The following is a 57,671-nucleotide window of genomic DNA, read 5'->3' on the forward strand; positions in this document are numbered from 1 at the left end:
CCTGACCCAGGCGATGCTCTTCATATTCAGCAACGACTTCCAGGACACCAGTTCCGCCAATATCCATCTGGTAGAGGGCCTGAACGGCAGCAAGCCGGGCTGCGCCGCGCTGGTTTGCTGTTTTGATAGGCTGTGCAGGATCTTTGGACATGTCAGGCGCCCAGTTTCTCACGAAGCGCAATCATGGTGAGGGCTGCACGCGCAGCAAAGCCACCCTTGTCTTTATCCGACTTGCGCACGCGGGCCCAGGCCTGCTCATCGTTCTCGACAGTCAGGATGCCATTGCCGATAGCCAGCGACTCAGAAACAGCAAGATCCATCAGCGCGCGGGAGGATTCGTTCGCCACGATGTCGAAATGATAGGTCTCACCACGGATGACCATGCCGAGCGCGATAAAGCCATCATAATTGACGCCACCCTGCTCTGCTGCATCGAGCGCCATGGCAATTGCCGGCGGAATTTCCAGCGCGCCAGGCACAGTGATCATGTCATACGTGGCGCCAGCCTCTTGCAGGGCGCTGACTGCGCCATCGAGAAGCGCGTCGGCGAAATCGTCGTAAAAGCGCGCTTCGGCAATCAACAGGTGAGGCTTGTGTGAATCGGTCATGGTCGTCCTGGTCGCAATTCTGCGAAATAAGATGTTGGGAGTTGGGCGCGTCAAACCATGCCACGCGTCGAATGGCAAGTGATTTTCCACGGGTCAGCCATGCGCGACACGCGCGGGAGCGGATTTTCTAGAGAACTGGTGAATACGGACCGGATTTACCGGGTGGCCGGAAACTCCGCCAGACGAGCTGCATAGCGCGCCATTGTATCGACCTCGAAATTGACGAAATCGCCCGCCTTGCGATCACCCCAGGTGGTGACTTCGAGTGTGTGACGAATCAGCAGAATATCGAAATCGGTTCCAGCAACTGCATTAACGGTCAGAGAAGTTCCATCGAGGGCGACGGATCCCTTCGGTGCGACGAAGCGAGCAAACTGATTTGGCGCGCGCAGCCGGATACGCACCGCTTCACCTTCTGGCGTTATGGAGAGAATTTCCGCCTTGTCATCAACGTGGCCGGAGACGATATGACCGCCAAGCTCGTCGCCAATCTTCAGGGCGCGCTCGAGATTGATGCGTGTCCCGACCGTCCACGAAGAGATCGTGGTGAGGCGTAGCGCTTCTTCCCAGGCCTCGACCTCATACCAGCGGTCGTTGCTGTCCGGTTCGGAGAGCTTTGTTACAGTCAAGCACACGCCCGCATGCGCTATTGAGGCGCCAATGTCGATAGTGCGAGGATCGTAACTTGTGGTCACGCGCAGCCGTACACCTTCATCCAGTTGCGTGAGGGCGGACACTGATCCGACGTCCGTTACGATGCCTGTGAACATTCAAATTTCCTCTCGTATTCGCAACACTGGTCCGCACCAAAGGTCATGCGTCGCACCGGCTTGTAATCATGCGGTATGTCGTCCTGGGTGAGCGGAGATTCAATCCCGCCTTCCCCAATCACTAACGGGCCTTCAAAGAGCACGATGCGGTCGACAAGGCCTGCATCCAGAAATGCCTTGGCAACCGTAGCGCCACCTTCGACCAGAACCGAGGACAGGCCTCGATCGGAAAGCAGTGTCAACAAGGTTGGCAAATTGGGCGCATCGAGAATTTCGACACCAGCCTTGATGAGTGCCGGTGCGGCTTCGGCAAACCGGTCTCCAACCGCGATCACCGGAATTCGCTGCGCGCTTTTAACCAGTTTGCCGTCGAGAGGAAGCCGGAGATGACGATCCAACACGATGCGCACAGGCGAACGATGTTCAAGCCCTGCAATTCGCACATCGAGCTGTGGATCATCCGCCATGGCTGTGCCGATCCCGACAAGGATCGCATCCATCTCAGCGCGCATCTGATGAACCTGATGTCGCGACAGGGGACCGGTGATCGCAACCTGCCCCTCTCCTTTCCGACCGATCATGCCGTCAGCGGAAATGGCAAGCTTCAGAGTCACATAGGGGCGCGATTTCATTTGGCGCATGAGGTAGGCGCGAAGCGCATCACAGGACTGATCCTGCAAGACACCTGTTACCACTTCAATACCCGCACTTTGCAAGATCGTAAGACCTTTGCCGGAAACGCGAGGATCAGGGTCCTTCAACGCAACGACAACGCGCGCAATGCCCGCCTCGACGAGCGCATTGGCGCAAGGGGGTGTGCGCCCATAATGCGAGCACGGCTCAAGAGTAACATAGGCCGTCGCGCCCCGCGCCGCCTCTCCCGCCATTGCCAGCGCCTGTGTTTCCGCGTGGGGACGACCACCGACGGCAGTGACGGCGGACCCTATCACCACACCATCCCTGACGATAAGGCATCCAACGGATGGGTTGGTGCCGGTTTGGCCGGTATGCGTTCGCGACAGCGCGATGGCTTGCGCCATGTATCGCTCATCATCAGGTGGAGCCGCCACGGATCAGGATTCCGCAGTGGAATCACGACCGATCTTGGCCGTGATTTCAGAGATGACCTTTTCGAAGTCATCCGCATGGCTGAAGTCGCGATAGACAGACGCGTAACGCACGAATGCCACGTCATCGAGGCTCTTCAAGGCTTCCAGAACCTGCAGACCGATCTGCTCGGAACCGATTTCGCTCTCGCCCGAGCTTTCTAGGCGGCGAACGATACCCGACACTGCGCGCTCTATGCGGTCGGCATCGACTGGCCGCTTGCGCAGCGCAATCTGAAAAGACCGCACCAGCTTGTTGCGATCAAAAGGAACCTTGCGGCCGGTCTTCTTCACCACCATCAGCTCGCGCAGTTGTACGCGTTCGAATGTCGTGAAGCGACCGCCGCAATCCGGGCAGATGCGCCGCCGACGGATCGATGTAAAATCCTCCGCCGGGCGCGAATCCTTGACCTGAGTGTCTTCGGAGCCGCAATAGGGGCAGCGCATCTCAATTGCCTCTTACATATACGGATACATCGGGAAGCGTTCCGTCAGCGAGACGACCTTGCCGCGCACTGCCTCTTCCACGGCTGCATTGCCTTCATCCGAATTGGCAACCTTCAGACCGTCGAGAACTTCGACGATCAGGTTCCCGATTTCGGTGAATTCTGCTTCCTTGAAGCCACGAGTCGTGCCAGCTGGCGTACCGAGACGAACGCCGGATGTCACGAAAGGCTTCTCGGGATCGAACGGAATGCCGTTCTTGTTGCAGGTGATGTAGGCGCGGCCAAGCGCTGCTTCCGCACGCTTTCCGGTCGCGTTCTTCTTGCGGAGGTCGACCAGCATCAGATGGTTGTCTGTGCCGCCGGACACGATATCGAGATTATGCTTGATAAGCGTATCGGCCAGAGCCTTGGCGTTCTTCACGACCTGCGCTGCATAATCCTTGAATTCCGGCTGAAGAGCCTCGCCGAAGGCCACAGCCTTGGCAGCAATGACGTGCATCAGCGGGCCACCCTGGAGACCCGGGAAAACGGCGGAGTTGAACTTTTTCGCCAGATCCTCATGATTCGTCAGGATCATGCCGCCACGCGGACCGCGCAGAGATTTGTGCGTGGTGGTCGTTGCCACATGGCAGTGCGGGAACGGAGACGGATGAACGCCACCGGCCACGAGACCGGCGATATGCGCCATATCGACCATCAGGTAAGCGCCAACGGAATCTGCGATTTCGCGGAAACGCTTCCAGTCCCAGATACGGGAATAGGCGGTGCCACCAGCAATGATCAGCTTCGGCTTATGCTCTTCGGCCTTGCGGGCCACTTCGTCCATGTCCAGCTGATGATCTTCTTCACGAACACCGTAAGACACGACGTTGAACCATTTGCCGGACATGTTGACAGGCGAACCATGGGTCAAGTGACCGCCCGAATTCAGGTCGAGACCCATGAAGGTATCGCCCGGCTGAAGCAGCGCGAGGAATACCGCCTGGTTCATCTGCGAACCGGAGTTCGGCTGAACATTGGCGAAGTTGACGCCGAACAACTTCTTAGCGCGTTCGATTGCGAGCTCTTCCGCGATATCAACGAATTGGCAGCCACCGTAGTAGCGCTTGCCCGGATAGCCTTCGGCATACTTGTTCGTCATGATCGAGCCCTGCGCTTCCAGAACGGCGCGCGAAACAATGTTTTCTGAGGCGATCAATTCGATTTCGTGACGTTGACGACCCAGCTCCTTCTCGATCGCACCGAAAATTTCCGGATCGGATTCAGCAAGCGGGCGGGAGAAGAATGCATCTCTATGCGACATGACAGGGCTCCTGGAACAACTGATGCGATGGCGTCTTAACGGTCCGCCTTCACAAGCGCAATACGGACAGCGACATTTGCGGATCAATTCCGGACAGGCTTTAAAAGCATCTGATGATTCTCATCTGTTCACCAGAGATTGTTCAAGAGACGAAGCCCTCAATAAGCCCTCAAGCAGACTGCATATCCACGCCCAGATCTGCGAATGTTCTGTTGAGAGTGAGCAGCAGATCGGAGCGCGCGCCTGTCTCTGTTCCGACATCACGCAGATAGCACCGAAGCTCGAAGTTCAGCATGCTGGCGCCAAGGTTTCGCAGGAAGACCTGCGGAGCGGGCTGTGCGAGGATGGCCGGATGGTTTTTCGCAGTCTCCAGCAGGATCTGGCGAATGCCGTCGATATCCGCATGGCGCGAGACATTGATCGGAATGATCATGCGCCCTGCCCGCGAACTCAAGGTCATGTTCTTGACCGTTCCGGCAATCAGGTCGGCATTGGGGATGATGACATCATGGCGGTCGAAGGTTTCGATCCGCGTCGAGCGAACGGCAATCTTTCGCACAATGCCTGAGAAGCCCGAGACCTCGATCCAGTCACCCTCCTTGATCGGTCGCTCGATCAGGAGAATGATGCCGGATACGAAGTTCGACACGATCGTCTGCATGCCGAAACCGACGCCGACCGAAAGAGCGCCCGCGATGATGGCGAGGTTCGAAAGATTGAGCCCCGCGACAGAAATCGCCATCAGCGCCGAGACGATGAAGCCAACATAGCCGAGCCCGGTCCGGATCGCGTTGCGCCCGCCACTGTCGATCCTGGTCTTGGGCAATACCAAACGTTCGGCCAGCCGCTGCACCCAGCGTGTCAGCAGCATACCGAAGAGGAAGGTGACGACGAGGACGACGAGCACTTTGGGTGACAGTCGGGCACCGCCGAGATCGACTCCGTTCTGAATGAGCCGCCACAGCTCTGCGAGTTCCGCTTCACGCGCACCCCACACGATTGCGAGAAGCGGCAGACTGACCAGGACGATCACTGCCGCAATGACCATGGATGCCAGTTCCAGCGATGATTGCTGACCGCGCAAGGCGCCGCGCACCGGCAGCATCACCACATAGTGCAGGATGAAGGCCAGGCCGAAGATCGCGATACTGCCCATGATGGGTGCGAGCACCGCGCGCGCCAGAGGCACGTAACCGATCGCCGCAGCCATAACGGATAGAACCGCGATAACCTGGACCGCTCGACCGGCGATACGGAAGAAGCCGGGACCGAAGGGAGCGTCATCATCCTCATCCGTCGCTACTTCCACCGCAACTTTCTGGAGGATATTCGCGAACACAAAGAGAATAACGCAGCCAATGACGATGCTGATGCTCTGCAGGGCCGAACTTCCACCCCGGGAAAAGGCAAAATCCTCCGTCAGTCCTTCCATCAGAAGTTCCAGCCCCATGGATCCGGCAAACGCCATACCGAGCCAATAACAGGAGCGGGAAAGGCCATCGCTTAACCGGATAAGACGCAGTGCGGGCTGGCTGGGCGCGTAGAGTACATTGCCAATCGAATTTGCGACGACAAATGCGATGGCAATCGCGATGGCGGCACCGGAGGTGTTCTGGATTGATTTGATGCCGTCTTCCAGCAGAACCGCCGCGATAACAACAAGACTGGCGGCGATGAGCGAAAAAACCAGCCGTATCACGTGTACGCCGAGAGCCTGCCCGACGAAGCGCACCGATCCCGCAGGCGCCGATATACGACGTTCGAGATAGACCAACAGCAAGTGACCGAGGCCGACTGGCAAAAGAAAGGTTACGAGCAAAAGCAAGGCGGCCGGGATCAGCCGATCGCCGACAAAATCGAACGGCTCGGTCGAAGGCATACGGAGCCGGGTTATGTCGTCGGTTATCTTCGCATCCAGCCGATCGAAATCGCTCATCATGGCCGACCAGCTTGAGGGAACAAGAGGTGACGGCCGGAGCTCGAAAAGGCTTGTCGCGGAACGCGAACGGACGAGTCTGTCAATCTCCTCGATCAAAACGTTTGCTCTGGCGGATGCCTGTTTGGCATTCATCACCGGTTCGCGCGCCTTGGCCAGTTCGTCACCCAACTCCTTACGCCGTGCCGCAACCAGATCCGGCTCTTTGTCATCTTTGCCGGGAGCGGGCCCCAGGGTCGCAAGCTGCGCCTCCAGCAATCGTATGGAAAGCCCTGCTCCGTCTACAATTGCATCGGCTTCGGATCGCTGGCTGGCGAGTTCGGATCGAAGGACTTCGAACGCATCGGATGACGCCTCACCCGATTGCAGGGCTTGCTCGGCTCTTTGGGCGGTCTGGGCCCACTCTAGTGCCGGGTCCCCTGCCTTCGTCTGCGCAGCAGCAACCTTCGGATCGAGCGTCGCAAGGCTGACGAGTGCAACAAGAAGCAAGAGACAAGACGCAAACCAAGGCTTGCCCGATTTGATCGCTGCAACAGCTCCGTGCGGCTTCATGCTGACACTTGCCCCCAAAGTTCCCTTTATTCGGGAAATCAGATGGCTCTCGCGAATGCAAGAGCCATTCATTGATAATGAAAGCGATGGGCCAAAAATGAAAAAGACCGACCTCGCGAGGAGATCGGCCTTCCAGATCTAATAGATGCAAATTTTTACTGCTGTGGCAGCATATCCTGTTCAATCGAGCCGGGATTTTGCTCCGTACCAGTCTTGGTTTGCAGCGCGAGTTCGGTTGCACCATCACGCTGGTAGATATCGTCGCGGAATTGAACGACGCCATCCCTTGCAGACCAGGCCGTAATGTACACGAAATAGACTGGAACTTCCTGTGCCAGTTTGATGGGCGTGTTTTCGCCCGTTGCAATGACACGCTCGATTTCCTGGCGGCTCCACGGAGGCGTATCACGCAGCAACCAGGTCACGAGATCTCGAACGTTCTGGACACGAACGCAGCCGGATGATTCAAAGCGCATCAACTTGTTGAACAACCCCTGCTGTGGGGTGTCATGCATGTATTCGCCGTTCTTGTTATGAAAGTTGATCTTCGTGGACGCCATGGCGTTGATCTTGCCCGGGTCCTGACGGAACATCAGGTTTGGTGCCTTCGGCGCATTCCAGTCAACCGTTTCCGGCGCGACTTCCTGACCCCTGCCATCGAAAAGACGGATGTTGTTGCGCTTCAGGTAGGTCGGGTCCTTACGCATCAGCGGCACGATGTCTTTTTCGACGATCGAGCGGGGAGCCGTCCAATATGGGTTCAGAATGACTTCGTAGATCTTGGAATTCACAAGATGGGTCGGGCGGTCGATACGACCTACAATGGCCGTATTGCGCAGAACGACGCGGTCCGATTCGACTGCCTCGATATAGGCCGCCGGGATGTTCACCATGACATGGCGAATGCCGAGATCGCCCGCCATCGCTTGCACCCGAACAAGGTTCGTCTGCAACTGCATGAGGCGCGTTTCTGCAGGAACGTTCAAAGCCTTAAGCGTGAACTCACCCAAAACGCCGTCGGCCGGAAGACCATGGCGAACCTGGAAACGCTTGATGGCGCTATCGACGTAGGAGTCAAACGAGTTCGACATACCGGCATTGCGTGCAAGATCGCCAGAGATCATCAGGCGCTGACGAAGTTGCTGAACAGCCGGATCGGCATTGCCGATGCGCAAGCCCGCCTGCCCGGGCGTTACCCGAGGCCAGCCGCCATTGGAGACGATGCCCTGATATTCACCGATCGCCTGCTGAATGTAACCCGGTGCCTGTGACCCGAGAACGGGATTGTTGGAAACAACATTGACTGTCGCGCGCGAGGCCGCGCTGGCGTCGAACTGATCGTCCCATGCACCGCGGCCAGGAGCTGAAATGATGTCCTGAAGTGCGTCCTGAGCCAGAACCGGTGCAGCCACCGCAGCGGCTCCAAGCGAGACTGCCGACCGCAGGAGCGATCTGCGCGAGATAAGTTCGAAGTTGTTCTTGTTCGACATCACTCAATCCATCTAACCCGACAGCACAGCGTCAATGCCTATACCGGATATGGTTAATAAAGCGTCGTGGAGATTAGGCTGCTCCGAAAATCCACGTTCGTTCCGACGCTGGGAGCCTCTGAATGGAGAGGACAAGTTGCGCCACAACACTTGTTTCGCGGTCCCATAGCAATATGGCCAATTCTTGTCAGGAGCGTTTCGGTCACAGCGGTGTGTAAAATTCGTGACCGCATGAACCCATCACGTACGAAACCGGACGCGCTGGGCACGTCCGGTTTTCGAGATGGAGGTCCTCTGTGGCGTTGGCAAGCCAGTCCGGTGGATCGGACTGAACCGCCTCATCACATGCGATAGGCGATTGTGTCGTTCCAGAAGCGATCAAGGCGCTGGAGCAGTTTGTTCATCTGCATGAATTCCGGCTCGCCGATCCCGCCAACCTTTTCGATCGAGCCGATGTGGCGCTCGTAGAGCTTGCCAACAACTTCTGCGATTTCCTGCCCGCTCTTGGTCAGGCTGATGCGAACCGACCGACGGTCGATACGCGAGCGCTGGTGGTTGATGAAACCGAGGTCGACAAGCTTCTTGACGTTGTAGGAAACGTTCGAGCCGAGGTAGTAACCACGGGAGCGCAGCTCGCCAGCGGTCAGTTCGGAATTGCCAATGTTGAAGAGCAAGAGTGCCTGGACGGCATTGATGTCGTCGCGGCCCTGACGATCGAACTCGTCCTTGATCACATCGAGCAGGCGGCGATGCAGGCGCTCGACGAGGTGCAGGGATTCCATGTAAAGATTACGGATAGTTTCTTCATGACTATCGGCTGCTGCAGTTGCCTGCGGCTTGATCTGGTTGTTCAACATGTCTGCCTCACTGTTTTGTTTGGCGGTGTTGGTTTTTCTTCCCGCCTTGTGAGTGACACTATCGAATGCTCATAAAATTCGACTTAAAACACAGGGCTAATGAAACCCTAACGCATCTTTTCCCTAGCTCGAGCGATTGGCACCACCCATACCGGAATAATAAATTCTGCTTTTTATTCAATCGCTTACGTTTAAATTTTTAGCCAAATCGAGCCGTAAAAGCTTGAAAATCAAGGTAAATCAATCCTTACCCGCTCTTCAAACTTCCTCTTTTCTTCCACCCAAAGCGCGATCCTGAAAAGGATATAGAGTGCAGCAACCAGCGCGTGGAGCAAAGGAACAACAAGATTGCGTCCGAAGATTTCGGGCCAGACCTGGTACATGAGAACCTGGGTACCCGCACCGATGACCCAGAGCACCGGTCCCCAGGATGTCGCCATCCAGAGACCGAGCGACGCGACCGGAAAGACGACCGCCAGCGCCGAACCCGCGACACGCCAAGGGAGCGTCAGGAGATCGAACCTGGCGCGCCCGCCGAAGGAATAGCCGACCAGCATGCTCCAGTACTGGAGACCAAACCAAAGGCAAACGATGGCTATGCCGCGCAGGAACACGACAAACAGAATTTCGGCGATACTGCGCTTCGGCGACGTGGGTGAATCATTCTCCATGCGGACAGGATAGCCTCGTTGAATGATCCATGCCAGAGCATCCGACCCCCTGCCCCTCGCCTTCAACCGCCCCGCATGATAGGGCAGACGCCACAACTGGAATGCAATGAGGTCTGTCATGAGCAATAAGACACATCTTGTCGATGAGATCACCGGCCACCGTCGCATGCGGCGCAACCGAAAGGCAGACTGGACGCGCAGGCTGACGCAGGAGAACCGGCTGACCGTCGATGATCTTATCTGGCCCATTTTCATCGTGCCAGGGACAAACATCGTTGATCCGATCAGGGCGATGCCAGGCGTGAACCGCATGAGTGTCGACAAGGCGGTGGAAGCGCTGCGCGAGGCAGCCGACCTTGGCATTCCGGCCGTTGCCCCCTTTCCCGACATAGAAATGGAAAAGCGGGATCAGACAGGCTCACAGATCCTGGAGCGCGACAATCTCATCAATCAGTTCACCCGCGCCGTCAAACAGGCCGTTCCGAACATCGGCCTCATTACGGATGTGGCGCTCGATCCCTTTACCAGCCACGGACACGACGGAATTTTGCGCGACGGCATAATCATCAATGATGAAACCGTGGATCAGGTGTCGCGCGCCGCCGTCATGCAGGCCGATGCCGGTGCCGACATTATCGCCCCATCGGAAATGATGGACGGGCGGATTGGCGCAATTCGCCGCGCACTGGATGCGGCAGGTCATCAGGATGTCGGCATCATGTCCTATGCCACGAAGTTTTCTTCCGGCTTTTACGGCCCTTACCGCGAAGCCATCAACACCGGCGGCCTGCTGAAAGGCGACAAGAACAGCTATTACATCAGCCCAGCCAATGGCACCGAGGCACTGCGCGATGCCGCCCTCGATGTGGAAGAAGGCGCGGACATGCTGATGGTGAAGCCCGGCATCGCCTATCTCGATATCTGCTGGCGCATGAAGGAAGCCTTTGGCCTTCCCACCTACGCCTATCAGGTTTCCGGTGAATATACGCAGATCAAGGCCGCTGCCATGAATGGCTGGATCGATGGCGAGCGCATCATGATGGAGACCCTGCTCTGCTTCAAGCGCGCGGGCTGTGACGGTATCCTGACCTATTTCGCGATGGAGGTCGCCAGGAAGCTCGCCCGGGCCTAACTCAAACGACAGAGAAGCCATATTGCAGGTTTAACCAAGGCTTCCCATATCTGTTGCACCAACTGAGGGAGACCCTTGATGTCGTTCGATAACAGCACTGTCGTTGCCGCACCGGAAGATTGGCGCGCTTACCGCGGCGTGCTGTCTCGCCGGATCTTCGCCTTCGTGATCGATTATATGCTGGTTCTGCTTCTGTGCATCCCGGCTGCGATCGTGGTGTTCTTCCTCGGCATCATCACCCTCGGGCTTGGCTTCTTTCTCTATCCGGCGCTCTTCGTCATCGTCGCACTGATCTATTTCGGCATGACGCTCGGTGGTCGTTCGCAGGCCAGCCCCGGCATGCGGGCAGCGGGTATCGCGATGATGCGGGCCGACGGTCGTCGCCTGGATTTCATGACCGCAGTCGTTCATATGGTGCTTTTCTGGATCTTGAACTCGATCCTGACACCACTGATCCTGCTTGCAGGCCTTTTTACAGATCGCTCTCGTCTCGTGCACGATATGCTGCTCGGAACGGTGATTGTGCGTACGGTTTGATCGCTTCAAGTTGTGCCGCTTCTGTTGACCTTTTGGGAAGTTGCGCCATGCTACTGATTCAGGCTCGGGAGGCGTTTGTGCCGACCGGACGTTAGCAAAGGTCAAGCTCTACGCATGAATACCCAGGCAACGCCATCTCCTCAGTTCTATCTGACGGCACCGGCAGCCTGCCCGTATCTTGCGGGCGAGATGGAACGCAAGGTCTTCACGCACCTTGTTGGTCCTCGCGCCGCCGAGATGAACGACCTTTTGACCCAGGGCGGGTTTCGCCGCTCGCAAAACATTGCGTATCGTCCGGCCTGTGAAGGATGCAGGGCCTGCGTTTCTGTTCGTATTTTGGCCAACGAATTCGAGCCTAATCGAACCATGCGCAAGGTATTGAGTGCGAATCGGGATCTTGTGGGGACAATGGTCCCGACCCAACCTTCGACCGAACAGTTCACCCTCTTTCGGCAATACCTTGATAGCCGTCATCAACGGGGCGGCATGTCGGATATGTCGGCGCTCGACTATGCGATCATGGTCGAAGATACCCACGTCAACACGCGCCTGGTGGAGTATCGCCGTCGCGTACCGGGCCAGGGCATCGGAGACAAGCCGCAGGGCGAACTCATCGGCGTGGCGCTGACCGATTTGATGAGCGACGGACTTTCCATGGTCTACTCGTTCTTCGATCCCGGAATGGAAAGACGTTCGCTTGGCACTTTCATCATTCTGGATCACATCAACCGCACGCGGCAGCTGGGTTTGCCGCATGTTTATCTTGGCTACTGGGTGAAAGGCTCAGCCAAGATGCACTACAAGACACGCTTTCAGCCGCAGGAGCATTTGACCCCGCGCGGCTGGGAACGGTATCTCGGCGAAATTGACGAGGGTTGAAGCAACACTCCAATTGACCGTGAGTGCAGAACCTGCGGCCACATCCGCCGCAAGATCTGCCTCAACCTATGTTACCCGCTGAATTTGCCACTGCGCGGGAAACCCTTTGGCACGGAGCGTCCGGCCGTGGCTCGATCACCCAGCCATTCGATCAGTTCATCCTTGTTCTTGGAGAACATCCGTCCGGCGCTGTCTTCCCAGGTCAGACCATCAGCGATGGCAAAGCATTTAATGTCGGAAATTCCGCCGTCCTTGTAGCGCTGGAGACGTACGCCCTTGCCCCGGTTCATTTCGGGCAATTGCGCCATCGGAAACACCAGCAGTTTCCGGTTTTCTCCCACGATCGCTACATGATCGCCGGTCACAGTGATCACCAGCTTTGCCTCATCAGGCATGGAAACATTCATGACCTGCTTGCCCTTGCGGGTATTCGCCACGAGTTCGGTTTCCGGCACGATGAAACCATTGCCCGCTGTAGAGGCCAGCAGCAGCTTGCGCGATGGGTCGTGAACGAAGGCCGTCAGCACATCCTGATCGTTTTCCATATCGACCATGATACGGATCGGTTCGCCGTGGCCGCGTCCGCCCGGCAGTTTGTCCGCCCCCAGCGTGTAGGCTTTTCCGCCGGTGGTCAGGAGCAGGATCTTGTCAGTCGTCTGCGCGGGGAAAGCAATCTTGAAGCCATCGCCTTCCTTGAACGTCAGGCCGGACGTATCACCGATATGACCTTTCAGCGCGCGAATCCAACCCTTCTGGGAAATGACGACCGTAATCGGTTCCTTCTCGATCATGGCCTGCTGAATGGCTTCGATATCGGCCTCTGGCGCATCCGCAAACTGGGTCAGGCGCGCGAACGGCTTTCCTTTGCCCTTGGCAAAGTTTTTGCGAACATCCTGAATCTCGTGCTCGATGACTTTCCACTGCTTGTCATCGGAGGCAAGCAGGGCGTCGATATCAGCCTTCTCTTTCGTGAGTTCGTCGAATTCCTTGCGGATCTCGAATTCTTCGAGCTTGCGCAGATTGCGCAGGCGCATGTTCAGGATGGCTTCGACTTGCACGTCGGTCAGCTGCCATTTGGCGACCATCACCGGCTTTGGTTCATCCTCCTCGCGAATGATGCGAATGACTTCATCCAGATTGAGGTAGGCGATCAACAGACCGCCGAGGATTTCCAGTCGACGCTCGATGGCGGCAAGGCGAAAGCGCGAGCGACGGATCAACACATCCTTGCGGTGCTGCAGCCATTCCAGCAGAACCTCGTTCAAGGCCATCACCTTGGGCACCTTGCCCATGGAAAGAACATTCATGTTCAACGGGAACCGGCTTTCCAGCTCCGTCAGACGGAAGAGCGATTCCATGAGGAGAGTGGCGTCGACCGTGCGGTTCTTTGGCACCAGCACAACGCGGATGTCTTCGGCCGACTCGTCGCGCACGTCCTCCAGCAGCGGAAGCTTGCGGGCAATGAGCAGTTCCGCGATCTTTTCGATCAGGCGGGACTTCTGCACCTGAAATGGAATTTCGGTGATGATGATCTGATAGCCGCCACGGCCAAGATCTTCCGTCTCCCATTTCGCGCGCACGCGAAAGCCGCCGCGACCGGTCTTGTAGGCCTCGATAATCGACTCGCGGCCATCGATGATGACACCCCCGGTCGGGAAATCCGGTCCTGGTACGAATTCGACAAGCTTTTCAACGGGCGCATCTGGGTGCTTGATGAGATGCAAAGCCGCGTCACAGAGTTCGTGGGCGTTGTGCGGCGGAATGGATGTTGCCATACCCACCGCGATTCCCGATGCGCCATTGGCCAGAAGGTTTGGGAAAGCGCCCGGCAGAACCGTCGGCTCTTCGTCTTCCTCGTTATAGGTGGCCCGAAAATCGACGGCGTCCTGATCTACGCCTTCCAGCAACAGTGCCGCGACCTCGGTCATGCGGGCTTCGGTGTATCGATAGGCAGCTGCACTGTCGCCATCGATATTGCCGAAGTTGCCCTGGCCGTCGACCACTGGGTAACGCTGCGAAAAGTCCTGCGCCAGGCGCACCAGCGCATCATAGACCGACTGGTCGCCATGCGGATGGAATTTACCGATCACATCACCGACAATACGCGCGCACTTCTTGAACGCTGAGTTGGGCCTGATCCCCATCTCGCTCATTGCGTGAATAATGCGACGATGCACCGGCTTCAGGCCGTCGCGCACGTCCGGCAGGGCGCGGTGCATGATTGTCGACAAGGCATAGGCGAGATAACGCTCCTCAAGGGCGGCCTTCAGGTCCACCGGCAGAATGTTATCGCCGCCATCGTCGTCGGGCGGAGGAGTCAGATTTTTTCCCATGACCCTTGACTATCGGAAAGCCTGATTCCCGGCAACAAAGCGATGCAATCGGCCTGTGGATGAGCACGAAGCAGCAATACGTCGGCCGCTGCTTTGTGTGGCCCATGGACCTTTTGAGCGGAGCGCATATAAAGGGCGGGAATCAGAGTTCAGTTTGCCATGCCGACCGCTGGAGGATCGCTTGATGCTGCATATTCGTTCCAAACAAATTCTTCTCGTCGGGGCTGCACTGTGGCTTGTAGGTTCTCCCGCTTTTGCTCTCGACGGCGCCGACCTCATGAAGAAGCTGACAGCTGGATTCAATCTTCAGCCCGGTAATATCACTCCAGCATCAATTGACATCAACGGCTCCAACGTGACCCTGAAGGGCGTAACCGTCGGCGATACGAAGGGTGGCTCGCGTCTGAATATCGGCGACGTCCAGCTGACCGGCGTGAAAGATGCCAAGGGCGGCGGCTACACAGTTGAAAAGATGACGTTCGCCAATATCAATGCCAGCGAAGACAAGACAAAGATCACCGCAAAGGATCTCTACTTCGCGGGCCTTTACATCCCCGGCAATGCCAATGGCGACACTATCGATTCCCTGATGGTCTATGACGAAGCGCACAGTGGTCCAATCGAGGTTACCGTCGATGGCAAGCAGGTCGTTGCCGTTGCGGAGTCCAAGGTGACGACCGAACGCTCCGACGACAATTCCAGCTTGAGCTTCAGTGCTTCCGTGGATGGCGTAAAGGTCGATCTTTCGACCGTTGACGATGCCAACGCCAAGGAAACCATCCAAAGCCTCGGCCTGACCAAGATCGATGGCACGATCACCATGGAAGGTGAATGGGAAGTTGGCTCCGGCACGATCGATATCACGGAATATGCCTTCGACTTCGCCAATATCGGCCGCCTCGACATGGCGATCAGCCTTTCAGGCTACACGCCGGGCTTCCTGAAGTCGCTAAGGGAAACCACCGCAGCAATGGAAGCCAATCCCAACAAGGAGGCGGCCCAGCAGGCTGCGGGTCTGGCCATGCTTGGACTTCTGCAGCAGTTGACGTTCAACAGCGCGCAGATCAGCTTCTCGGATGACGGTATCACCAAGCGATCCCTGAACTATGCAGGCAAGAGCCAGAATGTTTCGGGCGAACAAATGGCAATGATGCTCAAGGGCATGGTGCCGCTGGCAATGGCACAGGCCAACCTGCCAAAGCTTCAGAACGCCGTTTCCAGCGCAGTCAATGCCTACCTTGACAATCCTCAGAACATCACGATCACGGCAGAGCCTGCGAATCCGGTTCCGCTTCCAATGATCATTGGCGCAGCGCAGGCGGCTCCGAACTCGCTCCCGGACATGCTGGGTGTTTCGATTTCAGCCAACGATTGAGCGTCGTCGCGCAACCTTTTGGTCCTCAATGGCGCCGATTGCTGATCGGCGCCATTTTTTATGAGAAACGTCAGATCCCTGCTGCGATAAAATGATCGTCATCCAGATCTATCTTCGAAAACTGTAGATTGCTGTTGCGCGCGAGTTTTTCCGCGCAAGCCGCCGGAAGGGGCGCTCCGTAAAGGTAGCCTTGCAATTCCTGAACGCCATGGGAGCGAACCCATTCCGCGACGGTTTCGTTCTCGATGCCTTCCGCTACGATCGTCACCTGCATGAGCTTGCACATGGCAATCACAAGCCGGACCATTTCCTCATTTTTCGGAAGTTGCGAAACAAGGCTTCGGTCGATCTTGATGCAATCGACTGCCAGCTCGTTCAGTCGGGCAATATTGGAATAACCGGTTCCGAAATCGTCAATCGCAATACGCACGCCCAGCGCTCTGATTCTGTTTAGATTGTCCTGAACGACGGGATCACTGTCCGAAAACAGTGTCTCCGTCAATTCAAGCTCCAGGCGGTCAGGAGGGCAGGTATACCGGTTGAGGCAGTCTTCAACGACGGCGCTGAAGTCTGTTTCGCAAAGCTGACGCAAAGACAGATTGACGGACATAGTCAGATCGATGCCACTTCGTCGCCAATTCTCGCGTTGCTCGATTGCCTGCTCCAGAACGATGGTTCCGATCTGATTGATGAGTCCGGCTTTTTCCGCAAGCGGGATAAAAGTGGACGGAGGCACCATTCCGAGCTTGGGATGTTTCCACCGTGCCAGCGCTTCCATTCCGATTATGCTTCCATCGACTGCGCTGACTCGAGGCTGGTAGAACGGAACGATCTGCCCATATCTGAGCCCATCCCGAAGACCGGTCAGCAGCTCGATCTCCTCTTCTCGTGCGCGGCTGAGCGCCTCGTTGTAGATGAAGACCTGGTTTCGTCCGGCAGCCTTAGCCTGATACATGGCAAGATCTGCGCGACGCATCAGCGTCTGGATATCAGTTCCATGATCGGGATAATGCGCAATTCCGATGCTTGGTGTCACCACGATCTGATGCCGGTCGCTTTCGACCGAAATCGACAACCTCTCCAGCACCCGGTCTGCGACCGACTTCACCCGGCATGGCATATCTTTGTGCTGAAACAACAAGAAGAGGAATTCATCGCCCGCCAGACGCACGACAATGTCGTCGTCGCTGCAGATTTCACGCAACCGCCGCGCGACATCCCGCAGCAGGTTATCTCCTTGCAGATGCCCCAGTGTGTCGTTGACTGTCTTGAACTGATCAAGATCGATGAAAAGCAGGCTGATGCGCGAACCCGTGTGCTCCGCCTTGGTTGCCAATTCCTCGAAGCGAATCGGCAGGCTCAGTCGATTGAAGAGGCCCGTCAGGGGATCATGATGCGCAAGCTTCTGCGCCAGAGCCTCCGCTTCCTTGAGTTCGGTGACGTCCGACTCGCTGAGGATGAGGGAGGGCGAGCCCGACACCGGGTCGAAGCAGGAACGCGCAATGAGTTCATGCCAGCGCTTTCCCTGAGCTGTGTAGACTTCAGCTATCAGCCTTGCCTCACCGCCACCATTCAATCGCTGCAACAGGGATTCGAAGTCTTGCGGATTGACGAAGCGATCACTGAGGGAGCCATACCGAATATCAAAGTCAGCTCTGGCAGCCGGGTTGCAGTAAAGCGTTCGCCCTTCGATCGTATGCAGAGAGATCATCAGATGGGTATGCAGCAGAACGTCTGCGCTGCGGATAGCCTCCGGCACCAGACTCATTTCGTCCCGCCCCTCGCAGAGCATGGCCATGCGTCCATCAGGTAGACGGAACCCACTGAAGCGGACCTGTAGCGGGCGGGGCACGCCACGGGGATACAGCGTCCACATTTCGGTGAAAACAGCATCCTTGTCGATGAAGTCCGACTGATACTGAAGAAGGCGCCGAGACACTGCGGGCGACATATTGTCTTTCATGCGCCGGGCGCGCAATTCCTCAAGGCTAATGGCGGCCCAGATTTCCAGCGCCATATCATTGCCCCAGACAACACGCCCTTCATCAATGTCGAAAATCCAGACTGCTGTTGAAAGCCGATCAAGCAATTCGCCGCGCTGCCAGACAACGGGTTGCTCTTCGGCCTGAAGCGTCACTCTCTCTGCCGCACTCACCTTGGGCATCCAGTGTCCTCCCTGTGCCGTTTTAGGCGAGACCCTGTGAGAAAGGGCGCGCATTGCTGCAGAGTTCAGCCAGAGGCCGGAACCGGGACGTGGAGGAAACGCGGTCGATCCACCGCTGAACCGCTGGGAATTCAGCCATGTCTATCCCTGCTTCGTGTGCCACGTGCACATAGCCGAAAACGGCGATATCCGTGATCCCGTAGCGCTCTCCCAGCATAAAGCTGCTGTTACCCAGATGGGCCTCCAAGCCAGAGAGACCGCTTCTGGCCTTTTCCAACCAGACGGCAATATCGGCTTCCCTGCCCTGCCCAAGCTGCGGAGCGATGAAGGTGAGAAAACGGGCAGGTGAAATAAACGGCTCCAGCTTGGACTGCTCGAAGAACATCCACTGCAGGCTGCGCGCTCGTTCGACAGCCGTATCCGGCATTAGGTCGGAACCGTCCGCGATCAGCCAAAGCATCGCATTTGATTCACCAATGCCAACGCCACTCTTGGTGACGAGGTAAGGCACCTGTCCACGGCTGTTTATCCGGAGATAGGCATCCGAACGGTGTTCCCCGCCCAAAAGGTTCACTTCGATGATATCCAGCTGATATCCGCAATGGGAAGCCGCCAGATAAGGTTTGATGCAGTTTCCAGATCCCCTGGTGACGTAAAGATGATCCATAAGCTCTCCAACCCAGATTTAATACAACGACGATGTATTAAATCTGTTGAGATTCCGTTGAAGAGATAAAGTTCATTCGAAATACAAATCGCCGCCCGATATGCGAATACTAATCACATTGCATAATATATTTATTCTTTATTAAGTATAACTCTATGCCCGGCGTGAAACCAATTCAGTTCACGCCGGGAAGTTCAGATCAATCGAGAACCTGGATAACACGGCGCTCCCGGATCAACAACGACACGTCGCTCGTTCACGACTGTATAGGCGTAGTCAGTATAGCCATCAACGATATGGACATCAACATCCTGCGGCAGCACACGACCGACCAAGACGTCGCCTTGATAGGAAACGGACGGGACGCTCTGTTGCATGACGTGGGTCCGCACCTGCGCGGGCATTTCGCGAACGACGACCGCACCCGGCGGTGGCGGTTCGGATACGATCACGGTGGATTGCGCGAAGGCGGCAGTCGACATGAAAAGGGTCGCAGATGCGACGATCATCGACTTCAACATTCCAATTCACCCTGTGTTTGTTCTGCCAGACAACACCGGGCTGGTGACTTGGTTCCCTCGCGATGGACCCATCGGCGGATAAACAAAAACGCCGCCGCTTTCTACAAGCGGCGGCGTTGAAGACGATAATCAGCCTGACGATCAGTCTTTCTTCTGCGGCGGGATGACGCGCAGTGAAAGTTCGCGAAGTTGCGTCGGAGTGGCCTCCGACGGAGCATTCATCAGGAGATCCTGAGCCTGCTGGTTCATCGGGAACAGTGTGATCTCACGCAGGTTCTTCGCGCCTACCAGAAGCATGACGACGCGGTCGATACCAAAGGCGCAACCGCCGTGTGGAGGAGCACCATACTGGAATGCGCGATACATGCCGCCAAAGCGCTCTTCGACATCGGCCTTGGAGAGACCGACCAGTTCGAATGCCTTGACCATGAGATCCGGTGACTGGTTACGGATCGAGCCAGAAGCGATCTCGAAGCCGTTGCAGACAGCGTCGTACTGATAGGCCTTGATCGTCAGAGGATCCTGATTTTCGAGAGCGTCCAGCCCGCCCTGCGGCATCGAGAAGGGGTTGTGAGCGAAATCGATCTTCTTGTCTTCTTCGTTGTACTCGAAGAACGGGAAGTCGACGATCCAGCAAAACTCGTAGCGATCGCGATCAACGAGGTTCAGTTCCTCGCCCGCGCGCGTGCGGGCTTCACCGGCGAACTTGTAGAACTTGGCAGGATCGCCCGCCACGAAGAAGCAAGCGTCACCAGCTTCCAGTCCAAGCTGCGTACGAACGGCTTCGGTACGCTCCTCACCAATGTTCTTGGCCAGCGGGCCGGAACCGGCGATCTTGCCGTCCTCTTCCTTCCAGAAGATGTAACCAAGGCCCGGCTGCCCTTGTGCCTGCGCCCAGGCATTCATGCGGTCGCAGAAAGCGCGACTTCCGCCGGTCTTGGCCGGGATTGCCCAGACTTCGACCTTCGGGTTTGACGCAATCATGTTCGCGAAGACCTTGAAGCCGGAGCCCGCAAAATGTTCGGTCACAGCCTGCATGGTGATGGGGTTGCGCAGATCCGGCTTGTCGGAGCCGTATTTGCGGATCGCTTCATCATAGGGAATGCGCGGCCAGTTCTTCGTTACAGGCTTACCCTCGGCAAACTGTTCGAACACTGCCGTCATCATCGGCTCCATCGTGCCCCAGACATCTTCCTGGGTCACGAAGCTCATCTCGACGTCGAGCTGGTAGAACTCACCTGGCAGACGGTCTGCGCGCGGATCCTCATCGCGGAAGCACGGCGCGATCTGGAAGTAGCGGTCGAAGCCCGCCACCATCAGAAGCTGCTTGTACTGTTGTGGTGCCTGAGGCAAAGCAAAGAACTTGCCGGGGTGAATACGGCTCGGCACCAGGAAGTCTCGCGCACCTTCCGGCGAAGACGCGGTCAGGATAGGAGTCGAATATTCCGCAAATCCGGCGGACGTCATACCGGACCGCATGGCCGCAATGATCTGCGTACGCTTGACGATATTCTTGTGCAGCGTTTCGCGGCGTAGATCGAGGAAGCGATATTTCAGGCGAACATCTTCCGGGTATTCCGGCTCACCGAATACCGGCAGCGGCAGTTCCTTGGCCGCCGACAGAACCTCGATCTCCTTGGCATAGAGCTCGATTTCACCCGTTGGCATGTTCTTGTTGACGGTTTCGTCGGTGCGGGCCTTGACCACGCCATCGATACGAATGACCCATTCGCCGCGAACGGTTTCGGCGACCTTGAAGGCCGGGCTATCGGGATCGGCGACAACCTGGGTCATGCCATAATGGTCGCGAAGATCGATGAACAGAACGCCGCCGTGGTCACGAACACGGTGGACCCAGCCGGAGAGGCGAACGGTCGCGCCGACATCGGACTTCCTGAGAGCGGCACAGGTGTGGCTGCGATAAGGGTGCATTTCAAAATCCTGAAATCGGGTAAGCCAGCTCGAAACACAGATTCCGGCCAGCGTTTAAAATCGGGCGGAAAAGCGCATGGTGCGCCAGATTTGTCAAGCAGAAGTGCCGAGGAGAGTACATGCGACACCCGATATGACGCCTGCACATGCGTTCAGACACGATGGAAAAAAGTGTGAGGTCGGCGCAATCATCAGTTACCGTGATGGATCGATCTACGCTCTGAACTATCTTCCGGCTCAAGGCGTGGCTAAAACAGTGGAACGACGCATGGGAATGGCCCGTCGCTCGTCAAGCACAGCAGATGGCCCGAACCATGTCCACCATACGTCCGCTGATCCCCCTGCTCGTTACTGCCGGCATTCTGATTGGCGGCAACGGCCTGCAAGGCACCTATATTGCGCTTCGAGGGTCTGCGGAGGGCTTTTCACCATCAACGATCGGAATGATCGGTGCAGCCTACAGCATCGGGTTTGCCATCGGCTGCCTCTATGTAACCCGTATTCTGCGGTCGATCGGGCATATTCGCAGCTTCGCGGCCATGGCGGCCATCACGGCAAGCTGTAGCATTCTCATGCCGCTCTTTATCGAACCCGGTTTCTGGATGCTGATGCGGTTTGTCATCGGCATTGCGGTGGCCAGTCTATTCGCTGTCATCGAAAGCTGGATCAACGCCAAGGTCACCAATGCCAATCGGGCCAGGACGCTATCTGTCTATCGCTTGGTCGATCTGTCATCGGTAACGCTGGCCCAGTATCTCATTCCTGCCATCGGCATCGAAGGTCCGGTGATCTTTTCGCTGGTAGCAATTGCGATGGCCATGTCGCTGGTTCCAATATCGGTTGCAGACCGCTCACACCCATCCCCGCCGGAAGCGATCAACTATGACATTCGCGCCGTCTGGCGGATCTCGCCGCTTTCCGTGGTCGGCGTCATAGCCGTAGGACTCTCCATGGCAGCCTTCCGCAACATTGGACCGATCTACGCCCAGGATATCGGCATGAGCGTAACGGGCATTGCCACCTTCATGAGCGCGGGCATCATTGGCGGCGTCGTTCTGCAATATCCCCTCGGCCTTTATTCCGACAGGCTTGACCGGCGAAAAGTCATCATCTGGGCAACAATCGGCACCATTCTAACGGGCGGATATCTTTCATTCGTTGCGGGCCTCGATCAAACAGCAAACATCATCGGCATCTTCGTGTACGGTGCGTTTGCTATGCCACTTTATTCGCTTTGCTCGGCGCACGCCAATGACCACGCAAAGCCGGGTGAGCACGCACTGGTTTCGGCAGGGCTTCTTTTCTTCTGGTCCATCGGGGCGACCATCGGGCCACTCCTGGCATCGCTTTTGCTGCAGTTCATCGGCCCCAAAGTGTTCTTTATCTACACCTCTTTCATCTTCACCGGGTTCCTCGCCTATACATTCCTGAGAATGAAAACTCGCCCTGCCGTTCCACCGGAACAAAGACCGGGGCGCTTTCGGGCCCTGCTGCGGACCTCTGCCTATTTCAACAAACTGGCCGGCGCACCCGATGACGAGCGCCGGCAACCACGGACCTGAGCACTGCGTCACTCTGCCCGTTCCATCCGATTGATGATTATGCATCTCAGGTTTAAAAGGCGGTGATAACAAGCAGGGTGCGCCACCATGATCCAGATCAACCGCAGAAATTTGCTGAAAGCTGGGCTTGGCATTGCCGCCTATGGAGCGGGGATTTGTGCCGCTGCGCTTTCAAGCAGAACGGCAAACGCCGCCACCAAGGTTGAACTCGAGGCCGTGAAAGCCAAAGCCTCGCTGGACGGTCAGCATCTGACCGATGGCGTTATGACTTACCGCTCCCTCGGCGAGCCGGATGCGTTGATGCCACCGACTTTGCGTGTAAAGCGTGGTGACCCTTTTTCCGCGAAACTCGTGAACCGTCTCGATGAGCCAACGACAATTCACTGGCATGGCCTGCGCATCGAGAACCGGATGGATGGCGTGCCCTTTCTGACCCAACCCTATGTCTACACGGGCGACAGCTTCGACTATCGGTTTGCGGCGCCCGATGCAGGCACCTTCTGGTACCACCCCCATTGCAATACACTGACGCAGATGGGTCGCGGCATGACGGGAATGCTGATCGTCGAGGACCCAAGAGATCCGCAGTTCGACGCCGAGATCGCGATCAACCTGCGGGACTGGCGTCTTGGGGCCAAGGGAGAGTTCATCGAGCAGTTCAAGCCGCGCGACGCCGCAAGAAACGGAACATTTGGCACTGTGAGGGGAGCGAACTGGCAGGTTCAGCCTGTCTATGAGGCGCCATCGGGCGGGATTGTACGGCTGCGGCTTGTTGCGAGTGACGTGACCCGCATCTACCAGCTTCGGCTGGACGGAGCCGATGCCGATGTGATTGCCATTGACGGCCAGCCGGTGCCAAAATCTTTCCGTTTGGAAAGCGCGGTCATCGGGCCCGGCCAGCGCCTCGACCTTGCTTTGCGCATGCCGGATATCGAAGGTAGTGTCGTGTCGCTCCTGGACACTCGCCCTTCCACAACGAAAACTGTTGCGACCTTCAAGGCCATTGGCCAAAGCCTCAAGCACCGCCTTGAAGATCTGGCTCCTCTCTCAGCCAATCCATGGCAGGAGCCTGATCTCAAGAATGCAGAGCAGATTCCGCTGATTCTCAGCGCTACGGCAGAGGGCGGCGCAAAGGAATCCTTCTGCGGCTCGCTTGGTTATACGTTCTGGGCCATCAATCGTGTGCCTTGGCCGGGCGACAGTGCGGATCCTACCGCGCCGCTTGCGGAGCTGAAGCTGGGCAAGAGCTATGTCTTCAATCTGGAGAACCTGACGCCGCACATCCATCCGATCCATCTGCACGGGATGAATTTTCAGGTCGTCTCTTCCAACATGAGGCAGGTTCCGCCTCTGATTACCGATACATACCTCGCCATGCCAGACGAGAAGGTACAACTATCACTGGTTGCCGACAATCCGGGTGACTGGGTCCTGCATTGCCACATCATCGAGCATCAGAAGAGCGGAATGACATCTTACGTGAGAGTCACCTGAAATTTGTACATTGTTGCTGTCTGGACTACAAAGCGGCGGATAATACCGGGGGTTGATCCATCGCAACGGTCCTTCTGTTGACTTTGGCTGACGAAAGGAGAAGGAAGGTAGAACGTTTATTCTCAACTCCTGCCGACGAAGCTGATGATCGATACGACAATTGCCCTTGAGGAAGCCTGCCGAACACTTGCCCGCTCGCCATTCGTGACCGTTGACACGGAGTTCCTGCGTGAAACGACCTTCTGGCCAGAGCTATGCCTCATTCAAATGGCAGGCCCGGGCCTTGAGGTCATCGTCGATCCTCTCGCCAAGGGCTTGGATCTGAAGCCTTTTTTCGAGTTGATGGCGAATCCGGATGTCGTGAAGGTCTTTCATGCCGCACGTCAGGATCTGGAAATCGTCTACCATCTCGGCAACCTGATACCACATCCCATTTTCGACACCCAGGTTGCCGCGATGGTCTGCGGCTTTGGCGACTCGATCTCCTATGATCAACTTGTCCAGCGGATCAAGAATGTGCAGATCGACAAGTCATCACGTTTCACCGACTGGAGCAGACGACCCCTTTCGGAAAAGCAGCTGGACTATGCCTTGGCTGATGTCACCCATCTGCGTGATGTCTATCTCTTCCTCAAGAACAAGCTGGAAGCAGAAGGTCGTACAACCTGGGTGAGTGAGGAGATGGCGGTTCTGGAATCGCCGGAAACCTACGACATGCATCCAGACGACGCTTGGCTACGTCTGCGCTCGCGGCTACGCAAACCGCAGGAACTGGCGGTTTTGAAATATGTCGCCGCCTGGAGAGAGCGCGAAGCGCGAAGCCGTAACGTGCCTCGCTCCCGGGTGCTCAAGGATGACGCGATTTTCGAGATTGCCCAGCAACAGCCGAAGGACGCAGACGCATTGAGCCGTTTGCGCACGATCCCCAAAGGATGGGAACGCTCCTCTTCAGGCGCTTCGATCCTGTCTGCGGTCAACGAAGCCTTGAGCCTGCCGCGATCGGACATGCCGCAGGCCGCAAAGCACACGCATGTTCCTGAAGGCGCTCAGTCTGCCGTGGAATTGTTGAAGGTTTTGTTGCGACTGGTTTCCGAAAAACATGGCGTGGCCGCGAAGGTTCTCGCCAGTAGCGACGATCTCGACAAAATTGCGACCGATGGCGCGTCAGCGGATGTGCCTGCTCTCCAAGGCTGGCGAAAGGATCTCTTCGGGGATCCGGCTCTCAAGCTCATCTCCGGTGAAGTCGCGCTTCGCTTTGTGGACAAGCGCGTCGAGGCGGTGGACCTAGGACTTTGAACCGGAGTTCACCGGTTTTCGTGAGGCGCCTTCATCTTTCCTTGAGTGAGGAATGGTAGAAGCGATCGTCTGAAACCTGCAGTCGGCAACTTGGCGAAAGTCATGCAAAGACCTATAAGGAAGCGCCTCGCAACGCCAAGCGGCCGGGCTGTAATGCCCTTCTGGCGATGGATCTTGCTCTGCCTGTTTGTCGCGCTTACGGGCGTGCTTTACATGGTGCTGTTTACGGACAGCAAAGCGTACTACATCGGTGCGATCTACGCTCTGGCCTGCAGCCTTCCCCTCATTCTTTTCGAAGCTGGCAGGTTGTTTCCGGGACTACACGCACGGATACAGAAGCTACCCACGCCAACTTATTTCATCAGCACGTTGCTTGCCTATCTGGTTCTGACGGGAACGGGTTTTGGCATCGCGGGCGCGTGTTTGAAGCTTTCGGGTCTTGCTGATGCCGAGTGGCGCGATGTTCTGATCCTCAGACTAACAAGCTTTCTTTACACGATGGTCTTCTTCTTCGTGGGGATCACACTGTTGCGGATTAGACAGTTGCTTGGCCGGGAGGTATTTTCCAGCCTCATCACGGGTCGCTACAGAAAGCCTCTGAAGGAGGAGCGCATCTTCCTTTTCATCGACGTTGTTGGTTCAACCAGCTACGCGCGTGAGTTCGGCGATCTGCGGGCGCAGGAATTTCTGGGAGAAATCTTTGCAAGTTTTGCGGAACATGTTCGGACCTATGACGGGGAGATAGACGATTATGTCGGCGATTGCGCCATCATCACGTGGCGCTTGAAATCAGGCATAGACGGGGCACGTTGCATCTTGTGTCTCTGCGCGATCCTGAGTGAGTTGGAGAGCAACAAGGACTGGTGGATCCAGCAGTTTGGCAGGGCGCCGAGGATTTGCGCGGCTCTCCATGGTGGCGCGGTGGTTACCGCCGCAATCGGTCTATTTCACCAGAAAATCACGTATTTCGGCGATGTCGTGAATACGACGGCGCGAATAGAGGGCCTTTGCGAGACCCTTGGAGAACCTGTTCTGATATCAGCCGAGCTTCTGGGCCGGATGAATCTCCCAGACAATGTGACCGCCCAAACTTGTGGCGCGCATACGATCAAAGGTCATGATGCCCCCCTCACCGTTTTCGCACTGAGACGGTCAGGCGACTAGATGGCGGACTATTCGAAAACGAACGCGAGACGACGGCCTGTCAGTTTAGCCAGTTGCTGGAGACGTCCGTCCAGGCGCTCGCCAGCAAAGTTGATGTATTCGTGCGGAACAACAAGCTCGAGGTCCAGATCCGGCTGGTTGGACTTACGGAAATAAAGGTGGTTGACGACACCCGGCATGGACGCTGAGAAGAGGTAGACCACGCGCAGCAGTCCGCCCAGAAGTTTGGCAAGACCCAGCAATCGGGGCGTGGCGATCTGCGAAAGAGGTTCCGTCGCGCCATCGTCATGCAGACCTTCGAAACGATAGTAATTGGCCAGCGCAAGATAGGCGCGACCCGGATGCGTGATACCAACCAATGACGAGTGCGCGATCAGGTTAAGAGCCTGAAGCCCGCGATAGTCCGGATGAGCGCGCCAGCTGATGTCCGCCAGAAGGCATGCCGCTCTCCGGTAGCGGCTTTCCTCTTCCGTTTCATCGATCCCGAAGGAGGGCACCATACGACCGGTCCACTCCGCAAGTTCACGTGCGTGCTCGGGTGAGCGAGCGCGCAGAATCGCCAGTTGATCGGATGCCAGCAAGAGCGGGTCTTCTGCCTGCTCCTCCTTGGGCAGTTGGGCATAGAGATAGCCTTCACGCACGCCCTGCGCGGAAAAGATCACACGCGCCGGCTTCATGACGCTGAGCACTTCCTGCATGGCAACTGCACCAAATGGCAGAAGCGCCCTGCGGTTCTTGGACACCGATTGCCAGGCCGGATCCTTGCTGTCCTTCGAAAGCACGACCTGCTCAAGAAAGTTCTGGATCTCGTCGAAACGCAACTCATACCCTTGCATCATGTGCAGTGGATAATGCGTCATCTCCATGTGCAGCTTGGCGATATTGCGCCAGGTTCCGCCAACCGCATAAAAGGTGCGGCCTTGCCCCTTTGCAAGAAGGGCTGCATCCTTCACATGTGCCTTTGCAAGGCTGCGCGCCTTCGCGAGCGACCCACCAGACACTTCTGAGAGGCGCAGACCGCCGAGCGGCAGCGTGATGCCTTTGCCAACCTTCCCAGCCTCGATGTCAATGAGTTCAAGCGAACCGCCGCCCAGATCGCCGACAATTCCGTCAACTTCACTGAAGCCGCTTATGACACCAAGGGCCGAATAGAGAGCTTCCTCTTCACCGGACAGAACCTGAACTGAATGGCTGAGGATGCGCTCCGCCTCTTCGATGAACGCAGGTCCATTGCTCGCTTCACGGGCTGCAGCCGTTGCAAGGATGAAGATGCGCGTTGCCTGTGCCTGATCTGACAGTGCACGAAACCGACGCAACGCATTGAGCGCGCGTTCAACCGCCTGTTCATCCATCTTGCCGGTCAGACCAACTCCCTTGCCGAGCCCACAGAGGACTTTCTCGTTGAAGAGAACGGCAGGTGCACGAGACAAACCTTCGTACACCACGAGGCGAACAGAGTTGGACCCAATGTCCACCACGGAAACAGGAGCGCTTCCGGGGAGACGCCCCTGTGCATCAGATCGTACCATAAAGCCCTATTTCTTACGTCCGGACATGATGCCCGCGATGAGTTTCGGCGCACTCGACTTCAATGCCTCCCCTCGCCCTGACAGGCTTGGGTTGGTCATAAAATAGTGTTGCGCGTTGAAAGGTTCCTCACCTTTGCGCGCCTCAATCCTGCGCGATGTTCCATCGGGCAGTATCTCGTAGCTCTGTTGGTTGTCAATCAGGTTGCCCAGCATGATCTGTGAAAGGACTTGCTCGTGTACGGTAGGGTTAAGAAGGGGAACGAGCGTTTCGACCCTTCGGTCAAGATTGCGCGGCATCATGTCGGCAGAGCCGATATAGACGAGAGCCTTTTCCGATGGCAACCCTTGGCCATTGCCGAAGCAGAAGATGCGACTGTGCTCCAGGAAGCGACCGACAATCGACTTCACGCGAATATTTTCCGAGAGACCTTCGACCTGTGGACGAAGGCAGCAGATGCCGCGCACGACGAGATCCACTTCGACGCCTGCCCGGCTGGCGCGATAGAGCGCATCGATAATGTCCGGATCGACCAGCGAGTTCATCTTCATCCAGATCGCCGCAGGACGTCCTTCAGTCGCATGAACGATCTCTTCCTCGATATGCTTCAGGATACGAGGCCGCAGTGTATAGGGCGAAACGGCCAGCTTCATGCTCTCCTCAGGCTCGCCATAGCCGGTGATGAAGTTGAAGACATTGGCCATGTCGTGCGCAATTTTCGGATTGCACGTGAAGAACGAAAGATCCGTGTAGATCTTGGCGGTAACCGGGTGATAATTGCCGGTGCCGAGGTGGCAATAGGTACGCAGCTTGCCATCCTCGCGACGCACGACCATCGACATCTTTGCATGCGTCTTCAGTTCAATGAAACCGAACACGACCTGTACGCCTGCCCGCTCCAGATCGCGCGCCCAGCGGATGTTCGCCTCTTCATCGAACCGCGCCTTGAGCTCAACGAGCGCAGTGACAGACTTGCCCATCTCAGCGGCATCGATCAGGGCGCGGACGATCGGGCTGTCGTTTGAGGTACGATAGAGAGTCTGCTTGATCGCCAGGACATCCGGATCGCGTGCCGCCTGCAACAGGAACTGAACGACGACGTCGAAGCTTTCATAGGGGTGATGGACCACCATGTCCTTTTCGCGAATGGCGGCGAAACAATCGCCCGCGTGCTCGCGAACGCGCTCGGGAAAGCGGGCATTGTAGGGCTCGAACCGCAGATCATCGCGCGGGGCCTTGGTGATTTCCGACAGGGTATTGAGCGCCAGCAATCCGGGAAGAACGGCAATACGGTTATCCGGTACACCAAGTTCCTGCACCACGAACTGACGCAGCGATGCAGGCATTTCACTATCCGTTTCGATCCGGATAACCTTGCCACGTCGGCGGCGTTTCAGCGCCGTCTCGAAGAAGCGGACAAGATCCTCGGCCTCTTCCTCGACTTCGATATCGCTGTCGCGAATGATGCGGAATGTACCGGCGCCCTTTACTTCATAGCCCGGAAACAAACGGTCGATGAACATGCTCACGACATCTTCGAGAGTGATGTAGCGAATTGTTGCACCCTCATCCGGCAGGCGAATGAACCGATCCAGCGTCGGCGGCAGACGCAGCAGGCCCGTCATCGGTTCGCGCCCGCTCTTGCTATCCAGTTGCAGCCCCATGGAAAAGCCGAGGTTCGGGATGAACGGGAACGGATGGGCGGGATCGATGGACAGTGGCGTCAGGATCGGGAAAAGATTGTCCTCGAAATCGGTTGCCAGCCAGCTTCGATCCGCGTCCGACAGGGCGGCTGGGCGCACGATCAGAATGTCTTCCTTGGCCAGATATTGTTGCAGGACGGCTAGAGACGCCTGCTGCTCCATCTGAAGATTGTCGATTTCCTTCAGGATCTCTTCAAGCTGTTCGGCCGGCGTCTTGCCATCGGGGCTGCGCACGACGATACCCTGACGCACCTGCCCTTCGAGGCCTGCGACGCGCACCATGAAAAACTCATCCAGGTTGGCCGCAGAAATTGACAGGAAACGGACCCGTTCCAGAAGCGGATGGGCCGTATTCAAGGTTTCCTCAAGAACACGCCGATTGAACTGCAACCAGGAAAATTCCCGGTTGATGAACCGCTCAGGGCTGCTCAGCAGATCGATGCTGGGTGCCTCCGCAACAGGCGGCAGCACATTGGTTTCCGACATCTGATCCATTGACGACCCTTCCCAAAGTCTGAACAGGAGTTTCCCGACACCACTGGCGCCGCATGGCGTAGTGCGCGTCAGCCGGAATCAACGCCTGTTCCGGCCCTTCCTTCCGCCCCTATAACTTTTCAACGACGGAAAGATGACAGTCAATCTTCCGCATCGTCCGTCGAGAAACTCTCCAGCACTTCGGCCGCGAGATTGCGCGTAATCCTCGTACCCCTTGCCAGAGCCAGATGATCCAGCCGCTCAACAACACCCTGGGCTGCCTGCATGGAGCGTTCCATGCGTGCCACGATATAGGCAACGATGCGATCATCGATATGCAGCTGACGATCTGCAAAGAGCTTGATGATGACCTGTCCCAGCAGGTCTTCGTCTGGCTCACCGATTTCAACCACCGTCGCCGCCTTGAGGCGGGATCGAAGATCAGGCAGGGTGACGGGCCAGGACATCGGCCAGAGCCGTGCAGTCATCAACAGGCTATGTCCATTCTCCCGGACACTGTTGATGACGTGAAAGAGTTCGTTATCATCAAAAGCAACCCGGTCCGCATCCTCGAAGAGAACCGGACCCGAAGACGCGATCGTCGCTGCCTGCGCGCCAGCTTTCGGCTGAATGATCTCGGCACCGGCCTTCTCGCGCCAGATATTGGCCAGATGGGTCTTTCCACAGCCAGCAGGCCCCGTCAGGATGACGACGGGAGCATTCCAGTGCGGCCATGCATCAATCATTGCAACTGCAGCACTCACCGGTTCCGCGACGAGAAGATCATCCCGACCGATTGCTGCATCATGGGTTAGCGCCAGCGGAAGTTGCTCGGCGCGCTGGCGCTTTTGTTTTTCAAGCGTCTCTGTCATGCGAAATTTGGGGCTCTTGCACGGCCTTTGTTGCGACTTCCGCCTTTTCATCCCAAGGCAGGGCAGCCGAATGGCCGAAATATATGTCGCTTTGAAGATACCGCGATAGAGCGAAACGCACAAGCACGCCGATCATCGCGGCAGCAGGAACTGCAATCAGAAGGCCAACGAAGCCGAACATGGCACCGAAGGCCAACAAGGCAAACATGAGCCAGACCGGATGCAGGCCGACGCTGGAGCCGACAAGCTTTGGCTGGAGAATATTGCCTTCAATAAATTGTCCAGAGAAAAACACGGCCATCGTGGCGATGATCCACCCGTAATCGGGCCAGAACTGCATCAGTGCTACGCCAACGGCCAGGATCAAACCGACCAGCGAACCAATGTACGGGATGAAACTGATCATACCCGCGACGAAGCCTATCAGCAGGCCGAAGTTCAAACCGACAAGAGAAAGGCCGACTGCATAGTAGATGCCGAGAATGAGGCACAGCGACCCCTGCCCACGGATGAAGCCGGAGACGGCATTATCCATCTCCCGCGCCAATTGGCGGATGGTATGGACCTGATCGCGCGGAACCCAGCTGTCAACCTTTTCAACCATCCGGTCCCAATCCAGCAGGATGTAGAAGGCGACAACGGGCGTGACGACGAGAAGCGAAATAACATCGATCAGCGTTTTTCCCGAATTCCACAACTGGTTCAGCAGTCCGCCGATGAACCCCGCGCCCTCCGACATCAGGCCGGAGAAGTTCTGCTTGGCATTCTGGATCTGCGTCACCATCCACTTGGGAAGGTAGGAGTTTTCGGGGTTGGCGATCAGTTGCTGCAGCTGTGTCACGTAATCGGGCAAGACCTGCGCGAACTGGCTGAACTGGCCGATGATGAGTGGCACCACCACGACCAGCGCAATGGCGAACATCAGAATGAAACTTATGAGAATGACGATGGTTGCCATCAGTCGGCTAAGGCCGCGACGTTCCAGCCAGTCGGCGACCGGATCGAGAAAATAGGCCAATGCCATGCCCGCTACGAAGGGCAGCAGGATCGTCCTGAAGGCCAGCAGAAAGATGACAAAGGCTACGAACGCGCAAAGCCAGAACAGCACGTAACGCCGAAGGCTTGCACCGCTGATGTGATAGGCCATGAAAGGGTTCCTTGCTGCACTGCGTCCATGAAGTGGGATAGGCTGCACCTGCCATCAAGGTCAAGTTGGATTACACCGAGCGGAAATCTGACCGATCGAGCTTGGAAAACAGGGGCAAACACCGGCAAACTCTTGCATCTGGTGGCACTCCGTGCCATGGCCAGCCGCAAGAATGGAACCGTTGCCGACAGGGTTGCGGAGCCGGGATTTTGAGCAAGATTGCAGGTTTCCGCTCAAGGCACGACTGCCGCTCCGGGTCAGTGCTGCAGCACCTGCCAAACCCGTATGGAGACGCATGATGAGTGAAGCAGGCAAGAATGGTCTTACCTACAGCGATGCCGGCGTCGATATCGATGCGGGCAATCTCATGGTCGAGAAGATCAAGCCCGCCGTCCGCTCCACGCGTCGTCCCGGCGCAGATGGCGAGATTGGTGGCTTCGGCGGCCTGTTTGATCTGAAGGCCGCAGGCTTTACCGACCCGGTTCTCGTTGCAGCAAATGATGGCGTCGGTACCAAGCTGAAGATCGCGATCGATGCAGATCGTCACGATACCGTCGGCATTGATCTGGTGGCCATGTGCGTGAACGACCTCGTCGTGCAGGGCGCCGAACCGCTGTTCTTCCTGGATTATTTCGCGACCGGCAAGCTTAATCCGGAACAGGGTGCCGCAATCGTTCTCGGCATCGCGGACGGCTGCCGTCAAGCCGGTTGCGCCTTGATTGGCGGTGAAACCGCTGAAATGCCCGGCATGTACCGCGATGGCGACTATGACCTGGCAGGGTTTGCTGTTGGAGCTGCCGAACGCGGACAGTTGCTTCCGACCGGCGATCTTAAGGCTGGCGATGTCATTCTCGGTCTGACCTCATCGGGTGTTCACTCGAACGGCTTTTCGCTTGTACGCAAAATAGTGGAGGTCTCAGGCCTTTCATGGAGCGATCCGGCTCCGTTCTCCGACGGCAAGACGCTTGGCGAAGCCCTGCTGACACCAACCCGCATCTACGTAAAGCCGCTGCTGAAGGCGATCCGCGAAACGAACGCCCTCAAGGCCCTCGCGCACATCACTGGTGGCGGCTTCCCGGACAATATTCCGCGCGTTCTGCCGGATCATCTGGCCGCAGAAATCGATCTCGACAGCATCCCGGTTCCGCCCGTCTTCTCGTGGCTTGCAAAAACGGGCGGCGTTGTCGCCACCGAAATGTTGCGCACCTTCAATTGCGGGGTCGGCATGATTGCCGTTGTCTCAGCGGAAAATGCGCAGGCGGTGACAGAGGTTCTCAATCGTGAGGGTGAAGTGGTGGTGCCGCTTGGCAGAATGGTTGCTCGGGAAGCAGGTGCAGCCGGAACCATCTACAAGGGAACACTTGCTCTATGAGCCAGATCCGCAAACGCGTTGTTGTCCTGATCTCGGGCGGCGGTTCGAACATGCTGGCGCTCGCCGATGCCTGTGCGTCGGACGATTTTCCTGCCGAGATCGTGGGCGTGATCTCGGATCGCAAGGACGCTGGCGGCCTTGCCAAAGCCGAAGGACGCGGCATCCCGACGTTTGCCTTCGAGCGCAAGAGCTACAGTTCCAAGGCAGAGCATGAAGGTGCGGTACTCAAAGCGCTTGCCTCACTGAACCCGGACCTCATTTGTCTGGCGGGCTACATGCGCCTGCTCTCGTCGGACTTCATTCGTCCGTATGAGGGGCGCATCCTGAATATCCATCCTTCGCTTTTGCCGCTGTTTCCGGGTTTGCACACGCATCAACGGGCAATCGACGCAGGCATGAAGGTGGCCGGCTGCACGGTTCACATAGTCACCGAAGGTATGGACGAAGGACCGATTATCGCGCAGGCGGCTGTGCCCATCCTTCACGATGATACGGCGCAGTCTCTCGCAGATCGCGTCCTGATCGTGGAGCATAAAACCTATAAACTTGCCTTGCAGAAGATCGCTCTATCCAGAAGCCAAGAACAGCAAACTGGACTTAGGCCTGATCAACACATCATCAGCATTTGACAGAGATCTTGCGAGCCTAGTCTCAAGCCAATTGATCACCAGCGCCGATCAGGCGAAAATTCGGGACAATGCCACCATCAGCTCCACAGATTTTTCTTCCTTCATACGGTAGAAAATCTGTTTCCCCTCCCGGCGTGTATCAACGAGGCCGCCTTCGCGCAACACCGTCAATTGTTGCGAAAGGGTTGGCTGATGGACGTTCACCTGCTGCTCAAGCTGGCCGACCGAGTATTCATTTTCCATCAGAGCGCAAGCGATTTTCAGTCTCACTGGATGGGCCAATGATTTGAGGTAACTGATAACTTCAGACACCTGCGGCGTATCCGAAGCCAGGCTTTCAACTTCGAAGGCGGCACTGCTTGCTGCGTATGTCATAACCAACTCCATCCGAGACAGCGGTCCTGTGCGTGCCAAGCCATGGTCAGTATGACCGCTTTGACATGCGCGATGCTTTGGCTCTCTTTTGACTGGCACCCCGAATGATGCTTCCGGTGTCAGGGCGCCAGAGAGCTCAAACCCTGCCCGCCATACATGTAACGATAATGTACAGCGCCAGACACGACAATATACTAAAATTAGAGTATAGATGTCGGAGGATGGGCTATTGGGACACCATTTCCTTCATTTTTTTAGAAAATTTAGAATATCTTCAGTCAATCTCTGATTGTGGAATGCGAATAACCCGTGAGGCGCGCCTTCATACTCAATCAGTTCTGCACCGCGTCGCTCACCGATCCGGTAAAGACGCCCACGCCGTAAAAGCTTTTGAAGAAAACACGGAAGAATTGCGCCCGATCTTCTCTCATGCCGTCGGTCATTTCGGCAAACTTTGTCTCGGAAGTGCCTCCTGGATTGTCTTCAGTCTTCAGCATGAAGGGAACAACCGAAGCTACGAGCGCTGCCTTGACCACGCCTCTTCCGCCATGGCGCGACATGTAGCGCGCCACTTCCCCGCCACCCATCGAAAATCCGACGAGTGTTACGTCTGACAGGCCAAGCGTTGCGATGACATCAGCAAGATCGTCCCAGGTGTCTGAGGTCAGAGGCCAGCCATGAAGCAGAACGATCGGGTGACCCTGCCCCCAATCCTTTACGTAAAGTTCTGCGCCGGTCCGGGTCTTGATCATGGTCATCGGGGGATCCTTTCACTGGATTGCCCATTCAACGCGTTGCCGTGATCAGCGTTCCGTCCTAACCCTACCGAAGCTTTTCGCGATTGAGCAGCGCCCATTGCAGCAGCATGATCGTCTTGCCGTCGAGGATCTCGCCACTCTCCACCATGATCAAAGCTTGCGAGAGCGGCACTTCTAGTACCTCGATATCCTCGTTCTCTTCCTCCAGACCGCCACCGTCAGAAATCCGGTCTTCCACATCGATCAGCGCAACATAGAAGTGGATGAGCTCTGTCACCGCACCGGGCGACATGAAGCATTTGAACAGAAAGCGCACATCGCGCACCTGATAGCCGGTTTCTTCAATCGCTTCGCGGCGAATGGCCTCTTCCGGATGCTCGCCGTCCAGAAGGCCTGCCGGAGTCTCGATCAGCAACCCATCAGTCTCGTTCATATAGGCAGGCATACGGAACTGACGGACAAGAACCACCAGATCCCGCTTCGGATCGTACAGCAAGATCGTCGCGCCATTGCCCCGATCATAGACTTCGCGGTCCAGTCTGCTCGTCTTGCCGTTGCGACCCGTATAGTCGAAGCTGACCTTGTGGAGAAAATACCAGTTGTCGGAAAGTAGCTTCTTCTCGACGATGGTCACTTCGGGTCGCACTGGATGCGTCATGCCATTTCCTTCTTGAGCCACACCCGATTGTCGTGAACGGCGGCGCCGCCGTAGGGTGCTACCGGATCGGCTCCGGTCAGTACGTTGATTCCTTCACCGTCCAGATGCGCACCATTCGGCCAGAGCCCTTCGGCAATCAGCACGCCGCGCCGGGCAGTCGCGACGATCTTGACGTGGATGCGCAGGTCCCCTCGCCGGTTGCCGATACGGACAACGCTGCCGTCCTCAAGGCCATGGTTGGCAGCGTCATCCGGGTGAACCATCACCTCCGGACGCCCCTCCTTGTCGCGCGAGGTTTTTGTCTCCGCAAATGTGGAATTCAGGAAGTTGCGCGCAGGTGATGTGGCCAGCCGGAAAGGATGCTCTTCATCAGTCATTTCGATAACATTGACCTGATCGGGGAATGTCGGAAGCTCCGCGTGGGGGCCGAGCGGACCGATGCTGGCTGGCGTCTTGTTGGGGGATGGACCGTTCGCCCAATCGGGCCTGAAGCGGAACTTCCCATCCGGATAACCGAAGCCGTTCAGATAATGAGACTCCTCAAAGCCCGGCTGACAGTCGATCCACTTGTCCACCAGCAACTGGTCGTAGCCCGGATAGCCATTCGGCAGCAGCATACGGTCGATATGTTCGCGTTCGCTCAAGCCGAAGCCCGGATAGTGGTCCACGCCAAGACGCCTGGCGAGTTCCTCAATGACGAAGAGATTGGTGCGCACGGTGGCCGGTGGCTCGACCAGTTTCGGACCAAGAAGAATGTGGTTCTGACCGCCAGCGCGGTACAGATCATCATGCTCAACGAACATCGTCGCAGGCAAAACGATATCGGCCACCTGCGCGGTATCTGTCATGAAATGCTCGTGGACGGCGACAAACAGGTCATTACGCAGAAAACCCTGCCGCACCAGCCGCTGCTCCGGCGCGATGTTCATCGGATTGGTATTCTGAATCAGAAGCGCAGTCACTGGTCCGCGATGGCGCAGCGCCACCGGGTCGCCTGTCAGAACGCGACCAATCTGGGATTGGTCGAGCATACGGATATCGGGGTCGACATAGGCCGTGCCCATCAGTTCGCGCTTGTCGAGCAGAAAGAGTTCACCATTGTTGTGAAAGGCGCCCCCGCCCTCGTACTGCCAGGAGCCGAGCACCGTGGCGATAGAAAGCGCAGCATGCATCGAGACCGTCCCGTTGCGCTGGCGCGTAAAGCCATAGCCCAGGCGGAAGAAGCTTTTCTTGGTCGTACCTACCAGACGCGCAAAGGCCTCGATCTCCTCGACCGAAAGCCCGGTGATGTCGGACGCCCATTCCGGCGTCTTCGCCTGAAGATGCGCTTCCAATCCCGCTGGATCGTCGGCAAATTTCGCCATGTACTCCCGGTCGGCGTAACCATCGCGGAAGGCGATGTGCATGACGGCGCAGGCAAGCGCCGCATCCGTGCCGGGCTTCAGAATGATCTTCACATCCGCCTGCTTCATCGTCGGGCTGTCGTAGATGTCGATAACGACGATCTTCGCGCCCCGCTCCTTGCGCGCCTTCACCGCATGGGTCATGACGTTGACTTGGGTCGCTACGGGATTCGTACCCCAGATCACCACGCAATCGGATTTCGCCATTTCACGCGGGTCAGGACCACGCAAAGCGCCCGTTCCCAGCACATAGCCTGTCCAGGCCATATTGGTGCAGATGGAGCCGAAGAAGCCCGAATAACGCTTGGCGTGGCGAAGACGCTCGATTGAATCGCGCTGTACCTGCCCCATGGTGCCGGCATAGAAATAGGGCCAGATCGCCTCACTACCATTCTGGGCCTCAGCTTTCACGAAGGCTTCGGCAATCTCATCGAGTGCTGCGTCCCAGGAGATCTCCTGCCAGCTGCCTTCCCCCTTTGCTCCCTTGCGGCGCTTCGGCGCCAGCAACCGCTCCGGGTGGTAGAGGCGCTCCGCGTAGCGAGCGACCTTGGCGCAGATGACGCCAGCGGTATAGGTGTTGGCATTGGCCCCGCGCACACGCCCAATCCGACCATCATCGGTCAGATCCACTTCCAGCGCGCAGGCCGAGGGACAGTCATGCGGGCATACGGTGGCTTTGGCCATATGACCGACGGTGTTTTTCAGGGAAATCGGAGTCGCAAGGTTCATGCCATTCCTATAGGACATGCAGAAGCTTGCAGAAAGCGGCATTTGCGTTCCATCAAATCTATTGAAATTATCCAGCAGGGTTTCGAATGAACTATCGGCACATCTATCACGCAGGCAATTTTGCCGATGTTCTCAAACATGCAGTTCTGACACTGCTGATCCGCCATATGCAGAAGAAGGATAAGGCATTCCGCGTTCTGGATACCCACGCCGGTATTGGGCTCTACGACCTTTCTTCGGAAGAAGCGCAGAAGACGGGCGAGTGGCGGGATGGTATTGGCCGCTTGCTGGAAGCCGATCTGGACAGCCAGGTTGCTAGTCTTCTGCAGCCCTATCTTGACGCGGTTCGCGCTGAAAATCCCGTAGGTGGACTTACCTATTATCCCGGCTCCCCTCGTTTGGCGCGCAACCTGTTTCGTCCACAGGATCGGCTTGCGGCGATGGAACTGCACCCCGATGATTACCGCCGCCTGGCTCGCCTGTTCGAGGGCGATTTTCAGGTGCGCGTCACGGAGCTGGATGGATGGCTCTCGCTTGGTGCGCATCTTCCTCCGAAGGAGAAACGCGGCATCGTGCTGGTAGACCCGCCCTTCGAGATCGATGGAGAATACGAACGGCTTGTTCAGGGACTGGCAACGGCCTATCGTCGCTTTTCCGGTGGCACCTATTGCCTTTGGTATCCGCTGAAAAAAGGCGCGCCGATCCGGCGTTTCCATGAGGAATTGCAGGCACTGGACATTCCCAAGATGCTTTGCGCCGAGCTTTCAGTGAAAAGTGACCGGGATGGCACCGGTCTTTCCGGCTCTGGCCTCATCATCGTCAACCCACCCTTCACGCTGAAAGATGACCTTCATCGTCTTCTGCCAGCACTTAAGGATCTGCTTGCTCAGGATCGTTTTGCGTCCACACGTGCATTCTGGTTGCGTGGCGAAGAACGCATAGAAACTTAGTCGTCAGTCGCGAGGGAACGGTGCTTGACCCGGCACGCACGCCGGGACATCTTCTCCGTGCATCGGAGATTTGATTCATGTTCCGTTCTATTTTTCCAAAACTGATTGCCCTGACTGCCCTCGTTGCAAGCACATTCGCCACCGCACCGCCGACTCTCGCGGAGGACAAGGCCGGAGCCTTTGATTTCTACGTTCTGGCCCTGTCCTGGTCACCCACCTTCTGCTCAGGCGAGCGAGGACAGAAGAGCCCGCAGCAATGTGGCACCGACAAGAAATTCTCCTTCATCGTCCATGGGCTTTGGCCGCAGAATGAAAGTGGTTATCCCCAATCCTGCGCCAGTTCCGAACCACGAACAGTGCCGGATGCCGTTGGACGCCCCTATTTCGACATCATGCCGTCCATGGGCCTCATCGGGCACCAATGGCGCAAGCATGGAACCTGTACGGGCCTTTCCCAGAAGGAGTATCTGGAAAAAATCCGCAGCGCCTACAACAAGGTCAAGCTGCCGCAGGATCTGACCGCTCTCACGACCGCCGGGACTTTCTCGGCCGAGGCCATCGAGCAGAAATTCACCGAGATCAATCCGGGGCTCACCGCAGACTCCATTGCTGTCAATTGCGAAGCTTCCAAGCTTGAGGAGCTGCGAATCTGCATGACCAAGGATCTGGGATTCCGCCCCTGCACGCAGGTTGACCGGGGTGGCTGCAAGATCAAACGCATCACCGTGCCGCCGGCACAGTAAACTGTAAGGAACTGCCATGAAATTGCTTGTGTCTCCCACTTCCCCCTACTCCGCGAAATGCCGCATGGCGGCGCGCCATCTTGCACTCGGGGTCGAAGAAGTTCGTGTCGACACCAATGCCGAACCGCCGGAACTCATCGATAACAACCCACTGGGCAAGATCCCGGTCCTGCTCCGCGAAGGCCAGAAGCCTGTTTACGATTCTGTTGCCATCATGCAATTCTTCAACCGCCAGTCTGGCGGCAAGCTCTATCCGCTAGATGCCGAGGCAAGAACCGAAGCGGAAGTGCTAGAGGCGCTGGCCGATGGCATCACGGATTGCCTGCTCGCCATCATCTATGAAGGTCGGTTCCGGCCCGAGGACAAGGTCGAGCAGTCCTGGATCGACAAGCAGTGGAGCAAGGTGACACGGGGCCTGGATTATCTCGAGGCCAACCTTGCGGTCGTTGGCGACAGCCTGCACGGCGGCCACTTCGCGCTGGCTGCACTGATTGGCTATCTTGATCTGCGCTTTGCTGGCAAATGGGCGGATGGCAGGCCGAAGCTTGCTTCGTGGCCAGAACAATTTTCGAAGCTGTTCCCTGAGTTCGCGAGTGTGAAACCCGCCGCCTGATCACGGCTAAAAAAAAGCGGCCGAAGGTTTCCCTCCGACCGCTTCTTGATCCAGATTACGCGGATCAGAACTTGACGCCGATACCAACCTTGACCGAGTGGTCGTCGAAGCCGCGCGAGAAGTTCGTGCCGCCGAGGTTGTAATCCTTGTCCTGGTAGTCCGTGTAACGATACTCAACGCGAGCGGTGATGTTCTTCGTTACCATGGTTTCGACGCCGGCACCGACCGTGTAGCCGAGAGCCGTGTTGCTGTCAGTACCGCTAGCGTTCGAGACTTCGTGGTCAGCAGCCGCCAGACCAGCTGTGCCGTAGATCATGAAGGGGTTCAGATCGTAACCAACGCGAGCACGAACAGAGCCGTTCAGCTTTTCCTTGCCAACGGTGCCGTTGCCTGCAGCGCCCTTCTGACCGTTGTAGCCGAGGTCCGCTTCAGCACCGTATACGATCTGGCCGCTCTGCCAGTTGTAGCCACCGAATACGCCGCCGCCTGCGCCGTCAGCGTCGGTGTGGCTGGAGCCACCCTTGAACTTGCCCATGTCGTACGAGCCGTAACCACCGAGGTAGAAACCAGACCAGTTGCCCACAGGTGCTGCAGTTTCGACGGCAGCCGGTGCTTCCGGAACCTGGGTGACAGCATCAGCCGCATGGGCCGAAACAGCGATGAGGCCGGCGGCAGATGCCATGAGTGTCGCGATAAGAGTACGCATACTTAATTCTCCTTTTCAGTGCCGTGAGGGAGAAGCTGCCTTTGTCTACAGCAGGCTTTTGGTTTCCCGTCGCGTTGACAGTGAAATTGGTGGGGAAATGAGGAATTGAAAGTACCGAAATGTGAATTGATTGTGGCAGAGCGATGGCTGAATCTGGATGTTGCTTGGATGCAACATGCATTTTATTAACCATAACGAAGTGTATACGTCAGATCTGCATAAGATCTATTATTCACAGGCGCGTGAATACATCAATAAATCCATGTATAATAAAATGAAGCCGCTTTCCCGATCTATCCGTAGGCATGCGCCGTAAAGCTCAATTATGAATAAGCGTCAGTGAAAACTCATTAAAATGCGAGTGACCGCGTGAACAAAAGACAAACCATACTTGTGACCGGCGGCGCCAGGCGCATGGGTCGCGCAATTTGCGAAGATCTTGCCCGTCACGGGCACGCCGTTGCGATCCACGCGAACTCCTCGCTCGCCGAAGCGGAAGCCCTTGCCGCAAAGCTTCGAGATCAGGGATGCCAAGCCGTAGCTTTGCAGGCCGATCTGCTGGACGACCGGCAGACCGGAATGCTGATCAGCAGAGCTGCTGCGGAACTCGGCCCCCTTACCGGCCTTGTGAATAGTGCCTCGATATTCCTCAAGGATGAGCCGGATCGCTTCGAACCGGATATCTTCGACAAGCATTTTGCGATTCATGTCCGGGCTCCGTCCATTCTTTCGGCTGGTCTGCTGGCACAGTTGCCGGAGCGCGAGACCGGGCTCATCGTCAACATCATCGATCAGCGTGTCTGGAAGCTGACTCCTCAGTTCTACTCCTACACCCTTTCCAAGGCCGCACTGTGGACCGCGACCCAGACGCTTGCACAGGCCTATGCGCCGCGCATCCGTGTCAATGGTATTGGCCCCGGCCCCTCCTTCAAAAGCGAACGCCAGGCGGAAGAAGATTTCGCCAAGCAGATTGCCGGTCTGCCGTTGAAGCAAGGTCCGTCACAGGGTGAATTCGGTCGAACGATCCGTTTTCTTTTTGACACTCCGTCCATCACGGGCCAAATGATAGCCTTGGATGGTGGCCAGCATCTGGCCTGGGAAACGCCTGATGTGGCGGAGATCATTGAATGAATGGAACGAAACTGCCTGACGGCGGCGTTCTCTACGACGAATCAGATGACGATGAAGACGACGTAATCCAGCCGGAAGCGGAAGCGGCGTCATCGCTGTCTGGCGTCCAGTGGAACGAGGGCTGGAAGAACGAGTCGGGCCTCAAGGGCGCCGACCTTATTGCCGAGTTCGTGAAGCATTTGCCAAACGCACCGGGCGTTTATCGCATGTTCAACGAAGCAGGCGATGTGCTGTATGTGGGCAAGGCCCGCAGCCTGAAGAAGCGGGTCTCGAATTATGCGCAAGGTCGGGTTCATTCCAACCGTCTGTCGAAGATGGTGCGCGAAACCACGCAGATGGAGTTCGTGACCACCCGAACGGAAACTGAAGCCCTGCTTCTGGAAGCAAACCTCATCAAGCGGCTGCGCCCTCGCTTCAACGTTCTTTTGCGCGACGACAAAAGCTTTCCCTACATCATGATCACGGGCGATCATCGGGCACCGGCCATCTACAAGCATCGCGGCGCGCGGGCCCGCAAGGGCGACTACTTCGGTCCGTTTGCCTCGGCCAGTGCGGTTGGTCGTACGATTAACTCCCTGCAGCGAGCCTTCCTGCTGCGAACCTGCACCGATAGCGTCTTTGAAAGCCGCACCCGTCCGTGTCTTCTGTTCCAGATCAAGCGCTGCTCCGGACCCTGCACGCATGAGATCAGCGATGCGGACTACGGGCTTCTGGTGCAGGAAGCGAAGGACTTCCTGTCCGGCAAGAGCCAGAGCGTCAAGGCGACCATCGCCAGCCAGATGGCAGAGGCCTCTGCCGATCTGGATTTCGAACGTGCCGCCGTCTATCGCGACCGGCTGGCGTCGCTCAGCCATGTTCAAAGCCATCAGGGCATCAACCCTGCTGGCGTTGAAGAAGCCGATGTCTTTGCGATTTATCACGAAGGCGGATTGACCTGCATTCAGGTCTTCTTCTTCCGGGCGGGCCAGAACTGGGGCAACCAGGCCTATTTCCCCAAGGCGGACCCGCAGCTTCACGGCTCGGAAGTTTTGAACGCCTTCCTTGCTCAGTTCTACGACGACAAGCCAGTTCCGCGTCAGATCCTTCTATCTGAAACGATCGACGAACAGACTCTGCTTGCGGACGCGCTGAGTGAGAAGGCCGGATACAAGGTCACCATCTCCGTGCCACAGCGCGGGGAGAAAAAGGATCTCAGCGACCATGTGCTTGCCAATGCGCGCGAAGCTCATGGACGCCGTCTCGCAGAAACGGCATCGCAAGAGCGGCTGCTGAAGGGTTTCGCGGAAACCTTTGCCCTGCCCTATGTGCCGCGCCGGATCGAGATCTACGATAACTCCCACATCATGGGTACGAATGCCGTGGGCGGCATGGTAGTTGCCGGACCGGAAGGCTTCGTCAAAAGCCAGTACCGCAAGTTCAATATCAAATCGACCGACATTACCCCCGGCGATGACTTTGGCATGATGCGCGAGGTGATGACACGGCGCTTCTCCCGTCTTCTGAAGGAGGAAGGTTTGCCGGATCGATCGAGCGCCCCTTCGCCGGAAGATGCGGCAGATGCTGGCTTCCCAGCATGGCCGGATGTCATCCTCATAGACGGCGGTCAGGGGCAGATGTCTGCGGTGCGCAAGATTCTCGATGAGCTTGGTATCAGGCAGGTCATCACGGCCATTGGCGTTGCCAAAGGCGTTGACCGCGACGCGGGGCGCGAACGATTCTTTGCCGATGACCGCAGTGATTTTTCATTACCGCCGCGGGATCCGGTCCTTTATTTCATCCAACGCCTTCGGGACGAGGCTCACCGTTTTGCAATCGGCTCTCACAGGGCGCGTCGCAAGAAAGAGATGGTCAAAAATCCGCTCGACGAGATTTCAGGCATCGGACCATCGCGGAAGCGGGCTCTTCTACAGCATTTCGGAACCGCAAAAGCCGTCTCCCGGGCCGGAATAACCGATCTGATGACGGTGGAGGGAATTTCGGAGTCGGTCGCGAAACAGATCTACAATCACTTTCATGAAAATAGGTCAGGCTGAGTTTGGACCGATACGCTCAACTCAAGAATTTTGGGTTGACGCTTTAAGTCCGAAGCATCACTTAAAGGCAATTGCAACTGACAGGTTGACCATGGCATCGCGCGCACTGAACATTCCCAATCTTCTGACCTATGCGCGTATCGTAGCCGTACCGGTCGTCGTGGCGTGCTTTTTTGTCGAGGGGCGCCTCGAAAGCTCCGATGTGGCGCGTTGGACCGCTCTCGCAATCTTCGTTGTTGCCTCAATTACAGACTATCTCGACGGTTATCTGGCGCGTATCTGGAACCAGACGTCAAATATCGGGCGCATGCTGGATCCGATTGCCGACAAACTGCTGGTTGCTTCCGTCCTTTTGCTGATGGCAGCGGATGGCACGATTGCGGGTTGGTCACTGTGGGCGGCTATAACCATTCTCTGCCGGGAAATTCTGGTGTCGGGCCTGCGGGAATATCTGGCCGCACTGAAGGTCGCCGTGCCTGTCACACGCATTGCCAAGTGGAAAACGACCTTGCAGATGGTCTCTATCGCCTTCCTGCTGGCAGGCGATGCCGGTGACAAGGTTCTGCCCTACACAACCGAGATCGGACGCGCCTTCCTGTGGATCGCGGCCATTCTCACGATCTACACCGGCTATGATTATTTCCGTGCTGGCCTCAAGCATGTGGTGGAAGAAGAATGAAGGTGAAGCTCGTCTATTTTGCCTGGGTTCGGGAGCGGATTGACAAGCCGGAAGAGGAAATCGAGGTTCCGGAAACAGTCGTGACAGGTCGTGATCTGTTGAATCACCTGAAGACCTTGGGCGAAGAATACGAAGCAGCACTTCAGTATCCGGACGTCATCCGCCTCGCCATCAATCAGGAACACGTCGACCACGACGAACCGATCACCGGCGCACGCGAAATCGGCATATTCCCACCGATGACGGGTGGATAAGAAAATGGTGGCACTGAAGCCCTTAATCCGTGTCCAGCGCGAAGATTTCGACCTGAAAACCGAGATCGCGACATTGACAGAAGGGCGACAGGACATTGGTGCCGTCGTGACGTTCACCGGCCTCTGCCGCGATGAAGGCGGAAGTCTGAACGCTCTTGAACTGGAGCACTACCCCGGCATGGCGGAAGCGGAAATGGCCCGCATCGCCGAACTGGCAATCGCACGCTTTTCCCTTCTCGGCCTCTCAGCCGTCCATCGCTACGGCAAGATAGCACCCGGTGAGAATATCGTGCTTGTCATTGCAGCCGCATCCCATCGGCAGGCAGCCTTCGACGGCGCGAATTTTGTCATGGATTTTCTAAAGACGGCAGCTCCCTTCTGGAAGAAGGAGCACCTTGCGAATGGCTCTACGGGCAACTGGGTCGTGGCCAAGGATGCCGATGACGCCGCGCGCGACAAATGGCTTAAACCATAGGCTTTTGCTGACGCGTCATTACCAGAAGCAGAGCGAGCAGGGAAATCAGGGCCGCATCCCGCCAGGCCAATGGTGCAAAGGCACTCCAGAAGGTTTCACCAAAGGCAAAGACGGCAGCACCCACTGCTGAACGCCACGGGTGAAGATGTCCGCCCGCGGCGGAAATCAGAACAATCTTCAGCCCGAATATCAATCCGGCACCGAAGCCCATCGTTCCATAATGCATGGTGGCCAGAACGCCACCCAGTCCCGCCAGTAGCGCGCTCAACGCATAGGTTTGTGTACACATCGCCTGGGAGTTCACGCCGCACATTTCCGCCGCCAGCCTGTCCTGCGACACGGCCCTCCAGTTTCGACCCCATTGTGAGAGCGCCACAAATGCGGCTGCCGACACGAGCAGCACCAGCACTGTGGCGGTGTTTGCCAGTTGCAACACGGTCAATGCCACGGGCGACCGGAGTTTTGGCAGAACGGCAATGCTTTGGTTGAGAAAGGGCGGCAGCCAGAGTTCCTGTGTTCCAGAGGCAAGCCGCGCGCTCTCCATCAACACCAGCAAAAGCCCAAGTGACGCGACCGTGAAGGCATTCGGAGAAACCGCCGAGAGTGGCGCTGCGATCCGATGACCTATGATAACGCCCAATGGCAGGACGACGAGGAGCGTTAGAACGGCTCCGACGGACAGCGACGCGGTAAAGGTCAGGAACAGGATGTTCCATCCGGCATGGGCCCCAAGCAGGAATGCATGACCGGAAAAGGCGAACAGCGCGCCGTAGGTGAGATCTGCCCGTTTGGTCAGAGCAAAAGACAGGGCGTAGCCGAATGCAAGGAGCGCATAGAGCGCGGACAGCGGCACCGCGTTTGCAAATTGTTGAAGCGCGTAGTCCATGCCCGTCCTCCAGGTTCAAAGATATAACTGGTAAAATTGCTTTTGCCAGTTATATTTCCGCTATGAGTTTTTCTTGGACACCCCATCGTTTCGTCGGTGGCGCCCTGGCACTGGATGTTGCCAACAGTGTCATTCTGCGCATGGACCCCGCACGCAGCGTGGATCGCTTCGCTGTGCCAGAGCAATTGGCGGGTTTTGCGGACGCAGCCAGCCTGCTTTCCGCAGAGCGAGACAGTTGGGAGCAGTTGCGACCGGTTCAATCGGGGAATGAGCAGACCTTTCTGACATTCCGCGAGGCGGTTGACCGCCACTTCCGCAGCCTCGCGACGGGTACGTGCGACTCGCTTTTGCTCTCCGACCTGCTGGATCACGGTGCGAAGCTGTTGCGCAGCAACCCCAACGCCGGTTGCCTGGAAGCTGAAACTGTTCATTCAGCCCTGCGGCTGCTCAACCTTCCTGATCCGCAACGTCTGAAGATCTGCGGTCATTGCGGCTGGCTTTTCCTTGACCGCAGCAAGAACAAGAGCCGCTTCTGGTGCGACATGGCGGTCTGCGGCAACCGTACAAAGGCCAGCCGCCATTATCGGCGCAAAAAGTCTGGAGATCTGGAATGATCCGAAAGATGACCGCCTTATGCTTCGCACTGGCTCTGCTGCCGGCTTGCCAGCGAGAGACGGAAGACAAAATAGCCGAGTTCAGCGGTCATATTTTCGTTTTCAACTACCGGCTTTCGAAGGCGAACTATGTCGTTACTCTCAGGCCTCTGGAACAGCCGTTAAGGGCGGGAGTTGCAACGGCCTATTTCGACAACCCGCGCGGTGGCGATCCCCTCGTAACTCGCCAAACACTGTATCCCAACATGACGAAGATCGTTCTGGAAAGCCCCGACCTCCAATGCGTCAAGGAAGGCAAGACATACCACGTCAGGGTGGAGATCGCGGATTCGGAGGGGAAGGCTCGCCAGGCACTCGAAACCGATGTCATCGCAACTATCGATCAGAGCGTCCTTCCGGCCAATTCCTTGGTGGTTGGACCGGCCTATGACCTCAATCCGAAGGTGTTCAAGCCGTATGACAATGTCGATCTTTCGCCCATACAGGGATGTCCTGCCTAGGGTTTGGTGAAGAGATCACCTTGTCTCGTTACAAGCTTCCCGATACATCATATCCATAGATGAAGGGGAGCGATGCATCACAATGTTTGAAGGTTTGTCCGCATTTCCAACCACGCCGACCAATGCTGACGGAGAGGTCGATAGCGCCGCTTTGACCCGCGTCCTGGACCGACTGGCGGAGGCGAAAGTAGGGTCAATCGGATTGCTCGGCAGCACCGGTGCCTACGCTTACCTTGCCCGCGAAGAGAGACGCCGTGCGGTTGAGGTTGCGAAGGAAACCATTGGTAAGCGCGTTCCGCTTCTCGTCGGCGTGGGAGCATTGCGGACAGATCATTCCCAACAGTTGGCACGAGATGCGGAGGCGGCGGGAGCCGATTCGCTCTTGCTGGCGCCGGTCTCTTATGCGCCCCTCACGCAGGAAGAGGTTTATCAGCATTTCGTTTCGGTATCGAATGCGACCGGTCTGCCAATCGTGATCTACAACAACCCGACAACGACGAGATTTCAGTTCAGCCCAGACCTCATCCAGAGGCTGGCGTCCGTTCGCAACATAACGGCCATCAAAATGCCGCTGCCGGGTGAGACCTCTTTCGCAGATGAAATCAAGGGCTTGCGCGCGATTGCTCCATCCGGCTTCAGCATAGGCTACAGCGGAGACTGGGGTGCGGCGGATGCCCTGCTGGCCGGCGCCGATGCATGGTATAGTGTTGTCGCAGGTCTCCTCCCGAAGCCAGCGCTGGCTTTGACACGGGCTGCGTTCGCAGGAAACCAAGCCGAGGCAGAGCGGCTGAATGCGTTGTTCGAGCCCCTATGGTCGCTGTTCAAGGAGTTTGGCAGCTTCCGCGTCATGTACGCCATCGGCTCGCTGCTCGGTCTGTTTGAGGCAGAGCCTCCACGCCCCGTACTGCCCGTTCCCGCAAGCGCCAGACCTCGCATCGAGGCGGCACTCGACGGCTTGCGCTAAATATGAAAAGCCGCCCGCGATATCTCGCGGACGGCTTTGAAATTCGCTTTTCAGTTCGGTTGATCAGCCGACGATTTCGGTTTCAGCGAACCAGTAAGCGATTTCCTGAGCGGCTGTTTCCGGGGCATCGGAGCCGTGAACCGAGTTCTCACCGATGGAGAGAGCGAAGGTCTTGCGGATGGTGCCTTCAGCAGCCTGAGCCGGGTTGGTTGCACCCATGATTTCGCGGTTCTTCAGGATCGCGTTCTCGCCTTCCAGAACCTGAACGACCGTCGGGCCGGAGGTCATGCCTTCGACGAGTTCACCGAAGAAAGGACGTTCCTTGTGAACAGCGTAGAAGCCTTCAGCTTCGCGCTTGCTCATCCAGACGCGCTTGGAAGCAATGACGCGCAGGCCATTTTCTTCGAAAACCTTGGTGATAGCGCCCGTCAGGTTACGCTTGGTTGCGTCCGGCTTGATCATGGAGAAGGTGCGTTCAATCGCCATTGCCTGAAATTCCTCAGTTGTAGGGATAAGTGGGCGGTGTTTAGCCGCCCCGATTCGCGAAAACAAGAGGGTTTCGGCAATTTCACGCAGCCGTCATACGTCAGAGATGAGAAGTATCACCTTCAGGCGACCGCCCTGCCCTTTGCGCCATGCAGGTCCAGGCATCGCTCGAACCATTCAGCAACCGAATGGTCCTTCGAAATCGCAAGCGAACCCGTCGTAATTCGCAACCACTGGAGCGCGCCAAACAGAATATAGTCAGCAAACAGAGGCGCCTCACCACCCAGGTATGGTTGAAACTTCAGCATATGCCGCATTGGCTCCAGTTGAGCAGTCAGATCGGATATCGCCTGCAGACGACCGGCCTCGAATTCCTCCAGCCTGCGACCCAACCTCTCTTCGCGGCTGGTGCGGAAATAGGTCTGGTCTTTCTCGTCCAGCATGTCGTGGATGTCCTTGATCGCAATCCGCGAAAGCACAGGATGGACCAGCATTTGCGAATATCCCTCGACAAAGCGCGCCAGTGCCTTGCCACCTTCACCGCCAAACAGCGTGGGGCGGTTGGGATAGGTATCCTCCAGATAAACGGCGATATCGAAGCTGTCACGGATCAGGAGATCACCGTCGCGCAAAACCGGGACAGTTTTGGAGAACCCGTTTTCCAGCTTGGGTACTTCAGTAAACGGCACCGGCCGCTCGATATACTCAAGCCCCTTATGCTCAAGAGCCATGACAATCTTCCAGCAGTGCGGCGAAAAAGGCCTGTTCACATCGCGACCGCAGAGCGAGTAGAGAATTCGGGTCATTCTGGGCTCCTGGTTTTTCCCGGCATACATAGTGGTCTTGGCGCAATCGTCGATCAAATGAGATAATTTCATGGATCCCATAAGACACACTTCTAAATCGAAGTGATAGCCTGCACGCTGTTTTGAGGGAGCATAGAATGTTGAAGCATTTCCGGATGTTTGCGCGCTACAATAGCTGGGCAAATACAAAGCTGTATAATGCCTGCGAGGAACTGAGCGACGAAGAACTCAGAGCAGACAAGGGCGCCTTCTTCGGTTCGGCGCATCGCACCCTCAACCACCTCCTTGCTGCAGACCGGATCTGGCTCAAACGCTTCACCGGAACCGGAGACGCGCCGACGACGCTCGATGATGTTCTTCATGAGGATTTTGCTGCTTTGCGCGAAGCGCGCGAGACGGAAGACAGACGAATCATCAGCTGGATTGATGAGATCACGGACGCAGATCTGGCTGCCACGATTTCCTATTCACCAATCGCTTCTCCCGAAAGGATCGTGCAGCCGCTCGGTCCAATCCTCTCCCATGTCTTCAATCACCAGACTCATCATCGTGGGCAGGTGCACATGATCCTGACATGTCTCGGTCGACCTTCGCTCGCTCTCGATCTGATCTATTTCCTCCGAGGCGAAGGGGCTCGCTGGCAATAGACGAGTGGATGCCAGACCTCTTGCGCATATCGTAAACTTCGGCCAAAACCGCGGCCATGATTACGATTACCGATCTTTCTGCACGCGTTGCAGGTCGCCTCCTTCTTGATCACGCCAGCGTCAGCCTTCCCACCGGCACGAAGGCTGGGCTTGTGGGCCGCAATGGAGCGGGCAAGTCCACGCTCTTTCGCGTCATCACCGGCGAGATGGCCTCCGAAAGCGGCTCTGTATCTCTCCCAAAGAATGCGCGGATCGGTCAGGTCGCACAGGAGGCCCCCGGCACCGAGGATCCGTTGATTGAAATCGTTCTGGCAGCCGACAAGGAACGGACGGCTCTTCTGAAGGAAGCGGAAGCTGCGACGGACCCGAACCGGATAGCTGAAATCCAGATGCGCCTCGTCGACATCGATGCGCATTCTGCGGAAGCTCGCGCGGCCAGCATTCTGGCGGGTCTCGGTTTCGACGCTGAAGCACAGGCGCGCCCGGCCTCTTCGTTTTCCGGCGGATGGCGCATGCGCGTGGCGCTGGCGGCGGTTCTCTTCTCGCAGCCGGATCTCTTGCTCCTGGACGAGCCGACAAACTATCTCGATCTTGAAGGCACGCTGTGGCTTGAGGATTATGTGCGGCGCTATCCGCATACCGTCGTCATCATCAGCCACGATCGCGATCTTCTGAACAACGCCGTGAACGCCATTGTCCACCTCGACCAGAAGAAGCTGACCTTCTATCGAGGCGGCTACGACAGCTTCGAGCGACAGAAAGCGGAAAACGACGAACTGCAGATGAAGGCCAAGGCGAAAAATGACGCCGCCCGCAAGCATCTGCAAAGCTTCATCGACCGTTTCCGGGCGAAGGCCACGAAGGCGCGTCAGGCCCAGAGCCGCATCAAGGCGCTGGAGCGTATGGGCACTGTCGCGGCGGTCATCGAGGATCACGTTCAACCAATCACATTTCCAGAACCTGAGAAGCAACCGTCTTCGCCCATTGTCGCGATCGACAAGGGCGTCGTGGGTTATGAGCCAGACAAGCCTATTCTGAAGGGGATAAACCTACGGATCGACAACGATGATCGCATAGCTCTGCTCGGCTCGAACGGTAACGGCAAGTCAACATTCGCGAAGTTCATTTCCGGGAGGCTGGAAGCGCAAGCCGGTAATCTGCGCGTAGCCCCGAACCTCAAGATCGGCTTCTTCGCACAACACCAGTTGGACGATCTCATACCGGAACAATCGCCTGCCGATCATGTGCGCAGGCTGATGCCGGATCAGCCGGAAGCTAAGGTTCGCGCCCGCGTGGCCCAGATGGGCCTGGCAACAGAGAAGATGGACACTGCCGCCAAGGATCTCTCCGGGGGCGAAAAGGCACGCCTGCTCATGGGGCTTGCCGCGTTTCATGCTCCAAACCTGCTCATTCTCGATGAGCCGACGAACCATCTGGATATTGACAGCCGCAGGGCGCTCATCGAAGCGCTGAATGATTACAATGGCGCCGTCATCCTCATCTCCCACGATCGCCATCTGATTGAGGCAACCGTGGATCGGCTGTGGTTGGTCAACGGTGGGACGGTTGCGCCATTCGACGGCGATCTGGAAGACTACCGCGCTATCGTTGTCGCTTCGTCGCGTAAGAAAGACGAAAAATCTGCAACGGATGTTGAAGATGTTGTCTCCAAGTCCGATCAGCGGAAGGCGAATGCCGAGAAGCGCGCATCCCTCGCTCCGCTCAAGAAGCGGATCAACGAGGCTGAAGCACTGACGGCAAAGCTTGAAAAGCTGATCCAGGCTCTGGACGTTGAACTGGCAGATCCCAAGCTTTACGAGAAATCACCTGCCAAGGCGGCTGAGAAAGCAAAACAACGCAGCGATGCTGCCGCCAAACTTGCTGAAACAGAAGAACTCTGGCTCGAACTTTCGTCCCAGTATGAAGAAGCTCTTTCTTCGTAAATTGAAGAAGCGATCTCAAAATATGACTATCAATCTGTTTCGCCCTCTTGGGACGATACCCGGCGTTCCAACGAAACACTGCAATTGCGTTTTTTGATTGTGTAGAATCTCCATTGCAGCTTTAGGAATATCTTAAATCTTAAGACACATCATGGTTTAGAAAGCAGGCAGAATGCACGCCAAGGTAATGGCTAGGTGCAATCTGCAATTCGTGCATTCTGATACGCATCTCTATGGAAGTACATCATAAACGCGCGCGTTTCGTTGCGTGCGACCTTGGACGTGCCTGCACCGCAACGCGCGATGCATCTGTGCGTCTTACGCCGAGCGAATGATCGCTCGTCTGGTTGTTGTGCGTAACCTCCATGAAGGAGAGGAACGCTTTCCCTGATTGAACTGGACACAAAATGCTTCGGACAATCTCGCTGAAAACGTCCCTGACATCCGCTTTCGTGCTGCTTCTTTGCCTTCTGCTCCTTCAAGGCGGCTTTGCACTTTCTACCATGCGCAACATCTTCGGGAATGTGGACGGACTGGCGCATGACGCCGTTCCGAGCGTCGACATCACGAACAGGCTGAATATATCCATCGCCAATCTTCGTGGACTGCAAACACGCCATATCCTGACCACTGATCCGCAGGCCATCAAGGATGCAGACGCCGCCCTGAGCAAGGAAGTCAAGAAGCTGAAGGACAGAATGGCGACCTACGCGCCCATGATCTCGCTTGATGTCGAGCGGAAAGCCTTTGCAGGATTTACCGTCGCTGCAGATGAATATCTCAAGCTCAACGACAGGTTAGTTAGTCTGTCGCGCGCAGGCGACAAACAGGCCGCAGCTTCGCTTCTGACCGGCGATATGGTCAAGAGCTACGAGTTGATGGATAATTTTGCCGATGAGTTCCGCGACGCTAACGTCGACCAGGCCAAACGGATGTATGCCGAAAGCGCCATCCAGTTCAATAAATCCCTGATTTCGAATGGGCTTGTGCTGCTGGTAGGCATGATTGCCGGCATCGGAGCCACCATTTTCGTATCACGTGAAGTATCCCTTCCCATCGACCGGATCACCAAGCTTATGCGCAAGCTGGCCAATGCGGAGTTCAATGTCGAAATCCCCTATCTGGACCGGAAGAACGAGATTGGCGACATGGCAAAGGCCGTTCAGATATTCAAGGAAAACGGCATTCGGGTTCAACAGATCGCGGAACAAGAAGCCGCCTTCGGCGAGAAATGCGATGAGCTTCGGCAGGATATCGGCCATATGGTTCAGGCCGCCATTGAAGGAGATTTCTCGCGCCGCATGACGATTACCTACCACTTCAAGGAGCTCAATGCGTTTGCTTCTGGAATGAACGAACTGGTGGGCAACATTGAAGCAGGCCTCTCAGAAACCCGTCGGGTGATGAGCGCGCTTGCAACCGGCGACCTGACAGAGAGCATGCAGGGCAAGTTCAGCGGCGCATTTTTCGAACTGCAGCAGAACGTAAATTCCACGATGGACACGTTGCGAGCGATCGTTTCCGAGGTTCGCTATTCCATCGACCAGATCAATTCCGGCTCAGGCGAATTGCGCTATGCCTCGGACGATCTGGCGAAGCGCACAGAACAGCAGGCTGCAGCCCTTGAAGAAACCTCGTCCGCGCTTGAAGTCATTACATCGGCTCTTCGTCAGTCCACGATGCGGGCGGCAGACGCCGCGAAGAAGGTAGATCATGCCCGCATCAGCACGGAAAATTCCAGCGTCGTCGTGAGTGATGCCATTGCCGCGATGGAACGTATTGAAGTCGCTTCTGGTCAGATCGGTCAAATCATCAACGTCATCGACGAAATTGCCTTCCAGACCAACCTGCTGGCCTTGAATGCAGGGGTCGAGGCCGCCCGCGCGGGCGAAGCCGGCAAAGGTTTTGCGGTCGTTGCACAGGAAGTACGCGAACTTGCCCAGCGGTCCGCCAACGCGGCCAAGGATATCAAGGCGCTCATCACCAAATCAGGCGAGGAAGTGGGCGCTGGAGTAAGACTGGTTACGGCAACGGGCCAGGCTCTTTCCCAAATCCGAACGCATGTGGAAAGCATCAACGAAGAAGTTCATTCCATCGCCAGTTCATCCAACGAACAATCAAGCAGCCTGATGGAAATCAATCAGGCCTTAGGACAGATGGATCAGGTAACCCAGCGCAACGCAGCCATGGTGGAGGAAACGACTGCCAGCACCAACAAGCTTGCGGACGATGCCTACCATCTTTCCAATCTGATTGCCCGCTTCAAGTTGGAGCAAGCTGGCCACAGCGCGCAACCTGGTTTCGCGAACAGTAATTCCCGACCCAGCGGGGTTCCACGGATTGTAAGCAGTAGGGGCTGATAGCGCCCCGAGCCAAAAACGGAACGCCGGGAGCTTAACTGAGGTTTCCCGGCGTGATATTCACAACCCAAACAGGTAGATTTAACTGAATTTTTCTACCTTGCCGATAATTTGAACCTTTTCAAACCTAACCTGATCAGCGGCAAGCATAGAATTCCCGCGAACTTATTCGCCATGACAATTCATTGAAGGATATACACATGCCTAATCAAAAATGGACGGATCTTCCAACCCCACTCGGCGGGATCGTCACGATTTCTGCAAATAATGATGGAACTTTAATCTCTCTTTCTAGATTTCGAGAGAAATTAACTGCCCGCGCTCTAACCAATCAACAGTGGGTGCAATTAGGGCAACAATTACAAGATATAGATGACCCTCAGGCAAATAATTACCGTATTCATGGTCACGGAAAAAATATATATATTTGTATCGCTTCAAATGTATATTGCTATCACGAGACAGTGTGGATAAAGATCGGATCTTTTCCCGGCCAGAATATCATAAAACTCTTTACGGCAAACGACGGTACATTTTATGTCGCAATGTTTAACCCTTGGCCTAAGTACCCAATATGGTACGTGCAGCGATTTTTGGGAAACCCATTGAAGCCCCAATGGACATCAGCCATTCCGGGAGACTTTCAGTCAGTAAGTGGAACTCTCTTCGACTGGATGTGCGATGCCAATGGAAATGTCTGCTTCGTAATGACCCAGCAGCGGGAAGATCAGAGATTGACGATGGGGATCGTGAACTCGAAAACCGGAGGTGCCGACATCATCTGCGTCAGCAACCGTTACGGGAGTGCTTCGGCCGGCACCTTTGACGCCAAGGGTGCCCCGGTAATGGTCTACTCTCCTATTGGCCCAGGGTCCGTGATTAACGGTGTTGTGGGCGCAAGGCCTAACTCAGTTTTCACCAGCAATATCATGAGCGGCTCTGGAAGGATAAGAGCAGTTCCTCTCGACGGCTATGTTGTAGCTTCGGCGCAAAACCAAATGGTTATGTTGAAGGATGGGAAGTGGAAGACATTTCCGATAGCCGCACCGTTTCGCGATTACATCTGGATGTTTGGTCAAGGAAACAAGATTTACATCGCAAAGTATGGGAACCTGGCCTATTTTGACGTCTCGACACTCTCCAGCAGCGAGTTGGAGGAGGCCCCCTCCATTGGTGAGCGCGAGGAATTTTCCGACGATGCGGTCGAGCCAGATATTCGCCTGACCCCAGTGGTCTAGTTGTGTGTTCCTGACCCTGAACGGATCCAGCTGTTTTCGCAACAGCTCCAACGCGCTAAGCTCCTGCAATTGATTTGCAGGAGTTACCATGGATAAGCCCGTCGCCGAGGATCTCTTTCTGGAGCAGGACAAGGATCCTGCAACAATCGCATTTGTCGAGGTGCGAAATCACGCCTCGGCCAGCGTATTGACGACGCCCCACATGGAAGAGACAGCCAAAGCAATCCAGGCTTTGATGGAGCGCGAAGACCGCCTCATCATCCCAAGCAGGCGCGGCGACTGGTATTTCGATTTTCACCGGACTGCAACCAATCCGCTCGGCCTGTGGCGTCGCCTGCCCGCAGATCAGGAACCATCGCCAGAGGCTCCTTGGGAAACCGTATTCGATGTCGATGCCTTCTGCGAACGCGAAGGCAAGCGCTGGATTTTCGGCGGTGCGATTACCTGCCCTCTCCGGCCGACGCGCGTTCTCCTTCGCCTTTCCGACGGCGGTTCAGACCTTTCTAGGCTGCTTGAATTTGATACGGAAACAAGATCCATCGTCGAAGGTGGCTTCGACACGCCAGCTGTTCGTTCCCATGCCAGTTGGCTTAATGCCGACGAGATCTGCTATTTCGGCTCGATCGATGAAGACTCGGCCACGCAATCCGGATGGCCGCGCGTTGGACGCAGACTGACCCGCGGAACCCGGCCGGAAGATGCGCCACCACTCTATGCAGGCGAGAAGGCTGATGTCAGCGCCTATGCATTCGCCCTTCATTCGCAGTTCAACATGAGCGGCCAGACCGAGGTGCGATCGATTAGTGTCTTTGTGACCAACCATCAGATTGGAAAATCAAGCGTTTACGTTGGCCCCTCTCCGACCGACCTTAAACGTCTGCCTCTGCCTGTCGATATCGACTTCGATGTTAATCGCGGCTTCCTGCTTTGGCTTGCGAAAAGCGATGAGCAGGTAGCTACCGGGACTTTGGCGTTGCAAAAGCTCACACCCTTTTCGGAGGAACCTCTTGATCAGAACCGGCGCGTTCTGGTTGAGCCAAGACCAGGCAGCGCGGTCAGCCAGTTCGCACTCCTGCGGGACTGGGCGGTCTATATCGTGGAGGATCGGCTCCGTCCGTCCCTATTTGTGCTAGATCTGACAGATGAGAGTGCACAGCCGATCAAGATCGATCTGCCGGATGGCTTTGAGGCCGTATCCTTC

General features: G+C 56.6%; 52 protein-coding genes and 1 pseudogene (2 of these 53 running past the window's edge). 26 read left to right on the forward strand and 27 right to left on the reverse strand.

Annotated elements, in window-relative coordinates:
- The 10 genes from nusB to E8M78_RS11420 form a co-directional block, all read right to left on the reverse strand.
- Positions 1-151: the 5' portion of a transcription antitermination factor NusB gene (gene nusB, locus E8M78_RS11375; protein WP_137135157.1), read on the reverse strand. 326 nt of this gene lie to the left of the window's left edge; 151 of the gene's 477 nt are visible here — the first part of the coding sequence; it begins with the start codon at positions 149-151; the stop codon falls past the left edge of the window.
- 1 nt (position 152) lies between these two features.
- The gene (ribH, locus tag E8M78_RS11380) at positions 153-608 is read right to left on the reverse strand and encodes a 6,7-dimethyl-8-ribityllumazine synthase (RefSeq protein WP_137135158.1); all 456 of its coding nucleotides are present in this window, start codon (positions 606-608) and stop codon (positions 153-155) included.
- Between the two features lie 155 nt (positions 609-763).
- Positions 764-1,378, reverse strand: coding sequence for a riboflavin synthase (locus E8M78_RS11385; RefSeq protein WP_137135159.1), 615 nt, complete (start codon positions 1,376-1,378; stop codon positions 764-766).
- Positions 1,360-2,448 (reverse strand): bifunctional diaminohydroxyphosphoribosylaminopyrimidine deaminase/5-amino-6-(5-phosphoribosylamino)uracil reductase RibD, encoded by a 1,089-nt coding sequence (gene ribD, locus E8M78_RS11390; protein WP_170973395.1) that lies wholly within the window; start codon positions 2,446-2,448, stop codon positions 1,360-1,362. The genes E8M78_RS11385 and ribD overlap by 19 nt, the downstream gene beginning before the upstream one ends.
- A gap of 3 nt (positions 2,449-2,451) precedes the next feature.
- Positions 2,452-2,931: a transcriptional regulator NrdR gene (nrdR, locus tag E8M78_RS11395; protein WP_137135161.1), complete on the reverse strand. Its 480-nt coding sequence runs from the start codon at positions 2,929-2,931 to the stop codon at positions 2,452-2,454.
- Positions 2,932-2,943: 12 nt separating this feature from the next.
- Positions 2,944-4,233: a serine hydroxymethyltransferase gene (gene glyA / locus E8M78_RS11400; RefSeq protein ID WP_062552672.1), complete on the reverse strand. Its 1,290-nt coding sequence runs from the start codon at positions 4,231-4,233 to the stop codon at positions 2,944-2,946.
- 169 nt (positions 4,234-4,402) lie between these two features.
- Positions 4,403-6,721, reverse strand: coding sequence for a DUF3772 domain-containing protein (locus tag E8M78_RS11405; RefSeq protein ID WP_170973396.1), 2,319 nt, complete (start codon positions 6,719-6,721; stop codon positions 4,403-4,405).
- 155 nt (positions 6,722-6,876) lie between these two features.
- A complete protein-coding gene (locus tag E8M78_RS11410; RefSeq protein ID WP_137135163.1) occupies positions 6,877-8,211 on the reverse strand; it encodes a L,D-transpeptidase family protein in 1,335 nt (444 codons plus the stop codon).
- A 341-nt stretch (positions 8,212-8,552) separates the two neighbouring features.
- Positions 8,553-9,065, reverse strand: coding sequence for a winged helix DNA-binding protein (locus E8M78_RS11415; protein ID WP_170973431.1), 513 nt, complete (start codon positions 9,063-9,065; stop codon positions 8,553-8,555).
- A 233-nt stretch (positions 9,066-9,298) separates the two neighbouring features.
- On the reverse strand, positions 9,299-9,739 hold the full coding sequence (locus E8M78_RS11420) for a DUF6163 family protein (protein WP_137135882.1): 441 nt from the start codon (positions 9,737-9,739) through the stop codon (positions 9,299-9,301).
- A gap of 118 nt (positions 9,740-9,857) precedes the next feature.
- Between E8M78_RS11420 and hemB the strand changes: the two genes are divergently transcribed.
- From hemB to E8M78_RS11435, 3 genes are all read left to right on the forward strand, one after another.
- The gene (gene hemB / locus E8M78_RS11425) at positions 9,858-10,871 is read left to right on the forward strand and encodes a porphobilinogen synthase (RefSeq protein ID WP_137135165.1); all 1,014 of its coding nucleotides are present in this window, start codon (positions 9,858-9,860) and stop codon (positions 10,869-10,871) included.
- Between the two features lie 78 nt (positions 10,872-10,949).
- The gene (locus tag E8M78_RS11430; RefSeq protein ID WP_137135166.1) at positions 10,950-11,408 is read left to right on the forward strand and encodes an RDD family protein; all 459 of its coding nucleotides are present in this window, start codon (positions 10,950-10,952) and stop codon (positions 11,406-11,408) included.
- A 114-nt stretch (positions 11,409-11,522) separates the two neighbouring features.
- Positions 11,523-12,287: an arginyltransferase gene (locus tag E8M78_RS11435; protein ID WP_137135167.1), complete on the forward strand. Its 765-nt coding sequence runs from the start codon at positions 11,523-11,525 to the stop codon at positions 12,285-12,287.
- Positions 12,288-12,358: 71 nt separating this feature from the next.
- Here E8M78_RS11435 and parC read toward each other — a convergent pair whose 3' ends face one another.
- Positions 12,359-14,620, reverse strand: a complete 2,262-nt coding sequence (gene parC / locus E8M78_RS11440; protein WP_137135168.1) for a DNA topoisomerase IV subunit A — start codon at positions 14,618-14,620, stop codon at positions 12,359-12,361.
- 184 nt (positions 14,621-14,804) lie between these two features.
- Here parC and E8M78_RS11445 point away from each other — a divergent pair, with 184 nt between their 5' ends.
- On the forward strand, positions 14,805-15,995 hold the full coding sequence (locus E8M78_RS11445) for a hypothetical protein (RefSeq protein WP_137135169.1): 1,191 nt from the start codon (positions 14,805-14,807) through the stop codon (positions 15,993-15,995).
- A gap of 70 nt (positions 15,996-16,065) precedes the next feature.
- On the opposite strand, the gene E8M78_RS11450 is transcribed toward E8M78_RS11445, so the two are convergent.
- The 4 genes and pseudogenes from E8M78_RS11450 to aspS form a co-directional block, all read right to left on the reverse strand.
- Complete coding sequence (locus E8M78_RS11450; protein WP_170973397.1) at positions 16,066-18,159, reverse strand: bifunctional diguanylate cyclase/phosphodiesterase; 2,094 nt, start codon at positions 18,157-18,159, stop codon at positions 16,066-16,068.
- Positions 18,160-18,181: 22 nt separating this feature from the next.
- On the reverse strand, positions 18,182-18,826 hold the full coding sequence (locus tag E8M78_RS11455) for a glutathione S-transferase family protein (protein WP_137135171.1): 645 nt from the start codon (positions 18,824-18,826) through the stop codon (positions 18,182-18,184).
- A gap of 199 nt (positions 18,827-19,025) precedes the next feature.
- Positions 19,026-19,347: pseudogene (locus E8M78_RS11460) on the reverse strand (DUF1236 domain-containing protein).
- A 141-nt stretch (positions 19,348-19,488) separates the two neighbouring features.
- Positions 19,489-21,279, reverse strand: a complete 1,791-nt coding sequence (aspS, locus tag E8M78_RS11465) for an aspartate--tRNA ligase (RefSeq protein ID WP_137135172.1) — start codon at positions 21,277-21,279, stop codon at positions 19,489-19,491.
- A gap of 314 nt (positions 21,280-21,593) precedes the next feature.
- Between aspS and E8M78_RS11470 the strand changes: the two genes are divergently transcribed.
- The 4 genes from E8M78_RS11470 (at position 21,594) to E8M78_RS11485 (ending at position 26,795) form a co-directional block, all read left to right on the forward strand.
- Positions 21,594-22,841 carry an MFS transporter gene (locus E8M78_RS11470; RefSeq protein ID WP_137135173.1) on the forward strand — a complete coding sequence of 416 codons (1,248 nt, stop codon included), beginning with the start codon at positions 21,594-21,596 and terminating at the stop codon, positions 22,839-22,841.
- 87 nt (positions 22,842-22,928) lie between these two features.
- Positions 22,929-24,335, forward strand: coding sequence for a multicopper oxidase family protein (locus E8M78_RS11475; RefSeq protein WP_137135174.1), 1,407 nt, complete (start codon positions 22,929-22,931; stop codon positions 24,333-24,335).
- 144 nt (positions 24,336-24,479) lie between these two features.
- Positions 24,480-25,631: a ribonuclease D gene (gene rnd / locus E8M78_RS11480; RefSeq protein WP_137135175.1), complete on the forward strand. Its 1,152-nt coding sequence runs from the start codon at positions 24,480-24,482 to the stop codon at positions 25,629-25,631.
- A gap of 174 nt (positions 25,632-25,805) precedes the next feature.
- Entirely contained in the window at positions 25,806-26,795 is a 990-nt protein-coding gene (locus E8M78_RS11485) for an adenylate/guanylate cyclase domain-containing protein (protein ID WP_170973398.1), read from the forward strand.
- 8 nt (positions 26,796-26,803) lie between these two features.
- On the opposite strand, the gene ppx is transcribed toward E8M78_RS11485, so the two are convergent.
- From ppx to E8M78_RS11505, 4 genes are all read right to left on the reverse strand, one after another.
- The gene (gene ppx / locus E8M78_RS11490; RefSeq protein WP_137135177.1) at positions 26,804-28,324 is read right to left on the reverse strand and encodes an exopolyphosphatase; all 1,521 of its coding nucleotides are present in this window, start codon (positions 28,322-28,324) and stop codon (positions 26,804-26,806) included.
- A gap of 6 nt (positions 28,325-28,330) precedes the next feature.
- On the reverse strand, positions 28,331-30,511 hold the full coding sequence (locus tag E8M78_RS11495) for an RNA degradosome polyphosphate kinase (protein WP_246658330.1): 2,181 nt from the start codon (positions 30,509-30,511) through the stop codon (positions 28,331-28,333).
- A gap of 149 nt (positions 30,512-30,660) precedes the next feature.
- On the reverse strand, positions 30,661-31,371 hold the full coding sequence (hdaA, locus tag E8M78_RS11500; RefSeq protein WP_137135179.1) for a DnaA regulatory inactivator HdaA: 711 nt from the start codon (positions 31,369-31,371) through the stop codon (positions 30,661-30,663).
- Complete coding sequence (locus E8M78_RS11505) at positions 31,355-32,518, reverse strand: AI-2E family transporter (protein ID WP_137135180.1); 1,164 nt, start codon at positions 32,516-32,518, stop codon at positions 31,355-31,357. The genes hdaA and E8M78_RS11505 overlap by 17 nt, the downstream gene beginning before the upstream one ends.
- A 298-nt stretch (positions 32,519-32,816) precedes the next feature.
- Here E8M78_RS11505 and purM point away from each other — a divergent pair, with 298 nt between their 5' ends.
- Positions 32,817-33,890 (forward strand): phosphoribosylformylglycinamidine cyclo-ligase, encoded by a 1,074-nt coding sequence (purM, locus tag E8M78_RS11510; protein ID WP_137135181.1) that lies wholly within the window; start codon positions 32,817-32,819, stop codon positions 33,888-33,890.
- A complete protein-coding gene (purN, locus tag E8M78_RS11515; RefSeq protein ID WP_137135182.1) occupies positions 33,887-34,519 on the forward strand; it encodes a phosphoribosylglycinamide formyltransferase in 633 nt (210 codons plus the stop codon). The genes purM and purN overlap by 4 nt, the downstream gene beginning before the upstream one ends.
- 48 nt (positions 34,520-34,567) lie before the next feature.
- Here the strand turns inward: purN and E8M78_RS11520 are convergent, their stop codons facing one another.
- From E8M78_RS11520 to E8M78_RS11535, 4 genes are all read right to left on the reverse strand, one after another.
- Positions 34,568-34,906: a metalloregulator ArsR/SmtB family transcription factor gene (locus tag E8M78_RS11520; RefSeq protein ID WP_246658298.1), complete on the reverse strand. Its 339-nt coding sequence runs from the start codon at positions 34,904-34,906 to the stop codon at positions 34,568-34,570.
- A gap of 320 nt (positions 34,907-35,226) precedes the next feature.
- Positions 35,227-35,652 (reverse strand): alpha/beta hydrolase, encoded by a 426-nt coding sequence (locus tag E8M78_RS11525; protein ID WP_348640116.1) that lies wholly within the window; start codon positions 35,650-35,652, stop codon positions 35,227-35,229.
- Positions 35,653-35,716: 64 nt separating this feature from the next.
- Entirely contained in the window at positions 35,717-36,310 is a 594-nt protein-coding gene (locus E8M78_RS11530) for an NUDIX domain-containing protein (RefSeq protein ID WP_137135184.1), read from the reverse strand.
- Positions 36,307-38,442, reverse strand: a complete 2,136-nt coding sequence (locus E8M78_RS11535) for a molybdopterin oxidoreductase family protein (RefSeq protein WP_137135185.1) — start codon at positions 38,440-38,442, stop codon at positions 36,307-36,309. The genes E8M78_RS11530 and E8M78_RS11535 overlap by 4 nt, the downstream gene beginning before the upstream one ends.
- Positions 38,443-38,528: 86 nt before the next feature.
- Between E8M78_RS11535 and E8M78_RS11540 the strand changes: the two genes are divergently transcribed.
- The 3 genes from E8M78_RS11540 to E8M78_RS11550 all read left to right on the forward strand — a co-directional run bounded on the left by E8M78_RS11540 (position 38,529) and on the right by E8M78_RS11550 (position 40,748).
- The gene (locus tag E8M78_RS11540; protein WP_137135186.1) at positions 38,529-39,392 is read left to right on the forward strand and encodes a 23S rRNA (adenine(2030)-N(6))-methyltransferase RlmJ; all 864 of its coding nucleotides are present in this window, start codon (positions 38,529-38,531) and stop codon (positions 39,390-39,392) included.
- Positions 39,393-39,469: 77 nt separating this feature from the next.
- Positions 39,470-40,135: a ribonuclease gene (locus E8M78_RS11545; protein WP_137135187.1), complete on the forward strand. Its 666-nt coding sequence runs from the start codon at positions 39,470-39,472 to the stop codon at positions 40,133-40,135.
- A gap of 16 nt (positions 40,136-40,151) precedes the next feature.
- Positions 40,152-40,748 (forward strand): glutathione S-transferase family protein, encoded by a 597-nt coding sequence (locus tag E8M78_RS11550; RefSeq protein WP_137135188.1) that lies wholly within the window; start codon positions 40,152-40,154, stop codon positions 40,746-40,748.
- A 64-nt stretch (positions 40,749-40,812) separates the two neighbouring features.
- Here the strand turns inward: E8M78_RS11550 and E8M78_RS11555 are convergent, their stop codons facing one another.
- Positions 40,813-41,454 carry an outer membrane protein gene (locus tag E8M78_RS11555; RefSeq protein WP_137135189.1) on the reverse strand — a complete coding sequence of 214 codons (642 nt, stop codon included), beginning with the start codon at positions 41,452-41,454 and terminating at the stop codon, positions 40,813-40,815.
- A 369-nt stretch (positions 41,455-41,823) separates the two neighbouring features.
- Here E8M78_RS11555 and E8M78_RS11560 point away from each other — a divergent pair, with 369 nt between their 5' ends.
- The 5 genes from E8M78_RS11560 to E8M78_RS11580 all read left to right on the forward strand — a co-directional run bounded on the left by E8M78_RS11560 (position 41,824) and on the right by E8M78_RS11580 (position 46,026).
- Positions 41,824-42,585: an SDR family oxidoreductase gene (locus E8M78_RS11560; protein ID WP_170973399.1), complete on the forward strand. Its 762-nt coding sequence runs from the start codon at positions 41,824-41,826 to the stop codon at positions 42,583-42,585.
- Positions 42,582-44,618 carry an excinuclease ABC subunit UvrC gene (gene uvrC, locus E8M78_RS11565; RefSeq protein ID WP_137135190.1) on the forward strand — a complete coding sequence of 679 codons (2,037 nt, stop codon included), beginning with the start codon at positions 42,582-42,584 and terminating at the stop codon, positions 44,616-44,618. The genes E8M78_RS11560 and uvrC overlap by 4 nt, the downstream gene beginning before the upstream one ends.
- A 91-nt stretch (positions 44,619-44,709) precedes the next feature.
- On the forward strand, positions 44,710-45,297 hold the full coding sequence (pgsA, locus tag E8M78_RS11570) for a CDP-diacylglycerol--glycerol-3-phosphate 3-phosphatidyltransferase (RefSeq protein WP_137135191.1): 588 nt from the start codon (positions 44,710-44,712) through the stop codon (positions 45,295-45,297).
- Positions 45,294-45,551 (forward strand): molybdopterin converting factor subunit 1, encoded by a 258-nt coding sequence (gene moaD, locus E8M78_RS11575; protein WP_137135192.1) that lies wholly within the window; start codon positions 45,294-45,296, stop codon positions 45,549-45,551. Before pgsA ends, moaD begins: the two co-directional genes overlap by 4 nt.
- A 7-nt stretch (positions 45,552-45,558) precedes the next feature.
- A complete protein-coding gene (locus tag E8M78_RS11580) occupies positions 45,559-46,026 on the forward strand; it encodes a molybdenum cofactor biosynthesis protein MoaE (RefSeq protein ID WP_170973432.1) in 468 nt (155 codons plus the stop codon).
- Here E8M78_RS11580 and E8M78_RS11585 read toward each other — a convergent pair.
- Positions 46,016-46,912 (reverse strand): branched-chain amino acid ABC transporter permease, encoded by an 897-nt coding sequence (locus E8M78_RS11585; RefSeq protein ID WP_137135194.1) that lies wholly within the window; start codon positions 46,910-46,912, stop codon positions 46,016-46,018. The genes E8M78_RS11580 and E8M78_RS11585 overlap by 11 nt on opposite strands.
- A 62-nt stretch (positions 46,913-46,974) precedes the next feature.
- Here E8M78_RS11585 and E8M78_RS11590 point away from each other — a divergent pair, with 62 nt between their 5' ends.
- The 3 genes from E8M78_RS11590 (at position 46,975) to E8M78_RS11600 (ending at position 48,990) form a co-directional block, all read left to right on the forward strand.
- Entirely contained in the window at positions 46,975-47,526 is a 552-nt protein-coding gene (locus E8M78_RS11590; RefSeq protein WP_137135195.1) for a CGNR zinc finger domain-containing protein, read from the forward strand.
- Complete coding sequence (locus E8M78_RS11595) at positions 47,523-48,026, forward strand: hypothetical protein (protein ID WP_137135196.1); 504 nt, start codon at positions 47,523-47,525, stop codon at positions 48,024-48,026. Before E8M78_RS11590 ends, E8M78_RS11595 begins: the two co-directional genes overlap by 4 nt.
- An 82-nt stretch (positions 48,027-48,108) precedes the next feature.
- Positions 48,109-48,990 (forward strand): dihydrodipicolinate synthase family protein, encoded by an 882-nt coding sequence (locus E8M78_RS11600; RefSeq protein WP_137135197.1) that lies wholly within the window; start codon positions 48,109-48,111, stop codon positions 48,988-48,990.
- 63 nt (positions 48,991-49,053) lie between these two features.
- Here the strand turns inward: E8M78_RS11600 and ndk are convergent, their stop codons facing one another.
- Positions 49,054-49,476, reverse strand: a complete 423-nt coding sequence (gene ndk / locus E8M78_RS11605; RefSeq protein WP_062552712.1) for a nucleoside-diphosphate kinase — start codon at positions 49,474-49,476, stop codon at positions 49,054-49,056.
- A 122-nt stretch (positions 49,477-49,598) separates the two neighbouring features.
- Positions 49,599-50,282 (reverse strand): glutathione S-transferase family protein, encoded by a 684-nt coding sequence (locus E8M78_RS11610; protein WP_137135198.1) that lies wholly within the window; start codon positions 50,280-50,282, stop codon positions 49,599-49,601.
- Between the two features lie 137 nt (positions 50,283-50,419).
- Here E8M78_RS11610 and E8M78_RS11615 point away from each other — a divergent pair, with 137 nt between their 5' ends.
- The 5 genes from E8M78_RS11615 to E8M78_RS11635 form a co-directional block, all read left to right on the forward strand.
- A complete protein-coding gene (locus tag E8M78_RS11615) occupies positions 50,420-50,929 on the forward strand; it encodes a DinB family protein (protein WP_137135199.1) in 510 nt (169 codons plus the stop codon).
- 56 nt (positions 50,930-50,985) lie between these two features.
- Positions 50,986-52,872: an ABC-F family ATP-binding cassette domain-containing protein gene (locus E8M78_RS11620; RefSeq protein ID WP_137135200.1), complete on the forward strand. Its 1,887-nt coding sequence runs from the start codon at positions 50,986-50,988 to the stop codon at positions 52,870-52,872.
- A 407-nt stretch (positions 52,873-53,279) separates the two neighbouring features.
- Complete coding sequence (locus E8M78_RS11625) at positions 53,280-55,232, forward strand: methyl-accepting chemotaxis protein (RefSeq protein WP_137135201.1); 1,953 nt, start codon at positions 53,280-53,282, stop codon at positions 55,230-55,232.
- Positions 55,233-55,432: 200 nt separating this feature from the next.
- Positions 55,433-56,470 carry a hypothetical protein gene (locus tag E8M78_RS11630; protein ID WP_137135202.1) on the forward strand — a complete coding sequence of 346 codons (1,038 nt, stop codon included), beginning with the start codon at positions 55,433-55,435 and terminating at the stop codon, positions 56,468-56,470.
- A gap of 88 nt (positions 56,471-56,558) precedes the next feature.
- Positions 56,559-57,671: the 5' portion of a prolyl oligopeptidase family serine peptidase gene (locus tag E8M78_RS11635; RefSeq protein ID WP_137135203.1), read on the forward strand. The gene runs 954 nt beyond the window's last position; the window shows 1,113 of its 2,067 coding nt (coding positions 1-1,113); its start codon is at positions 56,559-56,561; its stop codon lies beyond the right edge, outside the window.

This window comes from Rhizobium sp. FKY42 (assembly GCF_005222835.1).
Lineage (GTDB): Bacteria > Pseudomonadota > Alphaproteobacteria > Rhizobiales > Rhizobiaceae > Neorhizobium.

Coding starts and splice junctions, on each gene's coding strand:
- aspS (WP_137135172.1), bottom strand. CDS start 21,279: ATGCACCCTTATCGCAGCCACACCTGTGCCGCTCTCAGGAAGTCCGAT.
- purM (WP_137135181.1), top strand. CDS start 32,817: ATGAGTGAAGCAGGCAAGAATGGTCTTACCTACAGCGATGCCGGCGTC.
- E8M78_RS11475 (WP_137135174.1), top strand. CDS start 22,929: ATGATCCAGATCAACCGCAGAAATTTGCTGAAAGCTGGGCTTGGCATT.
- E8M78_RS11540 (WP_137135186.1), top strand. CDS start 38,529: ATGAACTATCGGCACATCTATCACGCAGGCAATTTTGCCGATGTTCTC.
- ndk (WP_062552712.1), bottom strand. CDS start 49,476: ATGGCGATTGAACGCACCTTCTCCATGATCAAGCCGGACGCAACCAAG.
- nrdR (WP_137135161.1), bottom strand. CDS start 2,931: ATGCGCTGCCCCTATTGCGGCTCCGAAGACACTCAGGTCAAGGATTCG.
- E8M78_RS11505 (WP_137135180.1), bottom strand. CDS start 32,518: ATGGCCTATCACATCAGCGGTGCAAGCCTTCGGCGTTACGTGCTGTTC.
- E8M78_RS11590 (WP_137135195.1), top strand. CDS start 46,975: ATGAGTTTTTCTTGGACACCCCATCGTTTCGTCGGTGGCGCCCTGGCA.
- E8M78_RS11450 (WP_170973397.1), bottom strand. CDS start 18,159: ATGCCCAAGGTGAGTGCGGCAGAGAGAGTGACGCTTCAGGCCGAAGAG.
- E8M78_RS11435 (WP_137135167.1), top strand. CDS start 11,523: ATGAATACCCAGGCAACGCCATCTCCTCAGTTCTATCTGACGGCACCG.
- E8M78_RS11625 (WP_137135201.1), top strand. CDS start 53,280: ATGCTTCGGACAATCTCGCTGAAAACGTCCCTGACATCCGCTTTCGTG.
- E8M78_RS11455 (WP_137135171.1), bottom strand. CDS start 18,826: ATGGATCATCTTTACGTCACCAGGGGATCTGGAAACTGCATCAAACCT.
- E8M78_RS11470 (WP_137135173.1), top strand. CDS start 21,594: ATGTCCACCATACGTCCGCTGATCCCCCTGCTCGTTACTGCCGGCATT.
- E8M78_RS11445 (WP_137135169.1), top strand. CDS start 14,805: ATGCTGCATATTCGTTCCAAACAAATTCTTCTCGTCGGGGCTGCACTG.
- E8M78_RS11620 (WP_137135200.1), top strand. CDS start 50,986: ATGATTACGATTACCGATCTTTCTGCACGCGTTGCAGGTCGCCTCCTT.
- uvrC (WP_137135190.1), top strand. CDS start 42,582: ATGAATGGAACGAAACTGCCTGACGGCGGCGTTCTCTACGACGAATCA.
- E8M78_RS11610 (WP_137135198.1), bottom strand. CDS start 50,282: ATGACCCGAATTCTCTACTCGCTCTGCGGTCGCGATGTGAACAGGCCT.
- rnd (WP_137135175.1), top strand. CDS start 24,480: ATGATCGATACGACAATTGCCCTTGAGGAAGCCTGCCGAACACTTGCC.
- E8M78_RS11385 (WP_137135159.1), bottom strand. CDS start 1,378: ATGTTCACAGGCATCGTAACGGACGTCGGATCAGTGTCCGCCCTCACG.
- E8M78_RS11420 (WP_137135882.1), bottom strand. CDS start 9,739: ATGGAGAATGATTCACCCACGTCGCCGAAGCGCAGTATCGCCGAAATT.
- glyA (WP_062552672.1), bottom strand. CDS start 4,233: ATGTCGCATAGAGATGCATTCTTCTCCCGCCCGCTTGCTGAATCCGAT.
- E8M78_RS11555 (WP_137135189.1), bottom strand. CDS start 41,454: ATGCGTACTCTTATCGCGACACTCATGGCATCTGCCGCCGGCCTCATC.
- E8M78_RS11520 (WP_246658298.1), bottom strand. CDS start 34,906: ATGGAGTTGGTTATGACATACGCAGCAAGCAGTGCCGCCTTCGAAGTT.
- ppx (WP_137135177.1), bottom strand. CDS start 28,324: ATGGTACGATCTGATGCACAGGGGCGTCTCCCCGGAAGCGCTCCTGTT.
- moaD (WP_137135192.1), top strand. CDS start 45,294: ATGAAGGTGAAGCTCGTCTATTTTGCCTGGGTTCGGGAGCGGATTGAC.
- E8M78_RS11615 (WP_137135199.1), top strand. CDS start 50,420: ATGTTGAAGCATTTCCGGATGTTTGCGCGCTACAATAGCTGGGCAAAT.
- E8M78_RS11595 (WP_137135196.1), top strand. CDS start 47,523: ATGATCCGAAAGATGACCGCCTTATGCTTCGCACTGGCTCTGCTGCCG.
- ribH (WP_137135158.1), bottom strand. CDS start 608: ATGACCGATTCACACAAGCCTCACCTGTTGATTGCCGAAGCGCGCTTT.
- E8M78_RS11545 (WP_137135187.1), top strand. CDS start 39,470: ATGTTCCGTTCTATTTTTCCAAAACTGATTGCCCTGACTGCCCTCGTT.
- E8M78_RS11535 (WP_137135185.1), bottom strand. CDS start 38,442: ATGAACCTTGCGACTCCGATTTCCCTGAAAAACACCGTCGGTCATATG.
- E8M78_RS11630 (WP_137135202.1), top strand. CDS start 55,433: ATGCCTAATCAAAAATGGACGGATCTTCCAACCCCACTCGGCGGGATC.
- E8M78_RS11550 (WP_137135188.1), top strand. CDS start 40,152: ATGAAATTGCTTGTGTCTCCCACTTCCCCCTACTCCGCGAAATGCCGC.
- E8M78_RS11600 (WP_137135197.1), top strand. CDS start 48,109: ATGTTTGAAGGTTTGTCCGCATTTCCAACCACGCCGACCAATGCTGAC.
- hdaA (WP_137135179.1), bottom strand. CDS start 31,371: ATGACAGAGACGCTTGAAAAACAAAAGCGCCAGCGCGCCGAGCAACTT.
- E8M78_RS11405 (WP_170973396.1), bottom strand. CDS start 6,721: ATGAAGCCGCACGGAGCTGTTGCAGCGATCAAATCGGGCAAGCCTTGG.
- hemB (WP_137135165.1), top strand. CDS start 9,858: ATGAGCAATAAGACACATCTTGTCGATGAGATCACCGGCCACCGTCGC.
- E8M78_RS11495 (WP_246658330.1), bottom strand. CDS start 30,511: ATGTCGGAAACCAATGTGCTGCCGCCTGTTGCGGAGGCACCCAGCATC.
- E8M78_RS11530 (WP_137135184.1), bottom strand. CDS start 36,310: ATGACGCATCCAGTGCGACCCGAAGTGACCATCGTCGAGAAGAAGCTA.
- E8M78_RS11430 (WP_137135166.1), top strand. CDS start 10,950: ATGTCGTTCGATAACAGCACTGTCGTTGCCGCACCGGAAGATTGGCGC.
- E8M78_RS11410 (WP_137135163.1), bottom strand. CDS start 8,211: ATGTCGAACAAGAACAACTTCGAACTTATCTCGCGCAGATCGCTCCTG.
- pgsA (WP_137135191.1), top strand. CDS start 44,710: ATGGCATCGCGCGCACTGAACATTCCCAATCTTCTGACCTATGCGCGT.
- E8M78_RS11585 (WP_137135194.1), bottom strand. CDS start 46,912: ATGGACTACGCGCTTCAACAATTTGCAAACGCGGTGCCGCTGTCCGCG.
- E8M78_RS11525 (WP_348640116.1), bottom strand. CDS start 35,652: ATGACCATGATCAAGACCCGGACCGGCGCAGAACTTTACGTAAAGGAT.
- purN (WP_137135182.1), top strand. CDS start 33,887: ATGAGCCAGATCCGCAAACGCGTTGTTGTCCTGATCTCGGGCGGCGGT.
- parC (WP_137135168.1), bottom strand. CDS start 14,620: ATGGGAAAAAATCTGACTCCTCCGCCCGACGACGATGGCGGCGATAAC.